At 73.4% G+C, this 55,436-nt stretch carries 55 protein-coding genes (2 of these 55 cut by a window edge); 31 read left to right on the plus strand and 24 right to left on the minus strand.

Going from position 1 to position 55,436, the window contains the following annotated elements; translation table 11 throughout:
• The 11 genes from DSM112329_RS20605 to DSM112329_RS20655 form a co-directional block, all read left to right on the plus strand.
• On the plus strand, window positions 1-608 hold the 3' portion of the coding sequence (locus DSM112329_RS20605; RefSeq protein ID WP_354698437.1) for a hypothetical protein. It extends 319 nt beyond the left edge of the window; the window shows 608 of its 927 coding nt (coding positions 320-927); its start codon lies off the left edge, out of view; it ends in the stop codon at window positions 606-608.
• 81 nt (window positions 609-689) lie between these two features.
• A complete protein-coding gene (locus tag DSM112329_RS20610; RefSeq protein ID WP_354698438.1) occupies window positions 690-1,442 on the plus strand; it encodes an AzlC family ABC transporter permease in 753 nt (250 codons plus the stop codon).
• Complete coding sequence (locus DSM112329_RS20615) at window positions 1,439-1,738, plus strand: AzlD domain-containing protein (protein WP_354698439.1); 300 nt, start codon at window positions 1,439-1,441, stop codon at window positions 1,736-1,738. The genes DSM112329_RS20610 and DSM112329_RS20615 overlap by 4 nt, the downstream gene beginning before the upstream one ends.
• Before the next feature lie 71 nt (window positions 1,739-1,809).
• A complete protein-coding gene (locus tag DSM112329_RS20620) occupies window positions 1,810-3,771 on the plus strand; it encodes an acyl-CoA dehydrogenase (RefSeq protein WP_354698440.1) in 1,962 nt (653 codons plus the stop codon).
• 49 nt (window positions 3,772-3,820) lie between these two features.
• Window positions 3,821-4,456, plus strand: coding sequence for a rhomboid family intramembrane serine protease (locus DSM112329_RS20625; RefSeq protein WP_354698441.1), 636 nt, complete (start codon window positions 3,821-3,823; stop codon window positions 4,454-4,456).
• 186 nt (window positions 4,457-4,642) lie between these two features.
• Window positions 4,643-4,846 (plus strand): cold-shock protein, encoded by a 204-nt coding sequence (locus DSM112329_RS20630; protein WP_354698442.1) that lies wholly within the window; start codon window positions 4,643-4,645, stop codon window positions 4,844-4,846.
• Between the two features lie 666 nt (window positions 4,847-5,512).
• Window positions 5,513-5,962 carry an FdtA/QdtA family cupin domain-containing protein gene (locus DSM112329_RS20635; RefSeq protein ID WP_354702509.1) on the plus strand — a complete coding sequence of 150 codons (450 nt, stop codon included), beginning with the start codon at window positions 5,513-5,515 and terminating at the stop codon, window positions 5,960-5,962.
• A gap of 85 nt (window positions 5,963-6,047) precedes the next feature.
• Window positions 6,048-7,151: a DegT/DnrJ/EryC1/StrS family aminotransferase gene (locus DSM112329_RS20640; protein WP_354702510.1), complete on the plus strand. Its 1,104-nt coding sequence runs from the start codon at window positions 6,048-6,050 to the stop codon at window positions 7,149-7,151.
• Window positions 7,148-8,203, plus strand: coding sequence for a GNAT family N-acetyltransferase (locus DSM112329_RS20645; protein WP_354698443.1), 1,056 nt, complete (start codon window positions 7,148-7,150; stop codon window positions 8,201-8,203). The genes DSM112329_RS20640 and DSM112329_RS20645 overlap by 4 nt, the downstream gene beginning before the upstream one ends.
• Window positions 8,200-8,931 carry a class I SAM-dependent methyltransferase gene (locus tag DSM112329_RS20650; protein ID WP_354698444.1) on the plus strand — a complete coding sequence of 244 codons (732 nt, stop codon included), beginning with the start codon at window positions 8,200-8,202 and terminating at the stop codon, window positions 8,929-8,931. Before DSM112329_RS20645 ends, DSM112329_RS20650 begins: the two co-directional genes overlap by 4 nt.
• Before the next feature lie 15 nt (window positions 8,932-8,946).
• Complete coding sequence (locus tag DSM112329_RS20655; RefSeq protein WP_354698445.1) at window positions 8,947-9,888, plus strand: glycosyltransferase; 942 nt, start codon at window positions 8,947-8,949, stop codon at window positions 9,886-9,888.
• Here DSM112329_RS20655 and DSM112329_RS20660 read toward each other — a convergent pair.
• The gene (locus DSM112329_RS20660) at window positions 9,815-11,206 is read right to left on the minus strand and encodes a hypothetical protein (RefSeq protein ID WP_354698446.1); all 1,392 of its coding nucleotides are present in this window, start codon (window positions 11,204-11,206) and stop codon (window positions 9,815-9,817) included. The genes DSM112329_RS20655 and DSM112329_RS20660 overlap by 74 nt on opposite strands.
• Window positions 11,203-11,952: a class I SAM-dependent methyltransferase gene (locus DSM112329_RS20665; RefSeq protein ID WP_354698447.1), complete on the minus strand. Its 750-nt coding sequence runs from the start codon at window positions 11,950-11,952 to the stop codon at window positions 11,203-11,205. The genes DSM112329_RS20660 and DSM112329_RS20665 overlap by 4 nt, the downstream gene beginning before the upstream one ends.
• Before the next feature lie 26 nt (window positions 11,953-11,978).
• Between DSM112329_RS20665 and DSM112329_RS20670 the strand changes: the two genes are divergently transcribed.
• Window positions 11,979-12,221 (plus strand): DUF6411 family protein, encoded by a 243-nt coding sequence (locus tag DSM112329_RS20670; RefSeq protein WP_354698448.1) that lies wholly within the window; start codon window positions 11,979-11,981, stop codon window positions 12,219-12,221.
• A gap of 15 nt (window positions 12,222-12,236) precedes the next feature.
• Here the strand turns inward: DSM112329_RS20670 and DSM112329_RS20675 are convergent, their stop codons facing one another.
• Window positions 12,237-13,271 carry a zinc-dependent alcohol dehydrogenase family protein gene (locus DSM112329_RS20675; RefSeq protein ID WP_354698449.1) on the minus strand — a complete coding sequence of 345 codons (1,035 nt, stop codon included), beginning with the start codon at window positions 13,269-13,271 and terminating at the stop codon, window positions 12,237-12,239.
• Window positions 13,272-13,325: 54 nt separating this feature from the next.
• Between DSM112329_RS20675 and DSM112329_RS20680 the strand changes: the two genes are divergently transcribed.
• A complete protein-coding gene (locus DSM112329_RS20680; protein WP_354698450.1) occupies window positions 13,326-13,622 on the plus strand; it encodes a hypothetical protein in 297 nt (98 codons plus the stop codon).
• Window positions 13,623-13,634: 12 nt separating this feature from the next.
• On the opposite strand, the gene DSM112329_RS20685 is transcribed toward DSM112329_RS20680, so the two are convergent.
• The 3 genes from DSM112329_RS20685 to DSM112329_RS20695 all read right to left on the minus strand — a co-directional run bounded on the left by DSM112329_RS20685 (window position 13,635) and on the right by DSM112329_RS20695 (window position 17,064).
• Entirely contained in the window at window positions 13,635-14,822 is a 1,188-nt protein-coding gene (locus DSM112329_RS20685; RefSeq protein ID WP_354698451.1) for a low temperature requirement protein A, read from the minus strand.
• Between the two features lie 51 nt (window positions 14,823-14,873).
• Window positions 14,874-16,559 (minus strand): hypothetical protein, encoded by a 1,686-nt coding sequence (locus DSM112329_RS20690; RefSeq protein ID WP_354698452.1) that lies wholly within the window; start codon window positions 16,557-16,559, stop codon window positions 14,874-14,876.
• Window positions 16,560-16,653: 94 nt separating this feature from the next.
• Window positions 16,654-17,064 (minus strand): hypothetical protein, encoded by a 411-nt coding sequence (locus tag DSM112329_RS20695; RefSeq protein WP_354698453.1) that lies wholly within the window; start codon window positions 17,062-17,064, stop codon window positions 16,654-16,656.
• A gap of 152 nt (window positions 17,065-17,216) precedes the next feature.
• On the opposite strand from DSM112329_RS20695, the gene DSM112329_RS20700 reads away from it, so the two are divergent.
• The 6 genes from DSM112329_RS20700 to DSM112329_RS20725 all read left to right on the plus strand — a co-directional run bounded on the left by DSM112329_RS20700 (window position 17,217) and on the right by DSM112329_RS20725 (window position 23,178).
• Window positions 17,217-18,254: a peptidoglycan-binding protein gene (locus DSM112329_RS20700; RefSeq protein ID WP_354698454.1), complete on the plus strand. Its 1,038-nt coding sequence runs from the start codon at window positions 17,217-17,219 to the stop codon at window positions 18,252-18,254.
• A 120-nt stretch (window positions 18,255-18,374) separates the two neighbouring features.
• Entirely contained in the window at window positions 18,375-19,499 is a 1,125-nt protein-coding gene (locus DSM112329_RS20705; RefSeq protein ID WP_354698455.1) for an SDR family oxidoreductase, read from the plus strand.
• Between the two features lie 115 nt (window positions 19,500-19,614).
• Window positions 19,615-19,800: a hypothetical protein gene (locus tag DSM112329_RS20710; RefSeq protein WP_354698456.1), complete on the plus strand. Its 186-nt coding sequence runs from the start codon at window positions 19,615-19,617 to the stop codon at window positions 19,798-19,800.
• A gap of 94 nt (window positions 19,801-19,894) precedes the next feature.
• The gene (locus DSM112329_RS20715) at window positions 19,895-20,317 is read left to right on the plus strand and encodes a hypothetical protein (protein ID WP_354698457.1); all 423 of its coding nucleotides are present in this window, start codon (window positions 19,895-19,897) and stop codon (window positions 20,315-20,317) included.
• Between the two features lie 81 nt (window positions 20,318-20,398).
• Complete coding sequence (locus DSM112329_RS20720; RefSeq protein WP_354702511.1) at window positions 20,399-22,786, plus strand: AAA family ATPase; 2,388 nt, start codon at window positions 20,399-20,401, stop codon at window positions 22,784-22,786.
• Entirely contained in the window at window positions 22,783-23,178 is a 396-nt protein-coding gene (locus DSM112329_RS20725) for a hypothetical protein (protein WP_354698458.1), read from the plus strand. Before DSM112329_RS20720 ends, DSM112329_RS20725 begins: the two co-directional genes overlap by 4 nt.
• Before the next feature lie 92 nt (window positions 23,179-23,270).
• On the opposite strand, the gene DSM112329_RS20730 is transcribed toward DSM112329_RS20725, so the two are convergent.
• The gene (locus tag DSM112329_RS20730; RefSeq protein WP_354698459.1) at window positions 23,271-24,332 is read right to left on the minus strand and encodes an enoyl-CoA hydratase/isomerase family protein; all 1,062 of its coding nucleotides are present in this window, start codon (window positions 24,330-24,332) and stop codon (window positions 23,271-23,273) included.
• Window positions 24,333-24,363: 31 nt separating this feature from the next.
• Between DSM112329_RS20730 and DSM112329_RS20735 the strand changes: the two genes are divergently transcribed.
• Window positions 24,364-25,473, plus strand: coding sequence for a zinc-binding dehydrogenase (locus DSM112329_RS20735; RefSeq protein WP_354698460.1), 1,110 nt, complete (start codon window positions 24,364-24,366; stop codon window positions 25,471-25,473).
• Between the two features lie 41 nt (window positions 25,474-25,514).
• Entirely contained in the window at window positions 25,515-26,525 is a 1,011-nt protein-coding gene (locus DSM112329_RS20740; protein WP_354702512.1) for a nitronate monooxygenase family protein, read from the plus strand.
• 61 nt (window positions 26,526-26,586) lie between these two features.
• Here the strand turns inward: DSM112329_RS20740 and DSM112329_RS20745 are convergent, their stop codons facing one another.
• Window positions 26,587-26,793, minus strand: a complete 207-nt coding sequence (locus DSM112329_RS20745) for a dodecin (RefSeq protein ID WP_354698461.1) — start codon at window positions 26,791-26,793, stop codon at window positions 26,587-26,589.
• Window positions 26,794-26,938: 145 nt separating this feature from the next.
• On the opposite strand from DSM112329_RS20745, the gene DSM112329_RS20750 reads away from it, so the two are divergent.
• Window positions 26,939-28,606, plus strand: coding sequence for an AMP-binding protein (locus tag DSM112329_RS20750; RefSeq protein ID WP_354698462.1), 1,668 nt, complete (start codon window positions 26,939-26,941; stop codon window positions 28,604-28,606).
• Between the two features lie 77 nt (window positions 28,607-28,683).
• Here the strand turns inward: DSM112329_RS20750 and DSM112329_RS20755 are convergent, their stop codons facing one another.
• The 3 genes from DSM112329_RS20755 to DSM112329_RS20765 form a co-directional block, all read right to left on the minus strand.
• Window positions 28,684-28,869, minus strand: a complete 186-nt coding sequence (locus DSM112329_RS20755; protein ID WP_354698463.1) for a hypothetical protein — start codon at window positions 28,867-28,869, stop codon at window positions 28,684-28,686.
• Window positions 28,870-28,945: 76 nt separating this feature from the next.
• On the minus strand, window positions 28,946-30,370 hold the full coding sequence (locus tag DSM112329_RS20760) for a hypothetical protein (RefSeq protein ID WP_354698464.1): 1,425 nt from the start codon (window positions 30,368-30,370) through the stop codon (window positions 28,946-28,948).
• 54 nt (window positions 30,371-30,424) lie between these two features.
• Entirely contained in the window at window positions 30,425-31,723 is a 1,299-nt protein-coding gene (locus DSM112329_RS20765) for an ATP-binding protein (protein WP_354698465.1), read from the minus strand.
• A 241-nt stretch (window positions 31,724-31,964) separates the two neighbouring features.
• Between DSM112329_RS20765 and DSM112329_RS20770 the strand changes: the two genes are divergently transcribed.
• On the plus strand, window positions 31,965-32,657 hold the full coding sequence (locus DSM112329_RS20770) for a hypothetical protein (protein WP_354698466.1): 693 nt from the start codon (window positions 31,965-31,967) through the stop codon (window positions 32,655-32,657).
• Window positions 32,658-32,742: 85 nt separating this feature from the next.
• On the opposite strand, the gene DSM112329_RS20775 is transcribed toward DSM112329_RS20770, so the two are convergent.
• Window positions 32,743-33,741 (minus strand): 2-dehydropantoate 2-reductase, encoded by a 999-nt coding sequence (locus DSM112329_RS20775; RefSeq protein ID WP_354698467.1) that lies wholly within the window; start codon window positions 33,739-33,741, stop codon window positions 32,743-32,745.
• A gap of 138 nt (window positions 33,742-33,879) precedes the next feature.
• On the opposite strand from DSM112329_RS20775, the gene DSM112329_RS20780 reads away from it, so the two are divergent.
• The 3 genes from DSM112329_RS20780 (at window position 33,880) to DSM112329_RS20790 (ending at window position 37,503) form a co-directional block, all read left to right on the plus strand.
• Entirely contained in the window at window positions 33,880-34,800 is a 921-nt protein-coding gene (locus tag DSM112329_RS20780; RefSeq protein ID WP_354698468.1) for an LLM class flavin-dependent oxidoreductase, read from the plus strand.
• A 95-nt stretch (window positions 34,801-34,895) separates the two neighbouring features.
• The gene (locus DSM112329_RS20785) at window positions 34,896-36,611 is read left to right on the plus strand and encodes an AMP-binding protein (RefSeq protein WP_354698469.1); all 1,716 of its coding nucleotides are present in this window, start codon (window positions 34,896-34,898) and stop codon (window positions 36,609-36,611) included.
• Between the two features lie 55 nt (window positions 36,612-36,666).
• The gene (locus DSM112329_RS20790) at window positions 36,667-37,503 is read left to right on the plus strand and encodes an alpha/beta hydrolase (protein ID WP_354698470.1); all 837 of its coding nucleotides are present in this window, start codon (window positions 36,667-36,669) and stop codon (window positions 37,501-37,503) included.
• Between the two features lie 71 nt (window positions 37,504-37,574).
• Here DSM112329_RS20790 and DSM112329_RS20795 read toward each other — a convergent pair whose 3' ends face one another.
• The 4 genes from DSM112329_RS20795 to DSM112329_RS20810 form a co-directional block, all read right to left on the minus strand.
• Window positions 37,575-38,645 carry a DUF475 domain-containing protein gene (locus DSM112329_RS20795; protein ID WP_354698471.1) on the minus strand — a complete coding sequence of 357 codons (1,071 nt, stop codon included), beginning with the start codon at window positions 38,643-38,645 and terminating at the stop codon, window positions 37,575-37,577.
• A gap of 78 nt (window positions 38,646-38,723) precedes the next feature.
• Window positions 38,724-39,215 (minus strand): CinA family protein, encoded by a 492-nt coding sequence (locus tag DSM112329_RS20800; protein WP_354698472.1) that lies wholly within the window; start codon window positions 39,213-39,215, stop codon window positions 38,724-38,726.
• 89 nt (window positions 39,216-39,304) lie between these two features.
• Window positions 39,305-39,778: a MarR family transcriptional regulator gene (locus tag DSM112329_RS20805; RefSeq protein ID WP_354698473.1), complete on the minus strand. Its 474-nt coding sequence runs from the start codon at window positions 39,776-39,778 to the stop codon at window positions 39,305-39,307.
• Window positions 39,775-41,280, minus strand: a complete 1,506-nt coding sequence (locus DSM112329_RS20810) for a DHA2 family efflux MFS transporter permease subunit (protein WP_354698474.1) — start codon at window positions 41,278-41,280, stop codon at window positions 39,775-39,777. The genes DSM112329_RS20805 and DSM112329_RS20810 overlap by 4 nt, the downstream gene beginning before the upstream one ends.
• Before the next feature lie 208 nt (window positions 41,281-41,488).
• Here DSM112329_RS20810 and DSM112329_RS20815 point away from each other — a divergent pair, with 208 nt between their 5' ends.
• Genes DSM112329_RS20815 through DSM112329_RS20825 form a run of 3 tightly spaced genes read left to right on the plus strand, consistent with a single transcriptional unit; the run spans window position 41,489 to window position 45,318 of the window.
• The gene (locus DSM112329_RS20815) at window positions 41,489-43,450 is read left to right on the plus strand and encodes an acetoacetate--CoA ligase (RefSeq protein WP_354698475.1); all 1,962 of its coding nucleotides are present in this window, start codon (window positions 41,489-41,491) and stop codon (window positions 43,448-43,450) included.
• Window positions 43,451-43,505: 55 nt separating this feature from the next.
• Window positions 43,506-44,339, plus strand: a complete 834-nt coding sequence (locus DSM112329_RS20820; RefSeq protein ID WP_354698476.1) for an NmrA/HSCARG family protein — start codon at window positions 43,506-43,508, stop codon at window positions 44,337-44,339.
• A gap of 46 nt (window positions 44,340-44,385) precedes the next feature.
• The gene (locus DSM112329_RS20825) at window positions 44,386-45,318 is read left to right on the plus strand and encodes a YihY/virulence factor BrkB family protein (RefSeq protein ID WP_354698477.1); all 933 of its coding nucleotides are present in this window, start codon (window positions 44,386-44,388) and stop codon (window positions 45,316-45,318) included.
• A gap of 259 nt (window positions 45,319-45,577) precedes the next feature.
• On the opposite strand, the gene DSM112329_RS20830 is transcribed toward DSM112329_RS20825, so the two are convergent.
• Entirely contained in the window at window positions 45,578-46,357 is a 780-nt protein-coding gene (locus DSM112329_RS20830; RefSeq protein WP_354698478.1) for a SigB/SigF/SigG family RNA polymerase sigma factor, read from the minus strand.
• A complete protein-coding gene (locus DSM112329_RS20835) occupies window positions 46,354-46,740 on the minus strand; it encodes an STAS domain-containing protein (protein ID WP_354698479.1) in 387 nt (128 codons plus the stop codon). The genes DSM112329_RS20830 and DSM112329_RS20835 overlap by 4 nt, the downstream gene beginning before the upstream one ends.
• Before the next feature lie 128 nt (window positions 46,741-46,868).
• On the opposite strand from DSM112329_RS20835, the gene DSM112329_RS20840 reads away from it, so the two are divergent.
• Window positions 46,869-48,227: a SpoIIE family protein phosphatase gene (locus DSM112329_RS20840; protein ID WP_354698480.1), complete on the plus strand. Its 1,359-nt coding sequence runs from the start codon at window positions 46,869-46,871 to the stop codon at window positions 48,225-48,227.
• A 33-nt stretch (window positions 48,228-48,260) separates the two neighbouring features.
• Here the strand turns inward: DSM112329_RS20840 and DSM112329_RS20845 are convergent, their stop codons facing one another.
• The 5 genes from DSM112329_RS20845 to DSM112329_RS20865 form a co-directional block, all read right to left on the minus strand.
• A complete protein-coding gene (locus DSM112329_RS20845; protein ID WP_354698481.1) occupies window positions 48,261-49,226 on the minus strand; it encodes a sensor domain-containing diguanylate cyclase in 966 nt (321 codons plus the stop codon).
• A gap of 152 nt (window positions 49,227-49,378) precedes the next feature.
• The gene (locus tag DSM112329_RS20850) at window positions 49,379-50,446 is read right to left on the minus strand and encodes an NADP-dependent oxidoreductase (RefSeq protein ID WP_354698482.1); all 1,068 of its coding nucleotides are present in this window, start codon (window positions 50,444-50,446) and stop codon (window positions 49,379-49,381) included.
• Between the two features lie 121 nt (window positions 50,447-50,567).
• Window positions 50,568-52,757 carry a catalase/peroxidase HPI gene (gene katG / locus DSM112329_RS20855; protein WP_354698483.1) on the minus strand — a complete coding sequence of 730 codons (2,190 nt, stop codon included), beginning with the start codon at window positions 52,755-52,757 and terminating at the stop codon, window positions 50,568-50,570.
• 66 nt (window positions 52,758-52,823) lie between these two features.
• Entirely contained in the window at window positions 52,824-53,255 is a 432-nt protein-coding gene (locus DSM112329_RS20860; RefSeq protein WP_354698484.1) for a Fur family transcriptional regulator, read from the minus strand.
• 54 nt (window positions 53,256-53,309) lie between these two features.
• Window positions 53,310-53,726, minus strand: coding sequence for a PaaI family thioesterase (locus DSM112329_RS20865; RefSeq protein ID WP_354698485.1), 417 nt, complete (start codon window positions 53,724-53,726; stop codon window positions 53,310-53,312).
• A 100-nt stretch (window positions 53,727-53,826) separates the two neighbouring features.
• Here DSM112329_RS20865 and DSM112329_RS20870 point away from each other — a divergent pair, with 100 nt between their 5' ends.
• Entirely contained in the window at window positions 53,827-54,438 is a 612-nt protein-coding gene (locus DSM112329_RS20870; protein WP_354698486.1) for a TetR family transcriptional regulator, read from the plus strand.
• Between the two features lie 33 nt (window positions 54,439-54,471).
• On the opposite strand, the gene DSM112329_RS20875 is transcribed toward DSM112329_RS20870, so the two are convergent.
• Window positions 54,472-55,436 carry the 3' portion of a lipid-transfer protein gene (locus tag DSM112329_RS20875; protein WP_354698487.1) on the minus strand. Its footprint extends 235 nt past the window's final position, so 965 of the gene's 1,200 nt are visible here — the last part of the coding sequence; its start codon lies off the right edge, out of view — the gene reads right to left on this strand; it ends in the stop codon at window positions 54,472-54,474.

Raw genomic sequence — 55,436 nt, forward strand, 5'->3', positions numbered from 1 at the left:
TCGTCATGGCCGCGGTCTTCGGGATCACCGCCCTCGTGGACGAGGCCTCCGATCGCGTGCAGGACACCCGGCGGGCCATCACCACCGGGTTCGGCAGCTTCACGGTGCCGTCCCTCCCGGCCCTGCCGCCCGCGGCGCCGTCCGCGCGGGAGTCGCCGGCGGCGCCGCAGACCCCGCCCGTCGGCTTCGGGAAGGGCTCGCTGCTGCTGAAGTCGAACTTCGCGGACGCGCTGCGGATCCTGCGGGCCGAGGGCGCCCGCGCCCGGACGCTCCGCGTGGCCGCGGACCGGATCGACGGGATCCTCGTGACGCCGGACGGCCGGCAGAAGATCGTGCAGGTCACCTGGCAGGGCCGGCGCACGGTGCTTGGCACGGTCCCGGCCGGGCCGCCGGGCCCCGGGCTGATCCGCCTGGACTCGCTGGTGCGGTCGGCGCCGTTCCGGCTCGCGCGGAGCGCCGCCGAACGCGCCGGCCGGCCGGTCTCGAGCGTCGACTACGTGGTGGCGCTCGGAATCCTCCCCGGGCAGGTCTGGTCGCTGTTCCTGAAGGACGGCGGGGGCCACTACACCGGGGATCGCGACGGCCGGATCACGCGGAAGGTCAGCTGACCTCGGGCCATCAGCTGCGCTGATGGGCGACGGCCGGAGTTGTCATACGGGACGCGCGCGGCGTCTGCCAGTCTGAGGACCGTGCGCGACCCTGCCACCCCCACTACCGCCGCGGCCGCGCACGCCGCCCGGGCCGCCTCCTGGCGCGCCGGGATGAAGGCGGGCGTCCCCTACGCGATCGCGGGCAGCGCGCTGTCGATCTCCTTCGGGGTGCTGGCGCGCGAGGCCGGCTTCTCCGCGGTCGCGGCGATCGTCATGTCGGCGATCGTCTTCGCCGGCTCGGCGCAGTTCACCGTCGTCTCGATCATCGCGGCGGGCGGGGGCTTCGGCGCGGCGGTGAGCGCTGCGGCGCTGATGAACTCACGATTCCTGCCGATGGGCATCGCGCTCGGGCCGTCGCTGGCGGGCGGGCGCTGGTCGCGCGCGGCCCAGGGGCAGACGGTGGTCGACGCGTCGTGGGCGATGGCCAACCAGGGCGAGGGCCGCTTCGACCGCTGGTTCCTGTTCGGCGCCACGTCCGTCCAGTACGTCAGCTGGGTCGGCGGGACCGTGATCGGTGCCCTGGGCGGTTCGGTGATCGGCGATCCGGATCGGCTCGGCCTGGACGCGGTCTACCCCGCGTTCTTCCTCGCCCTGCTGGTGTCCGAGCTCCGCGACCGGCGCTCGCGCGGAGTCGCGCTCGCCGGGAGCGTCATCGCCCTGGCCCTGGTCCCGATCGCCCCGGCCGGCGTCCCGGTGCTCGCCGCGAGCGCAGCGGCGATCATCGGCCTGCGGCCGGGCCCCGAGCCGGCGGCCGTCCTTCCGGTGACCGACGGCGCGGAGGACGGGCGATGATCTGGGAGATCATCGCTGCGTGTGCGCTGGTCACGGCGCTGATCAAGGGCATCGGACCGTTCGCGCTGGGCGGCCGGGACCTGTCGCCCCGCGTGATCGGGGTGGTCACGCTGCTGGCCCCCGCGCTGCTGGCGGCGCTGGTCGTCACCCAGGCGCTCGCGGACGGCGAGCAGGTGGGCATCGGGGAGGACACGGCCGGCGTCGCCGCGGCGGGTGTGGCCCTCTGGCGGGGCGCGTCGATCATGGTGACCGTCGCGGTGGCGGCCGGCGTGACGGCCGGCCTGCGCGCGATCTGACCCCGCACCGCGGGGCGCGGCGCCCGCGCCAGGACTGTTCAAGGATCCCGCGGCGGGGGATGATCGACCGCATGAGCACTGTTGCAGTGGGGTCCCTGCCCGACGTCGAGGCGCTGCGGCGCTGGCTGGACGGCGAGCACCGCGAGATCCGCGAGCAGGTCCGCAGCCGCCTGGAGTCGATGGACCTCGCCCAGGCCGACGGGATCACGCGCGCGGAGTACCGCGAGCTCGTCCTGCGCTGGACAACCGAGCTCGGGCAGTCCGGCCAGACGGCGCTGGGGTTCCCGCGCCGCTACGGCGGCGAGGGCAACATCGGCGGCTCGATCGCGTCGTTCGAGACGCTGGCCCACGGCGACCTGTCCCTGCTCGTCAAGTCCGGCGTGCAGTTCGGGCTGTTCGGCGGCGCGATCCTGCAGCTGGGGACCGAGCGCCATCACGACGAGTACCTGCGCGGCGTCCTCGACCTGAGCATTCCCGGCTGCTTCGCGATGTCCGAGTCGGCCCACGGGTCGGACGTGCAGAACGTCCACACCACCGCGACCTACGACGCCGCCACCCAGGAGTTCGTCGTCCACACCCCCCACGACGGGGCGCACAAGGAGTGGATCGGCAACGCGGCGAGCCACGGGCGCGTGGCCGTCGTCTTCGCCCAGCTCATCACGCCCGACGCCGAGGAGTCGCACGGCGTCCACGCCTTGGTCGTCCCCATCCGCGGCGCGGACGGCACCCCGGCCGCCGGCGTGCGCATCGACGACTGCGGCGACAAGATGGGCCTTCAGGGCGTCGACAACGGCCGCCTGTGGTTCGACGAGGTCCGTGTCCCGCGCGAGGCGCTCCTGGACCGCTTCGCCTCCGTGTCGGCCGACGGCACCTACAGCAGCCCGATCGAGAACCCCGATCGCCGCTTCTTCACGATGCTCGGCACGCTCGTCCAGGGCCGTGTGAGCATCGGCGGCGCATCCGTCAGCGTCAGCAAGAACGCGCTGACGATCGCGGTCCGGCACGCGCTCCGCCGCCGGCAGTTCACCAGCCCGGACGGCGAGGAGATCCTGCTCCTGGACTACCGCACGCACCAGCGCCGGCTGCTGCCGCTGCTCGCCCGCACGTACGCGCTGCACGCCGCGCAGGAGCAGCTGGTCGCCGAGCTCGACGCCGCGTTCGGCAACGACGACGTCGGGGACCTCGCGCGGCGCGAGCTCGAGGCCCACGCCGCCGGGCTGAAGGCGCTGGCGAGCTGGCACTGCACCGCGGCCGTCCAGGCGTCCCGCGAGGCCTGCGGCGGGCTCGGGTACCTGACCGAGAACCGCTTCGCGTCGCTCAAGGGCGACAGCGAGATCTTCACGACCTTCGAAGGCGACAACACCGTCCTGCTGCAGCTGGTCGGCAAGTCGCTGATCACCGGGTACAAGCACCAGTTCGGGGACCTGGACCCGCTCGGCCTCGTCGGCTTCGTGGCGGGCACCGCGCTCAAGGACGTGCTGGAGAAGACCGCGCTGCGGCAGGTCGCGCAGACGCTCGTCGACGCCGTCGTCCCCGCCCGCGGCGAGGACGACAGCGAGCTGCTGGACCGCGACGAGCAGCTGGACGTCCTGCGCTACCGCGCCGAGCGCGTGCTGGCGTCCGTCGCCCGGCGCCTGAAGCGCGGCATCGACGAGGGCCACGCCCCGTTCGAGGTGTTCCGCGCGTGCCAGGACCACGTCCTCGCCGCGGCGCGCGCCTACATCGAGTCGCGGATCGCCGTGGCCTTCGCGGCCCGCGTCGCCGCGTGTCCCGACCCGGCGCTGAAGCCGTTCCTCGAGCGGCTCTGTGATCTGCACCTGCTGTGCACCATCGAAGCCGACCGCGCCTGGTTCCTCGAGCACGGCCGCCTGTCCCCGTCCCGATCGAAGACCATCACGCGGACCGTGAACCGGCTGCTGAACGAGGTCCGGGCCGACGCCGGTGCGCTGGTCGACGCGTTCGCGATCCCGGACAGCGTCCTGCGTGCGCCGATCGGCGTCATGGATCAAGACGACCGCGTCCCCGGCCTCTAGCCCGGCGCGCTTCACCCGCGCCTAACCCGCGTCTGCCACCCTTCAGGGCGTGTCGACCTCACTGCACCCAACGCCCGCCGACAAGCCGGCGGACCCGCGCAAGCAGGGGATCCTGCTCGTGTTCGCGCTGCTTGCGGTCATGTGGGTCGTCGAGATCATCGACAGCCTGGACGACGGCCGGCTCGAGCGCTTCGGCATCGAGCCCCGGCAGCTGGACGGGCTCGAGGGCGTCGTCGCGGCACCGTTCCTGCACGCGGACTTCAGCCATCTGTTCGGCAACAGCATCCCGTTCGCCGTGCTCGGCGTGACGATCGCGCTCGGTGGCGCGGCCCGCGTGGCCATCGTCGCCGGCATCGTCGGGCTCGTCGGCGGCCTGGGCACGTGGCTCGTCGCCCCGGCCAACACGCTGCACATCGGCGCCAGCGGCCTGGTCTTCGGGTTCGCCGCCTACCTCATCTTCCGCGGCCTGTTCAGCCGCAGCTGGCTGCACCTGGCCATCGGGGTCGTGGTCGGGTTCATCTACGGGACGACCCTCGCCGGCGGCCTGGTCCCGCAGGACGGCATCAGCTGGCAGGGGCACTTCTTCGGCGGGGTCGGCGGCGTCGTCGCGGCACGCTTCCTGGACCAGCGCGAGCCCCGCGCCCCACGCGCAGACCGACGGCTCGCGACCCGGTCAGCGCTGTAACGAGAAACCGCTGCGGTGTAAGCATTCAGTGGCCATCCCCACAGAGGGCGGCCCCGCTGCTACGCTTGCCCTTCGGGCTGGGTCAACCGACCCGGCAAATAGCAGTGTCAGCGCACGCAGTCGTCGCCTCAAAGCACCTCCGCGAACGCAGCACGAACACAAAGACCCGCGGAGGATCAACACATCATGGCTACTGGAACCGTCAAGTGGTTCAGCGACGACAAGGGCTTCGGCTTCATCACTCCCGATGAGTCCGGCAAGGACCTGTTCGTCCATCACTCGGCGATCATCGCCGACGGCTACCGCTCCCTCGCCGAGGGTGCACGCGTCTCGTACGACGCGGAGCCCGGCGAGAAGGGCCCCAAGGCTGTCAACGTTCAGTCTGTCTAAAGCGCTGACGGGCTAGCCCGTCAACTTTGCAGGACCGACCGCCCCCGGCACCTCGTGTGCCGGGGGCGGTTGTCGTTTCCGGCCCCGGGCGGACCGCGCGCGGGACGCCGTACCGGAATCTCCTGTTCGGCGCCGCGTCCCCGCGGGGTGTGGGCAGCACCATGTCGCTGCTTTCGGTGCGAAGTGGGGATGTGGTGCCGGGGGTGGCGGGCGGTCTGGTCATGGCCTGCCCCGCAGGGTCGAACATCCGTCGTGCCCTGCCAGTGGGGGCAGGACCGACGCTCGGCGGCTGGCCGGTGGCGCCGGCCACACCCGCTGTCAGGTTCTGCCCATGATGAGGTGCACAACCTGACAGCGGACGGCTACCAGGCTCGCGCCCCGGGACCCGGCCGTTGCGGCAGGCAAGCGCCGACCCCGTCCCGGCCCGCCGTTCCCACAGCCGCCACGACCGCGACGGTCCTCGGCGTCAGCGCCACCTACCCACCCACGCGAGCATCACCGCCCTGTCCGCGCGAAGAGCGGTGATGCCTGCAACGAATTACGCCTTTCAAGCCTCGGGCCCATCTGCCGACCACCCAGGGCGTGGCACCGCTGATCCCCGTCGAGCCGTACCTCGCAGGCGTCGACCGGCGCGCGCCGCACCCGCAGGGCCGCCGTCTGGAGGACGTGCGCGTCAACACGCGCTCCGGCCGGACCGGCTGCCGCATCGTCGACCTGCCGCGGATCGCCGACCCGCGCGGGAACCTCACGTTCGTCGAGGGGTCCGACCACATCCCGTTCGACATCGCCCGCGTCTACTACCTGTACGACGTCCCCGGCGGCACGTCGCGCGGCGGGCACGCGCACCACCACCTGCAGGCGCTCATCATCGCGGCGGCCGGGTCGTTCGACGTCGGCGTCGACGACGGCGTGCACCAAGAGCGCTTCTTCCTGAACCGCTCCTACCACGGGCTCTACGTCCCGCGGATGACCTGGCGCGAGCTCGACAACTTCTCCTCCGGCGGGGTATGCCTGGTCCTGGCGTCGGCTCCGTACGAGGAGGACGACTACATCCGCGACCATGCCACGTTCGTCGCCGCGGCCGGCGCCGAACGCGCGCAGGCCGACGCGGCCTGAAGGGCAGGACCTCGTGCCTCCGGTCCTCGCGGTCGGCCAGACCGACGTCGCTCACCCGCCGGCCCTCGCCCTGCCGCCGGCGGCGATCGCCGCCCCGGCCGCCGGCGTCCCGTTCCTCGACCTGCGCGCGATCACCGCCGAGCACGCCGCCGAGCTGCAGGCGGCGCTGGCCCGGGTCCTCGCGAGCGGGCACTTCATCCTGGGTCCCGAGCTCGAGCGCTTCGAACGGGCCTGGGCCGCACGGGTCGACGCCCGCCACTGCGTCGGCGTCGGCTCCGGCCTGGACGCGCTGGTCCTGGCGCTGTGGGCGGCCGGCATCGGCCCCGGCGATGAGGTCGTCGTCCCCGCGCACACGTTCGTCGCGACCTGGCTGGCGGTCACCCGCTGCGGCGCGACACCGGTCGGCGCCGACGCTGACCCGACGACCGGCCTGGTCGACCCGGACGCCGTCGCCGCCGCGATCACCCCGCGGACCCGGGCGCTGCTCCCGGTCCACCTCTACGGGCAGACCGCCGACCTCACGCGGCTGCAGGCCCTGGCCGACCGCCACGGGCTGGTGCTGATCGACGACGCGGCGCAGGCCCACGGCGCCGAGCACCGCGGCCGGCCGGTCGGCGGGCTGGCGGACGCGACGGCGTGGTCGTTCTACCCCGGGAAGAACCTCGGCGCGCTGGGCGACGGCGGCGCCGTGACGACCGACGACGACGCGCTCGCCGGCCGGCTGCGCATGCTGCGCAACTACGGGTCGCGTGAGAAGTACGTCCACGAGCTCGCCGGCACGAACTCGCGGCTGGACGAGCTGCAGGCCGCCGCGCTGACGGTCAAGCTCGGCCACCTGGAGACGGCGAACGCGAGGCGTGCGACCGTCGCCGCCCGGTACCGCGCGCGCCTCGGCGACCTCCCGCTGGCGCAGACCACGTGGGGCACCCACGTGCACCACCTGTTCGTCGTCCGCCACCCCGCGCGGGACGCCCTGCAGGCCCACCTGGCCGGTCGCGGCATCCAGACGCTCGTGCACTACCCGATCCCGCCGCACCGGCAGGCGGCCTACGCGGGCGCCGGCGGCGGGCCGCGGTTCCCCGTCGCGGACGCGCTGGCCCGCGAGGTCCTGTCGCTGCCGATCGGACCGCACCTGACGGCAGCCGACGCCGACCGGGTGTGCGACGCCGTCGAGGCCTTCCTCGGATGAGCGCCGGACCACACGCCCCGACGGCCGGCCCTCGGGAGGCCTGCGGAACCACCCGCGGCGGCGCCCCGGGCCTGGACGCGGCGGTCGACGCGCACCTCCCCGGCGCCACCCTGTTCAACCTTCCGGCGTTCCACGCGCTGAACCTGCAGCCCGGCCAACGTGCGCTGAGCCTTGCGGTCGCCGGCCCCGACGACGGCCGGACCATCGGCGCGCTCGGCGGTGTCCTGACGGGTGGCACGTTCGTCAGCGGCCACAGCGCGCCGTACGGCGGCTTCGACCTGGCCCGCGACCGGGAGACCCCGGAGAACGTCGCCCGCCTCGTCGACGGCGCGCTCGCACAGCTGGAGCGCCTCGGGGCGCGGGCTGTCCGCGTCCGCCTGCCGCCCGCGGCGCTCGGCGAGAGCGAGGGCCTGATCGCGTTCACGCTGCTGAACCGCGGCTTCGCCGTCGAGCGGTGCGAGCTGAACCAGCACATCGATGTGACCGGCATCGCCGGCCCGGACGACTACCTCGCCGGGCTGCGCTCCCCCGCGCGCCGTGCGCTGCGGCGGCTCCTGGGCCCCGAGCTGCGCTTCGCGACCGCGGAGACGGACGCCGACTGGGCCCGCGGCCACGCGGTGCTCGCGGCCAACCGGGCGGCGAAGGGCCGCCGCCTCGCGCTGCCGGTGGACTACGTCCTGCGTGCCCGCGACGCACTGCCCGCGCACGCGGTCCGGCTCCACGAGCTGGTGGACGATGCGGCGGGCCGGACGGTTGCCGCCGCCCTCGTGTATCGCGTCCGTCCCGGCTGCGACCTCGTCGTCGCCTGGGGCGATGCCCCGGACCACGGCCGCGAGCGGTCGCCCATGAACCTGCTGGCCTACCGCATCGTCGAGGCCGCGCTCGCCGCGGGCCTGCGCACCGTCGACCTGGGGATCTCGAACGACCCGGAGCCGGTCCTGCACCACGGCGGCGGCCTCGCCGCGAATCCCGGCCTGCACCAGTTCAAGCAGAGCGTGCTGGCCACCACGACCCCCCGCCTGACCCTCGTCAAGGAGCTCCCCCGACCATGACCGCCCTGACCGCACAGGCCCTCGACGACTACGCCGACACCTACTACCTGAACGCCGCAGTCGCCGACGTCCCGATCGAGGAGCTCGGCCAGCGACGGTCCGCGGACCGGACGGTGGCCGCCCTGCACGGCGCGGCGCGCGTCCTCGAGATGGGGTTCGGCACCGGGCTCATGACCGCCGAGCTGCTCGCGCGCGACGTGCCGATCGAGGTCCTCGAGGGCGCACCGAAGCTCTGCGCCGTCGCACGCGCCGCCCACCCCGGACTGACTGTGCACGAGGCGCTGTTCGAGGAGTTCGTCCCCGAGCGGCCGTATGACGCCGTCCTGGCGCTCCACATCGCCGAGCACGTCGACGACCCGGTGGCGCTGTTCCGCCTGGTCCACAACTGGCTCGCGCCCGGGGGCGCGATCGTCGTGATGGTTCCGAACGCGCGGTCGCTCCACCGTCGCCTCGCGGTCCGCATGGGCCTGCAGCCGGCGCTCGACACGCTGAGCGCCCGCGACCACCTCGTCGGCCACCAGCGCGTCTACGACCTGGCGACGCTGTGGTCCGACCTCGCGCAGGCCAGCTTCCACGTCGAGGAGGAGTTCGGCTACCAGCTGAAGACCGTCCCCAACGGGATGATGGGCGACTGGCCGATGGACCTCCACGCCGCGCTCGTCGACGTCAGCCCGGAGCTCGCGCCCGACCTGCTGGCCAACATCGGCGTGCGCGCCGTCCGGGCCTAGGGCCGGACGACCGCCATGCCCCTCGTCTCGGTCCTGATCCCGACGTACAACGGCGAGCGCTTCCTCGCCGCCGCGCTGGACAGCGCCCTCGCGCAGACCCACCGCGAGCTCGAGGTCCTGGTCGGCGACGACTGCTCCACGGACGGAACCCGCGCGCTCGCGGACGCCTACGCCGCGCGTGACCCGCGGGTGCGCGTCCTGCCTCCGCTCGGCGCGAACGTGGGCGCGCCGCAGAACCAGGTCCGCCTGCACGAGGCCGCGCTCGGCCCGTTCGTGAAGCCGCTGCTGCAGGACGACCTGCTCGCGGCCGACTGCGTCGCCACGTTGCTGGCGCCGCTGCTGGCCGACGAGCGCACGGTCCTCGCGACCTCCAAGCGGCGGCTGATCGACGCCGCCGGCGACGCGCTGCCCGACCAGCCGTGGACCGCTGCGCTCACGCAGGCCGACGCCGTCCTGGACGGCACGAGCCTGGGCGACGCGATGCTGGGCGGCACGGCGAACCTCGTCGGCGAGGTGACGACCGCCCTCTACCGCGCGGGCGTCGTCGCACCGGCCGACCTCTGGCACCTCGGCGGCCGCGAGTACCGCGCCAACGGGGACATCGCGCTGTGGCTGAAGCTGCTGACCGGCCGGCAGGCGTTCTACTGCCCGCGCGAGCTGAGCGCGTTCCGCCAGCACGCGGCCCAGTCCTCGCAGAGCGAGCGCGTCATCGTCGCGGGCTGCATCGAGTGGGCCACGCTGGGCCTGGCCGCGCGCGAGCTGGGCTACCTCGCGGCCCCCGGCCAGGAGCTGGCCGCCCTGGTCCGTGCCGCGCAGGTCGCCGGCGGCGGACTGCAGGCCGCCACCGGCCACCCCGATCTGCTCGACGAGCTGACGACGTCGCTCAGGCCGCTGCTGCAGCGGGCCGGTGCGCTGCAAGCTGCGCCGCCCGCAGCCCCTGCACCAGCTGCTCGTTGAGGGAGTCGGCACCGAAGGCCTCCACCCCGCCGATCGCCTGCGCGTCGAGCCCGAGCGCGTCGTAGGCGGCGCGGGCCTCGCCGAAGCGTGCCCGGTTGGCGAACGTCGGCGCCGTGAACGTCGGGCCCGCGAACGCGGTGATCGGCCGGACGGAGGCCCCCGCGCGGATCAGCCCGAGCCGCGTGAGCGCGGCCGCGGCCGTGCTGGCGGCAAACGCCTTCGGGACGTCGTGCGCGAGCTCGGCGCAGACCGTGATGCGCCCGTCGCGGCGCTCGCCGCGGGAGAGCCGGAAGACCCGCACGTCGCTATCGACGACGTGGACGAACGACGGCAGCGTCAGGACGTCGTCCTCGGCGACCTCCACCCAGGCGAGCGTCGAGGTCTCCCGCTCCGGCGCGTACGGGACGCCGCAGGCGGCGAAGAGCTCGCCCGGAGCCAGCGCCAGGATCGGCTCGGCGGCGTGCACCGGCAGGCTGCGCCGGGGCGTGATGAGCACCGCTCCGCTGCGGCCGCGCTCGATCCGCTCGATGCCGTCCGTCCGGCGGACCGCGACCCGGGGCGAGGCCTGCAGCCGGGCCGTCAGCCGGGCGATGAGCTCCCCGGTGCCGCCGGGCTCGATGCCGTGGAAGGGGCGCTCGGGCCGGAACGCCGGCGGCGCGCCGGTCGCTGCCTCGTGCAGGGTCTGGGGATGGAAGAGCGGCAGCCACAGCTTGCGGCGCAGCGCGGCCGGGACGTCGTCCGTCCCGCCCGGTCGCAGCTTCGCGGCGAGCGGGGCGATGACGAGGTCGTGGAACAGCGCGCCGTGCTGCTCGCGCGACGCGGCACCGAGGTCGAGGTCCCCGAGGCCGTGCCGGCGGGCCCCGTCGAGCAGCCCGGCGCCGCCGTGGGCGGTCTGCCGCGCGATCGTCTCGGCCTGGGCCGCGGTCAGGTAGCCGAGCAGCCCGGTCAGGTCGCAGGTGGTGAGCAGCTCCTCGCCGAGCCGGCCCCGGAGCCACAGCCGGGGACGGCCCAGCTCCACGAGGCCCGGGCCGGCGAGCTCCCGGATGAACGCCGCGATCTGCTGCGCGTACGGCCGGTGCCCGGCACCCGCGGCGTCGTAGTCCTCCAGCGGCGGCGGCGACCCGGTGCCCTCGTAATGGAGCTCGAGCGCGCGCAGGCCGCGGTCGAGCCGCCGGCCGTCGGGGGTCAGCGGGGCAAAGCCGCCGCCGACGCCCTGACGGGGCAGCAGCAGGACGACCTCGCGACCCGCGGCCGCAGCACCGTCAGCGGCGACGAGCGCGGCGATCGTGCCGCCGACGACGACGAGGGGCCGGGTCATCGGGCGTCCTCCGCGGCGAAGATGAACAGGTTCAGCGCGCCGTGGCCCGGCAGCTCCCGGGTGAGCGCATCCAGGCCGTCGATGACAGCGTCCGGCAGCTCGGCGAGCTGCCCGTTGGTGAGCGGCTTGACGACCACCCCGCTGCGGTGGAGGCAGATCAGCCCCGCCGCCCGCGCCAGCGTCTCGATGTCCTCGGCGCTCAGCAGCGGCGACGACGCGTAGCGGGCGCCCCGCTCCGACACGGCGCCGAGGTCGTCCAGCAGGCCCATCTCGCGGGCGACCAGCCGGTGCAGCGACCGCGGGTTGTTGGCGGTCAGGTGCAGCAGGCCGCCGGGCGCCAGGTGCTCACGGCAGTGGACCAGGAAGGCCCCGGGGTCGTCGAGCTCGCCCACGATGTTCGTCGCGACGACGTGCTCGAAGCGACCCGGCGGCGTCCACTCGAGGATCGACCCCTCGTGGACCGTCGTCTGCGGCAGGGCCCGCGCCTGCGCCCGGGCGACGTACTCCGGGGACCGCTCGAGCGCGTGGATCCTGACGTCCCGCTCGGCGAAGAGCGCGGTCATCAGGCCGGTCGCGCAGCCGAACTCGAGGACGCGGTCGCCGGGGCGGAACCAGCGCCGGATCCGCCGCCCGGTCGCGCGCGTGTAGTGACGGTCGACGTCCGTGTCGGGGTCGTAGATCGCGGCGTAGTCCATGGTGCCCACCGTCGTCGGCGGCGGGCCGGCGGCCTTGAGCGTGGTTGGCACGCTGACCGGCGGGGCATGCAGAGCGAATGGTCATAGCCGCTGTCATCGTCATCTGCGTCGTACTCGCCGTCCTGGCGTTCCTGCTCCCGCGGCTGTCCAAGCACCCGCAGCGCGGCGTGTCGAAGACGCTCGGCGCCGCCGGCAACGCGGCCGGGAGCGCCCCGGGGCCGCTCGGGCGCCTGCTGCGCAAGCCGTTCGACAACTCGAACAGGGCCGCGAACAAGAGCGCCGGGAAGGGCCGCAAGGCGCGCGGCAAGTCCCCGCTCTGAGCGGGACCCGCTCGGTCAGGGCTTGACGAGCACCTTGATCGCCTCGCGGTCGTCCATCGCCTTGTAGCCGCCGGGCACGCCGTCCAGGTCGACCGTGGCGTCGAAGACGAGGCCGGGGTTCAGGCGACCCTCGAGGATGTCGGGCAGCAGCTCCTCGATGTACGCACGCGCCGGGGCGACGCCGCCGCTGACGGTGATGTTCGCGCGGAACGCCTCGCGGTTGCCGGGGATGCCCGGGGTCTGCGGGACGCCGACGCGGCCGACCGCGCCGCCGGGCCGCGCGATCTTGACCGCTGTGAAGAAGCTGTCCTCCATTCCGACGCACTCCAGGACGCTGTGCGCGCCGAACCCGCCGGTGAGCTCGCGCACCCGGGCCACGGCCTCCCTGCCGCGCTCGGCGACCACGTCGGTGGCGCCGAACTCACGCGCGAGGTCGGTCCGGCTCTCGTGACGGCCCAGGATGATGATCTGCTCGGCGCCCAGGCGCTTGGCCGCCATGACGCCGCACAGGCCCACGGCTCCGTCGCCGACGACGGCGACGATGCGGCCCGGCGCGACCGCCGCACCGAGAGCCGCGTGGTGGCCCGTCGCGAAGACGTCGGACAGCGTCAGCAGCGACGGCATCAGCGCGTCGTCCTCGCCGACCGGCAGGACGACCAGCGTCCCGTCCGCGTGCGGGATCCGCACCGCCTCGCCCTGGCCGCCGTCGACGTCGCCCGAGCCCCAGAAGCCGCCGTTGACGCACGAGGTCTGCAGGCCCTCGTCGCAGAACTGGCAGCTGCCGTCCGAGTAGGCGAACGGGGCGACCACGACGTCGCCGGCCTTGACCGTGGTCACGTCGGCGCCGACCGCCTCGACCACGCCGATGAACTCGTGCCCCATCCGCGCACCCGCATCGGACGCCGCCATGGACTTGTAGGGCCACAGGTCGCTGCCGCAGATGCAGGCCCGCGTCACCCGCACCAGGGCGTCCGTCGGGTGCTTGATCGTCGCATCCGGGACCTCGTCGATCCGGACGTCGCCGGCCCCGTACATCACTGTTGCGCGCATGGGCCGAACCTACCAACGGGCACCCGCCGCGCGGCGATCGCCACACTACGTGACATGAAAAAGCTCGCCTACATCACGGTCGACGACTCCGACTACGAGGACCGCTTCTGGAAGATCCTGGTGGAGACCGGGCTGGACCCGGAGGAGTTCGAAGCCCTGGAGTATTTCTCCTACCTGCCGTTCTTCGTCCTCGCGGGCGCTTCGGTGGAGACGCACCTGCACATCCACGGCGACCACTTCCACTTCCAGGGCGTGACCCTGAGCGTCCCCGACGAGCTCGAGGAGGCCTTCTACGACGTCCTCCCCCAGATCCTCCAGCAGCTGATCGCCGGCGAGGCCGAGGAGGGCTGAGCCGGGCCGCGCTCAGGGGTGGCGCAGCTCGTGGCGCATCTTCTCGCGCAGGTCGGCGAACCGGATCGTCTCGTAGATGATCAGCGCCACGAGCAGCGTGGCGACGATGCCGACGAGCGCGACGGCGTGGATGTGCTCGGCGACCGGCAGGAAGCCGAGCAGCGCGAGCGCGGTCAGCACGCGGTGGGTGCTGAAGCGGCCGACGTTCCGCAGCCGGAACGCGACGTGCGCCAGCAGGTACATCGCGACGCCGCCGAGGAGCGCCGCCGCCGGGACGATGTCGAGCGGGTCCTCGACGTGCCCGAGCGTCTTCTTCAGCCCGAGGGCGAGCAGCACGATGCCGGCGATCATCGGGAAGTGCAGGTAGGAGAACGAGTCGCGGGCGATCGCGTTGCGCTCGCGGCCCGGGGCGGCGTTGTGCAGCCGCCGCTCGGCCACGAGGGCGACGACGTCGAAGTACAGCCACCACAGCGCGCCGACCACCACCATCCCGAGCGTCGCCGCCAGCACGACGCCCGCGTCGACGTCCAGGCCCTCGGCGCCGATGCCGATCGCGACGATCGACTCGCCCAGCGCGATGATGATCATCAGGCCGTGGCGCTCGGCGAAGTGGCCGGGGATCACCTTCCAGCCGTCGATGCCGAAGAAGCTCGGGCCCCCGGCGTCGAGCAGCAGGGCGGCGGCCCACAGCGCGCCCTGGACCTCGCCGTCGCAGAACGCCGCACCGAGGATCAGCCCGCACCCGATCGCCGTGCTCACCCCGAGGCCGACGACGGACTTCCGCAGCTCGGGCTCGTCGCGGCTGGCGATCACGAACAGCACGATGTGCATCGCCCGGACGAAGAGGTAGCCGATCGCGAAGATCAGGGCGTCGTCGTCGAACGCCTCCTCGATGCACAGCGCGATCACGAGCAGTGCCGCCATGGCGGTGAAGATCGCGATGCGGACCGCCCCCTCCTCCGGGTCGATCACGCTGGTGAGCCAGGCGTAGCCGACCCACGCCCACCAGATCACGCCCAGGATCAGCATGCCCTTCGCGAGCCCCTCCCAGGTGGGCTCGTGCGCCATCAGCGCGGTGCACTGCGTCAGCGCGAGGACGAGGACGAGGTCGAAGAACAGCTCGAGCGACTTCACGCTCGACTCGTCCTCGGAGCGGAGCGTCGCGGTGATCGACGCGGAACGGCGGGATGGCGTGCTCATGCGCGGGGCATTGTCCCGCACGGACGGCCGGCCCGTCGACGAGCCGCGTCCTCAGCGCTTGGCGATGACCGGGATGGTGCGGCTGTGGACGACGACCTTGTTCCGCGGATCGCGCCAGGCCAGCCGCAGCCGCCCGCTCGTCGTCACCTTCACGCGCGTGGACAGGATGCCGCGCCCGGGGTTCGTCTTCACGCGCCTGAGCGTCTTGTAGCTGCCGTTCGCGCGCCGCTGCTGGATCGAGACCTGCTGGCGACCGAGCTTGGACGCCGGCCGCACGAGCCCCCAGACCAGCAGCGTCCCGCCGCGCTTCACGGTCGCCGACGGCATGTGCAGGGACAGCTGGTAGGCCTGGAACGACGGCTTGCGCTTCCCGTTCAGGTACTGCAGCCCGGTCTGGAAGGTGGCGCCGTAGCCGACCGTCACGCCGTTGCGTCCCGGCCGCGGCGCGTCGTCGCGCAGCAGGAACTGCGTGATGACCCGGACGCTCGGGTTGTTCTGCGCGATGTACTGCGACTGGTTCAGGTACGCGGCCTGCTGGCTGAGGCTCACGCCGAGCGGGTTCGGCGGGTTCGTGTTCCAGCCGAACTCGGTCAGGTACAGCGGCAGGCCGTTCGGCCGGCCGTAGACCTTGAAGGTGTTGCGCAGCGCGAGCGTGAGCTTCGGCAGGTTGGCGATCGTGACGTAGTCCGGGTCCGTCGGCCGCTTGTACGGCGAGGCGCTCAGCTCGTACGGGTGATGGGCGTAGCCGGTCGCCGCGAACAGCCCCGGATGGGCGTCCGCGAAAGCGGCGGTGCCGGCGTCGTCCTGCGGACAGTCGCGGGCGGCGGCCTCGGCGCCCCGGAGCGGCTGCATCGCGTCGTCGAGGCAGTAGACCTGACGCAGGAAACGCAGCGGCTTGATCGCGCGCGTCGTCCCCTGCACGTTCAGTCCCTTCGGCGCGGTCTCGCCCACGAGGAAGGTGTCCTGGCCGTGCCCGGACGCGGCCAGGCCGCGGTAGGCGGCGTCGACCAGGCCGCGGTAGATCCGCGGTGCGGCTTCGACGAAGCCGGGCTGGCCGTCCGGCCGCGCCTCCCACTGGGGCGTCAGCCAGCCGGGCTGGTTCGGCTCGTTCCAGATCGTGTAGTAGTCGACGCGCGGGAGCGGCCCGTCCTCCAGGACGGGGGGCTGGGGCTCCGGTGCGGGGCAGTTGCTCGCCAGCTCGCAGAGCGGCGGCGGGGCCGGGTTCGGGAAGCTGCCGCCGGGGGCGCCGTAGGTCCCGGAGTACCGGGTCCCGACCGCCTGCACGAAGTCGGCGAACTCGCTGGTGTCCGGCTTCCAGGTGTTGGTGATGTCCTCGCGCGGCGAGTCGTCCCCGGTCGCCCACAGCGGTGCCGGCGAGGTGATGTTGAAGTTGATGGCGATGCCGCGCGCCTTGGCGAGGCGGACGACCTGGTCGTACCGGTCCCACGACCCGTTCGGGTAGGCGGCCGGGTTCGTCGCGTTGAACGCCGGACGCTCCTGCGAGGTGGACTTCGGGGCGACGGTCGCCCAGAAGATCGACACGCGGATGCGATCGATGCCCAGCTCGGCGATCGCGTCGAGGGTCTTCGCCGTCCCGCTCGGGGTGTTGAAGATCAGCGAGTTGTCGTCCTGGAGCATCGACTCCTGGGTGACGGCCGCGGGCGCCGCCGCGGGCAGCGCCGCGGCGAACGTCAGGGTGAGGGCGGCGAGGAGCCGCGGGCGGACCAGGGAGCGCATCAGCGGGCCACGGTACCGACACACCGGCACGCGGTGCGCCGCCGGGCCTGACGGCCAGGGCGCACCGCGGCGCTGCAGTGACGTGCGCGGGCGCTCAGTAGCCCGGCGTGCAGAGCTGCTGGGCGCTCTCCTTGTCGACGGCCAGCTTGGCCGTGGACTTCTCCAGCTTGGTCCTCATGCTCTTGAGCTTCTTGTCGGCGGCCGTGACCTTCTTCTTGGACGCGGTCCTGGCCTTCTTGGCCTTGCTCTTCTGCTTCGCGGTCTTCGCCTTCTTCACCGCGGTCGCGGCCTTCTTGTCCGCGGTCTTCGCCTTCTTCAGGGCGGTGGTCGCGTTCTTCACCGACTTGGTGTCGCGCGTGACGTTGGTCTGGTCCTTCACGACCGTGGCCGTCGCGGTGTCGCAGGCAGCCTGGTCGACGGCCTGCGCGTGGGCCTGGGTCGTGAAGCCGGCACCGGCGACCGCCAGTGCGGCGATGACGAGGCCGCTGCGGAACTGTCGTCTCATTCTGCCTCCCGTGGCAGTTGGGGAACGGCGATCGTACCGGGGCGGACCAGGGGCCGTGGGCCGCCGGGCCGGCATCGTCCGTGCGCTCGCGCACAATGCTCCTGCGGCCCGGCAGGACAACCCTGCGCCCCGCCGCGTGTCAGGAACGCCAGGTGCCCACGCAGCGATCACCACGTCCGCCCGCCCCGCGCCCCCGCGCGCCCCTGACCGCCGCCGGTCTGCTCCTCACCGCGCTCCTCGCGCTCGGCGCCCTCGCGGGGCCTGCTGCCGCGGCGTCCCGCCTCGGTGATCGCACGCTGCAGCGCGGCGCCACCGGGCCCGATGTCCGCGAGCTGCAGCGCACGCTGCGCCGCCTGGACCTGGCGGTCGGCGTCGACGGGCGCTTCGGCCCCGCGACGCTCAGGGCCGTCCGGCGGTACGAGCGCCGGACCGGCCTTCCGGCCGACGGCCGCGTCTCGCCCGGGCAGGCCCGCGGGATGCGGGCCCGCGCCGGGACCCTGCCCCTCGGGGGGCGTGCCCTCCGCCGCGGCGCGAGCGGGAAGGACGTGCGCCGCCTGCAGCAGCTGCTGGTCGCGCTCGGGCTCCAGACGCCGGTCGACGGCCGCTACGGCGCCGGCACCGAGGCCGCGGTGAAGGTCGTCCAACGGCGCACCGGGCAGCGCGCCGACGGCCGCCTCACCCGCGCCCAGGCGCAGGGCTTCCTCGCCGTGGCCACCGCGGCGATGCAGGCGCTCGGCAGCACGCTCCCGCCCGCGGACGCGCCCGCAGGCGCGGCATCCGGCCGGTTCCCGATCGACGGGCCCCACCGGTACGGCGCCGCCGGCACCGCGTTCGGCGAGCGTGGCGGACGCCATCAGGGCGTGGATGTCTTCGCGGACTGCGGCACGCGGCTCGTCGCGCCCGTCGACGCGAAGGTCCGCCGCGTCGCGAGCGAGGCGGATGCGGGGCACTACGTCGTCCTGCGCGCCGTCGGCAGCGGCGAGGACCTGGTCCTCATGCACCTGCGCCGGCGGGCCACGGTCGACGTCGGCGACCGCGTGCCCGCCGGGACCGCGATCGGCCAGGTCGGCGAGACCGGCAACGCCGACGGCTGCCACCTGCACTTCGAGATCTGGACGGCGCCGGGCTGGTACACCGGCGGCAGCCCGCGGGACCCGCAGCCCGATCTCGACGCCTGGACCGCACGCTGAGGGCCTGGCCGCCCGGCCCGGATGGCCAGGCCGAACCGGCCCGCGCGTCCACCCCACAAGCGGGGGGACATCACCGGCGTGTGCTCCCGATCTGCGCACCGGGCTGGTGTCCTGAAGGCCATGACGATCCTCCTGACCGGCGCCACCGGCTTCCTCGGCATGGAGTTCGTGGCCCGCGCGGTGCAGGCCGACACGGCCGACGTGGTCTGCGTGATCCGGGCCGACGACGACGCCCACGCCGCCCGCCGCCTGCACGACACGCTGACCACGCTCTACGGCGACGACGTCCCCGCCGCTGCCGATGACCGCCTCATCGCGGTCGCCGGGAACCTCGAGCAGCCGGGCCTCGGCCTGGGCCCCGCCGCTGCGAGCCTGGTGGCCGATCGCGTCACCCGGATCGTGCACGGGGCCGCCTCGATCCGCTTCGACCTGCCGCTCGACGAGGCCCGCGCGGTGAACGTCGACGGGACGGCGCACGTGCTCGGCGTCGCGCGGGCGCTGCACGCCGCCGGTCGCCTGCGCCGCTACGTCCACGTGTCGACCGCCTACGTGGCCGGCCGCCACGCCGGCGACGTGCACGAGTCCGGCTCCCCCGTCACCGGCGCGCCGCGCAACACGTACGAGCAGACCAAGCGCGAGGCGGAGGTCCTCGTCCGGGAGGCGGCGGCCGCCGGCCTACCCGCGGTCATCGCCCGCCCGAGCATCGTGGTCGGGGACTCGCAGACCGGCTGGACGCCCGCCTTCAACGTGCTGTACTGGCCGCTGCGCGCGCTCTCCCGCGGGATGCTCGGCGCGACGGTCCCGGCCGACCCGGATGGGCTCGTGGACGTCGTCCCGGTCGACTTCGTCGCCGACGCCATCGCGTACCTCACCGTGACCGACGAGCCCGTCTCGGGGACCTACCACCTCACCGCAGGCCCGGCGGCCACGCAGATCGGCGAGCTGATGGACATGGGCTGCGCCGCGTTCGGCTGCGACCGGCCGGCAGTCGCGCCGCCGATCGCGGCCGGGGACGTCGACGGCTCGGGCCACGAGGCCGGGGTCTTCATCCCGTACTTCGACGTGCTCAGCCACTTCGACGCCACGCGGGCGCGGGCGCTGCTGGAGCCGGCGGGCATCACGTGCCCGCCGCTGGCCGACTACTTCGACCGGATCGTCGGCTACGCGGTGGCGGCGCGGTGGGGCAAGACCGGCTGCACGCGGGCCGCCGCGGGGGTCCAGCCGGACGCCGTGTCTGCCATTTAGGAATCGACCTTCGAAACGCTCGTTCCGTCCTGTGACCGCGCTCACACACAACGGCGCGGGGACGCGCCATCATGACTGTCGAGGAGAGGCCCTGATCTTCTGAGAAAGGCTTCTGATGCACACGATCGACACCGCCGCACCCGCCACGCCCGTCCTTGCGATCTCGCGCGGCACGGACCGCAGCATCACGCTGCACGCCCTCGGCCTGCAGGGCCCCGAGTCGGTCGGCACGTTCGCGTCCGCCCGTGACGCCTGGGCCGCCGTCGACGCGCTCGACCTGCCCGACGAGCTCGCCGCCTGACGCAGGACAAGACGCGGGCGGCCGTTCGGTCGCCCGCCGCGCCGATCGTCCACCGGGGGTTCGACGGCTGCGCCCACGGGGCATCAGCACCGTGATGATCACCTCGTCCCGCGTCGCCGCCTTCCCCGCCGTCCCCCAGTCCGTCGCCGCTGCCCGCCAGCGCATCAGCGCCGACGTCGAGGACCCGGACACCGCACGCGTCGTCGCCCTCCTGGTCAGCGAGCTCGTCACGACCACGCTGTCGGACGAGGACCTGCGGCCGACCGACACGATCACCATCCACACCGAGCCCGTCGACCACGGCCTGCGCGTGACCGTGTGCAGCTCCGCCGCCGCCGCGACGCAGGACGAGCCGGACGCAGACGGCCGGCTCACCGCCGGCCCGACCGAGATCCACCGCCACGGCACGCCGAGCGGGCTCGGGCTGAAGATCGTCGCGCGCATGGCCCGCCGTTGGGGCATCGCCTCCGAGCACCCCGGCGCCCGTGCGTGGTTCGAGGTCGACGACCCCTCCTGATCCGCGGCGCGCCCTCAGCGCGTCCTGCCCGGCAGCCGGGCCCAGCCTCGATCCGGGCTTAGAGTCCGGGACGTGACCGCCATGGACCCGACGCTGCACGCCCTGCTGCTCGAGCGCCTCGCCGCCTCGGACCTGCCGGCGGCGGCGCAGGACGCGGTCGTCGAGGCCGCGGGGCCGCCGGCGACCGCGCCACCGGAGGGCCCGGAGGATGCGGCGGGCCCGAGCCCCGCGACCCTCCGAGGACCGGCGCGAGAGGTCTACCTGAGGTCCATCTCGGTCGAGGGCTTCCGCGGCATCGGCCCGCCGGCGACGCTCGCGCTCGACGCCCAGCCGGGGCTGACGATCGTCGTGGGACGCAACGGCAGCGGGAAGTCGTCGTTCGCCGAGGGCCTGGAGCTGCTGACCACCGGCGTCACGAAGCGCTGGGAGGATCGGACGAAGGGCTGGACCAGCACCTGGCAGTGCCTGCACCACGACGGGCCCACGCGGCTGCGGGCCGAGTTCGTGGTCGCCGGCGACGCGGACATGGTCGTCCTCGAGCAGACGTGGGAGCCCGGCGTCGCCTACACCGACGCGTCCGGCCGCGGCCCGGTCGCCGGCGCGCTCGCCGCCCGCGGCTGGGACGCGGCGCTGGGGAGCTTCCGCCCGTTCCTGTCCTACGCGGAGCTCGCGTCGATGTTCGACAAGCTGACGAGCCTGCCGGCGGCGCTCTCCCCCATCCTCGGCCTGGAGGACGTGGACGGCGTCCAGGAGCGCCTCGCGCAGGAGCGGCTCGCGATCGCCGCCGAGGTCAAGGCGCTCAAGGCCCAGGCCGACACGCTCGTCGCGCGCCTCGACCCCGGCGACCCCCGCCAGGCCGAGCTCGGTGACCTGCTGGCCGTCCGCCGGCCCGATGCAGACGCGGTGCGGGCGCACCTCGACGCCGCCCGCGCGGCCGACGTCCCGGCCGCCTCCGGCCCCGAGACGGCGGAGCTGCGCCGGGTCGCGGCGCAGTCCGTCCCGGACGACGAGGCGATCACCGCGGCCCACGCGGCCGTCGCCCGCACCGCCCGGGCGGCACGGAAGGCCGCGACGACCTCCGCGGCGCGCGACCTCGCGACCGCGGACCTGCTGGCCCGTGCGCTGGCGATCCGCGACCCGTCGCGCCTGACGGACGACTGCCCGGTCTGCGGCACGGTCGGCGTGCTCGACCCGGCGTGGGCCGACCAGGCCGCCGGCGCGGTCCAGGCCCTGCGCGCCCAGGCCGCCGAGCTCCAGTCCGCGACCCGCGCCGCCGAGGCCGCCGCGCGGGAGTGGCAGGCGCTGGCCGCTCGCCTCCTCCCGGCGGCCGCCGGGGACGCTGCGCCCGCGGGTCCCGGCGCCGCGGCAGGGGACGACGCGACCGCCCGCCCCGCCGCCGTGCTGGCCGCCGCCGCCGCGATCCGCGCAGCCGCCGACGAGGCGCGCGCGCGGCTCGACGCGCAGGACGGCGCCTGGCGCGCGGTCGCCGACGCCGCCGGCGCGTGGCTCGAGCTCGCCGCACGCGTCCAGCCCCTCGCGCCGCGCCACACGGCGCTCCAGGCGGCCGAGAAGTGGCTCAAGGCGGAGGCCGACACGCTGCGCAACGCCCGCTTCGCGCCGATCGCGCAGCAGGCGGTCGCGAACTGGGAGGTCCTGCGGCACGACTCGAACGTCGAGCTGCACGACATCACGCTGCGCAGCGTCGGGCGGCGGCGCGAGGCGACGTTCGACGTGCGGGCCGACGGGGAGACGGCGAACGCGCTCGGGGTGATGTCCCAGGGTGAGCTGCTCGCCCTGAGCGTGTCGGTGTTCCTCCCGCGGGCCGGCCTCGACGAGTCGCCGTTTCGCTTCGCGGTCATCGACGACCCGGTGCAGTCGATGGACCCGGCGAAGGTCGACGGGCTCGCCCGCGTGCTGAGCCGCAACGCGCGCGCCCGGCAGGTGGTCGTCTTCACGCACGACGACCGGCTGCCGGAGGCGATCCGCCGCCTGCGGCTGCCGGCCACCGTCCTGCAGGTGAACCGCCGCAGCCGCTCGCAGGTGAGCGTCGCGACGTCGCAGACCCCGCTGCTGCGGCACCTGAAGGACGCGAGGCACATGGCGCTCACCGAGCGGATCCCCGACGAGGTCCGCCAGCGCGTGGTCCCCACGCTGTGCCGCGGCGCGATCGAGGCGGCGTGCGCCGAGCTGGTCCGCCGCCGCGTCGTGACGGACGGACTGCACGCGAGCGCGGCGGACGATGCCCTCGCAGATGCGCGGACCCTGCGCGACCACCTCGCGCTGGCGCTGCTCGGGGACGCCACGACCCACGAGGGCCTGACGGACGTCCTGCGCACCCGCGCCGGGGCCGACGGGCCGATGCTCGTGAGCGCCCTGAACCAGGCCGTCCACGAAGCGCATCCCGGCTCCACCCTGCAGCTGCAGGAACGCACGAGCCGGCTCGTGCACGCGCTGATGGAGACGCCGTGAACGTCGCGGCGCTGCTCGCGTCCGCGCGGTCGATGATCGACGACCCCGAGCCGGCCACCACGTCCGTGTGGCCGCGCGGCGCCGCCGTGCTCACGCGGCAGGGGATCGAGACGACGCTCTCGGCCTACTGGACCCACCACGTGCCGGCGATGCGGCACGCGACCCGGTCCGAGCAGTGGCTGGCGCTGCCGTCCTACCTCGGCCGCAGCCCGGTCGTCCCGGCCGCGGAGTACTCGTGGGCCGCGCTGTCAGAGGCCTGCCACCACCGCGGCTACGAGGTCGGCCTGACGGCGGACGAGCTGCGCGCGCACGTCCAGACGGCAGAGGACTTCCGCCTGCTGGTGGGCGAGGCGGTCGTCGCGAAGGTCAGGGGCGCGGCGCCGGCGTCCTGAGCTGGGGCCGATAAGCGCGGTCGATGTGCCGCCAGGTACCGATGTGGCGCCCGGTGGCGCATCGGGCGCCCGCGGCCGGGCGGCGAAAGGTGCTACCCGAACAGCGGCGGGACCCCGTCCGGCAGCGGGCCCAGGTGCCGCGCGATCTCGGCCTGCGGGACGGTCGCCAGCGCCGGCGGCGACCAGGTGGGGCTGCGGTCCTTGTCGACGACCGCCGCGCGGATGCCCTCGACGAAGTCCGGCGTGTCCAGGAACGCGAGCGACGTCGCCCACTCGTGCTCAAGGCACTCCTCGAGCGAGTCCAGCGCCGCCGCGCGCCGCAGCGCCGCCAGCGTGACGGCGACCGACGTCGGCGACTGGCGCTCGACCAGGTCCGCGGCGGCGTGCGCACCGGTCTCGGGCCGCTCGCGCAGCCGCGCCACGATCTGGGCCGCGTCGTCGCCGGCGTAGCACTCGTCGATCCAGTCCCGGCCCTCCTCGAGCGTCGACCCGGGGATCTCCCCGCTGCGCATGCTCGCCGCGGTCAGGACGGTCGGGACGTCGGCCCCGGTGACCAGCGCAGCCGCGACCTCGTCGACCTCCTCGGCGGCGAGGAAGCTCCGCGCGAATCCGCACGCCAGGACATCGCCCGCGCCCACGCTCGCACCGGTCAGGGCGAGGTGCGTCCCCAGCTCGCCCGGCGCCCGCGAGAGCAGGAACGTCCCGCCGACGTCCGGCGTGAAGCCGATGCCGACCTCCGGCATCGCGAAGCGCACGCGCTCGGTGACGACGGCGTGGCTGGCGTGGGCGGCGAGCCCGACGCCGCCGCCCATGACGACGCCGTCCAGCACCGCCACGATCGGCTTGCCGTAGCTCGCGATGCGCGCGTTCAGCCGGTACTCCTCGCGCCAGAAGTCCATCACCGGCGTGCGGTCGGTCGCCAGCGCGGAGTCGCGCATCAGGATGACGTCGCCGCCGGCGCACAGGCCGCGCTCGCCCGCGCCGTCGAGCAGGACGCAGGCGACCGCGTCGTCCCCCTCCCACGCCGTGAGCGCCTCGTCGATCAGCCGGATCATCTCCAGCGTCAGCGCGTTGATGGCCCGCGGGCGGTTGAGCGTGATGCGGCCCAGGCGGCCGTCGGTGCTCACGAGGACGGGGCGTTCGGCGTCGGTCACGCGCCCATCGTAGATCCCCGATGATGGACGGATGAGAGCCGCTGTCGTGCGCACACCGTCAGGCCCGTTCACGGTCGAGGAGGTCCGGGACCCCTCGCCGCGCGCCGGCGAGATCATGGTGCAGGTCGCCGCCTGCGGAGTCTGCCACACCGACCTGCACATCCACGACGGGTCGGTCGCGTTCCCGCTGCCCTGCGTCCTCGGCCACGAGGTGTCCGGCACCGTCGTCGAGACCGGGGCCGGCGTCACCGGCCTGCAGACCGGTGATCGCGTCGTCGGCGCGTTCATCATGCCCTGCGGCAGCTGCGCGATGTGCGCGGCCGGCCGCGAGGAGTTGTGCGAGCCGTTCTTCGCCCACAACCGTCTCAAGGGCACGCTCTACGACGGCGAGACGCGACTGCACGACGCCGCCGGGGAGCCGCTCGCGATGTACTCGATGGGCGGGCTGGGCGAGCTCGCCGTCATGCCCGCGCTCGCCGCCGCCCGCCTGCCGGACGAGCTGCCGCTGATCGAGCCCGCGATCCTGGGCTGCGCGCTGCTGACCGCCTACGGCGCGGTGCGGCACGTCGCCGACCTGCAGCCCGGGCAGACCGTCGCCGTCGTCGGCGCGGGCGGCGTGGGCACGAGCATCGTCCAGGTGGCGCGCGCCCTCGGCGCGGGCCGGATCATCGCCGTCGACACGGCCGCCGACAAGCTGGCCGCCGCGACCGCGCTCGGGGCGACCCACGTCGTCAACGCCGCGGCCGGCGATGCCGCCGACGCCGTCCGCGAGCTGACCCGGGGCGCCGGGGCCGACGTCGTCTTCGAGGCGGTCGGGCTGCCGGCGACGTTCCGGCAGGCCACCGAGATCGTGGCCGACGGCGGACGCTGCGTCATGGTCGGCATCGCCCCCACCGGCCGCACCGCCGAGGTCGAGATCACGCGCCTGGTCCGTCGCAAGCTGCAGATCCTGGGGTCGTTCGGCGGGCGGCCGCGGGCCGACCTGCCGGCGCTCATGCGGATGGCGGCAGATGGGCAGCTGGACCTGCGCGGTGCGATCAGCGAGCGCTTCACCCTCGATCAGGCGGACACGGCGTACACCCGGCTGCGGGAGGGCACGATCGTCGGCCGCGCGATCATCGAGATGGACGCCGCGGCCTGACATCGCCGGGCAGGGCGGAGTACCCTAGGTCGCCCGCGAGTATCCCCCACCGCCTCCAGGAGAACCACCGCATGAAGACACGCTTCACCGAGACCTTCGGGATCGAGCACCCCATCGTCCAGGGCGGCATGCAGTGGGTCGGCCGCGCCGAGCTCGTCGCGGCCGTCGCCAACGCCGGCGCCCTCGGGTGCATTACCGCGCTCACGCAGCCCACCCCGGAGGACCTCACGAAGGAGATCGCGCGCTGCCGCGAGCTCACCGACAAGCCGTTCGGCGTGAACCTCACGATCCTGCCGTCGATCACGCCGCCGCCGTACGCCGAGTACGCGCAGGCGATCGTCGAGGCCGGCGTGAAGATCGTCGAAACCGCCGGCAACAACCCCGTCGAGTTCCTGAAGATCTTCAAGCCCGCCGGCATCAAGACCATCCACAAGGCCACCACCGTCCGGCACGCCCTCAAGGCCCAGTCGATCGGCGTGGACGCCGTCTCCATCGACGGCCTGGACTGCGCCGGGCACCCCGGCGAGGACGACGTCCCCGGCCTCGTGCTCATCCCCGCCGCGGCCGACCAGCTGGACTGCGTCCTGATCGCCTCCGGCGGCATCGCCGACGCCCGCGGCCTGGTCGCCGCCCTCGCCCTCGGCGCCGACGCGGTCAACATGGGCACGCGCTTCATGTGCACCGTCGAGTCCCCGATCCACGACAACATCAAGCAGCACCTCGTCCAGGCCGACGAGCGCCAGACCGACCTGATCTTCCGCTCCTACCGCAATACCGCGCGCGTGGCGAAGAACAGCGTCAGCCAGCAGGTCATCGAGATCGAGAAGGAAGGCCGCCCGTTCGAGGACGTCCGCGACCTCGTCTCCGGCGCCCGCGGCAAGACCGTCTACGAGACGGGCGACCCCGACGCCGGCATCTGGTCCGCCGGCCTCTGCCAGGGCCTGATCCACGACGTCCCGACCTGCGCCGAGCTGGTCGACCGCATGATGACCGAGGCCGAGGCGATCATCGCCGACCGCCTCAACGCGTTCGTCGGCAGCGCGACGGTCTAGACACGGACGTGGCAGCGCCAGCTGTCGAAAACCGACACCTGGCGCTGCCACCCCGTCCCGGTCAGTCCAGCTTGAAGCCGAGCTTCACCGTCACCTGGAAGTGGGCGACGGCGCCGTCCGCGATGTGCCCGCGGACGTCGCCCACCTCGAACCACTCGAGGTTGCGCACGGTCTGCGACGCCTTGGCGACCGCCTTGCGCACGGCGTCGTCGACACTCTCGGTCGACGACCCGGTGACCTCGATGCTCTTGTAGACGTGGTCGGACATGCTGCTCCTTCGGTTGCCTGCGGGACGCCTTCGGCCTACCCGGACTCGGCCGGCGTCACTCGGCGGACGGTCCGGCGCGCGCCGGGCGGGTAGGTTCCGCACCTGCGCCCGATGTCCCCTGAAGGCCCGAGCAGAGGAGAGCAACGTGTCTGACCCCCGTTCCGCCGGAGCTGCCGGCATCGCCCGCGGCCTGATCGGTGCCGCAGCCGACCGCGTCGCCGGTGCACGCGTCCTCGCCGGCGCCGGCGTGGTGCGGCCCATGCGGCCCGACAAGCTGCCACGCCTGGGCGTCGCCTACCTGACCCGCGGGGCCACGATCGGCACCGGCATCATCGCGGGCCGGATCCGGCATCCGGACGCGACGATGCTCCACGACGAGCTCGGGTCGCTCACGTTCGCCGACCTCGACCGCCGGACGAACGCGATCGCCACCGGGCTGTCGCGGCTCGGCGTCGACGCAGGCGACGGTGTCGCGATCATGGCCCGCAACCACCGCGGCTTCGTGGAGGCGGTCGGCGCGACGTCGAAGCTCGGGGCGGACGCGCTGTTCCTGAACACGTCGTTCAGCGGCCCGCAGCTGGCGGCCGTCCTCGAGCGCGAGCAGCCCGCGGCGGTGATCTACGACGCCGAGTTCGCCGGGCTGCTGGCGGACGCGGGGCCCGTGCGGCAGCGCGTGCTCGCGTGGACGGACGACGACGGCGCGCCGGACGACGCACCGACGCTCGAGCGCCTCGCCGCCGGCCCGTCGGCGGCGCCGTCCTCGCCGTCACGCCAGGGTCGCATGACGATCCTGACGTCGGGCACCACCGGCACGCCCAAGGGCGCCCAGCGCGGCAAGCTCGGGCCCGACCTCGCCACCGGGCTCCTGTCCCGCATCCCGCTGCGCGAGGGCATGACCACCGTGCTCCCGGCGCCGCTGTTCCACGCCTGGGGCCTCGCCGGCTTCGGCCTCTCGTCGATGCTGCTCGGCTCGCCGATCGTGCTGCGCCGCAGGTTCGACCCGGAAGCGGTCCTGGGCGACATCGAGCGGCACCGCGCCGAGGCGATGTTCGTCGTCCCCGTCATGCTCGCCCGGATCCTCGACCTGCCGGGCGAGGTCCGCGACCGCTACGACATCTCGTCGCTGAAGGTCGTTGCCGCCTCCGGGTCCGCGCTTCCCGGCGACCTCGCCGCGCGCTGGATGGACTACGCCGGGGACAACCTCTACAACATGTACGGCTCGACCGAGGTGACCTTCGCCACGATCGCCACCCCGGCCGACATGCGCGCGGCGCCGGGGACGGCGGGCAAGGCCCCTCGTGGCGTGGTCGTCCGGCTCTACGACGACGCGGGCGGCGTGGTCGAGCGGGGCGGGACCGGCCGCATCTTCGTCGGCAACAAGTCGCTCTTCGAGGGCTACACGGGCGGCGGGTCGAAGGACCAGATCGACGGCCTGATGGCCACGGGCGACATCGGCCGCTTCGACGAAGCGGGCCGCCTGTTCGTCGTGGGCCGCGACGACGAGATGATCGTCAGCGGCGGCGAGAACGTCTTCCCCAAGGAGGTCGAGGACTGCCTGCTGGCCCACGCGGCGGTCGGCGACGCGGCCGCGATCGGTGTCGACGACGAGCAGTTCGGCCAGCGGCTGAAGGCGTTCCTCGTCCGGACGGAGGGCGTCGCGGACACACCGGGGGACGACGAGCTGAAGGCGCACGTCAAGGACAACCTCGCGGGCTACAAGGTCCCCCGCGAGTTCGTCTGGCTCGACGAGCTGCCGCGCAACGCGACCGGCAAGATCGTCAAGCGCGAGCTCGCGGAGGCGGACGCCGACTGACCCGGGTCAGCGTCGGCTCGCGGTCCAGAGAACCCATGAGGTTCTCTGGGCCACACGCCGCGCCGGGGACGGCGTCGTCAGACGGCGGGCGGCGGGTCCTGCCGCGCGAGCGCCGCGTCGATCGCGGCGGCGAACGACATCCAGCCGAGGAACGGATAGCGCTCGCCCGACTCGGCCTCCACCTCACCGACGAGCGGATCGCGGCCGCTGACCTGGAGCTTCAGGGAGAGCGGCGTGTCGTCGTTGCCCGCAGGGTTCAACATCCTGGGGCGACGGTACGCGCGCCCCGCGGCCGTCGCATCGGTGTCGCGTCCCTGATCTTTACGACGGCGCCCGCGGTCAGCCGCGCCGCGCCGGCTTCCTGAACGTGTTGCGGCGCCGGGGGTCCGTCTCGCCACGGTCGACGCGGCCGTTGTGGTTGCGGTCCTCGCGCCCGTCGATGCGGCCGTCGCGGTCGGTGTCCCTGCGTGCCGGGTCGGTGCGCGTGCGGGGGTCGCGGTCGGGGCGCCAGCGGGTGCGGTTCGTGCCGCGGGCGGGGGTGACGACGCCCAGCTCGACGCCGTCGGCGATACCGTCGCCGTCGCTGTCGCGGTTCTTCGGGCTGGTGGCGCGCTCGGCGCCGTCGGGGAGCCCGTCCTCGTCGCTGTCGGCGTCGGTCGGCGACGTGCGGATGGCCCGCTCGCGCACGTCCGACAAGCCGTCACCGTCAGTGTCCCGGGGCGGCCTCGGCGGCTTCGGCTCCATCACCGGCGGCACGGGATCCACCACCGGCGGCGCGGGCGGCGGCGGAACCGCCACCGGGGGCGGGACCGGCAGCGCCTGCCAGTCGGGCGACTCCTCGACGGCAGGGCTCCCGTAGAGCAGCCGCTGGCGGGCGCCGTCCGAGTCCATCAGCCAGATGTCGCCCTTGGGCTCCTCGCGCCCGCTGGTGAAGACGATCTGGGTGCCGTCCGGCGACCACGCAGGCCCTTCGTCGTGGAACGCGTTGTCGGTCAGCCGGCGCTGACCGGAGCCGTCAGCGGCCATCGTCCAGATCTCGTCCGCCGCGGCCGCGGCGGGGTCCACGTCGGGATCACCCGGGACGCTCACGCGCTCGAACGCGATCCGCGTCCCATCCGGCGACCACGCGGGAGCCGACTCCCAGCGGCCCGTGCCGGCGGTCAGGTTCACCGGGCTCGAGCCGTCGGCGTTCATCACCCAGATGTCCGGGTCGCCGGCGCGGTCGGACCGGAACGCCACGCGCCTGCCGTCGGGCGAGTACGCCGGGTAGCGGTCGTCGGCAGCGTCCGCGGTGAGCTGGACCGGGTCCCCGCCGTCCGTCGCCCGGACCGACCAGACGTCGTAGTTCCCCGCGTCGCGGTTGGACCGCACCAGCAGCCGCGTCCCGTCGGGCGACCAGCCCGGCTGGGTGCTGAACCGCAGGGCGCCGGTGGTGTCGGTGACGCGGCGGGCGCCGGTGCCGTCGAACCCGCTCGTCCACGACTCCTCGTCGCGCGGCGAGGTGACCGCCGTCTTGTAGGCGACGCGCGTCCCGTCCGGGGACACCGACGGCTGCTGCTCGCGCAGGGTCGTGTTCGTGATGTTGCGCGGCGGGGAGCCGTCGAGCGGCAGGGCATAGATATCGCTGTCGCCGTCCTGCGTGCCGGAGAAGACGATCGCCCCGTTGGCGCCCGGGAAAGCGGCGTGGGCCGGGGCGGCCGCACACGCGGCACCGGTGGCGGCGAGCCCGAGGGCACAGCAGCGGATCGCGAGGCTGCGGATCATCCGCGCAGTATCGCGCGCGCACACAGCAGCGCGGGGACGCCGGCCGGCGGGCGGTCAGCCGGTCGCGGCCACCGGGATCGTGGCCCGCACCCGCAGCCCGGCCCCCGGTGCGGTCGTGAGCTGCCACGACCCCGCCGCCGCCGTGACGCGCTCCTGCGCGAGCGTGAGGCCGATGTGGCCCTCCGCACGTGCGGACGCGAGCCGGTCGGGGTCCGCGCCGACCCCGTCGTCGGCGACGTCCACCAGCAGGGCCTCGGCCTGCCTTAAGACCAGCACGGTGACGGTGCCGGCGCGTGCATGCTTGGCGGCGTTCGTCAGCAGTTCGCGCACGAGCGCGCAGACCGCATCGTCCGCGGCCCCGGCGGCGCGTGGGTCCACGTCGAGCCGGACGTCGAAGCCCCCGCGCTCGCCCAGCGTCCTGGCGAGGAGGTCGAGGCGTGCCTCGAGCCGGTCGGTCGGCCGGTCTTCGACGTACATCGTCCCGAGCGCCTCCCGGAGGAACCCGAGTCCCTGCTCCAGCAGACCCCGCGCCGAGGCGAGCGCGCGCTCCTCCGGGTCCCGCGGGACGACCTCGTGCAGGTCCTGGCTCGCGGCGAGCAGCAGCTGCAGGCTCTCGTCGTGGAGCGCCTCCGCCAGGCGCTGGCGTTCGCGGTCGGCGGCGATCAGCGCCTCCTGGTGCAGGCGCATCGACGTCTGGTGCGCCGCGCGCTCCTGCCGGCGCAGCCGTTCGATCCGATCGAACATGCCCGCCAGCAGGTGGTCGGCCTGGACGGTGAGGTGGTGCACCGTCGACAGCGGCGGGGCTGCGGCCGCATGGCGCAGCATCTCCGCCGCGCCGGGCGGGATCCGGTCGTCGAGGACGTCGGTCACGTAGCGGACGGCCGCGCGTGTCACGTCCGCGTCGGTCGTCAGCACCGCCTCGAACGTGCGCATCGACTCCGGCACGTCCGACGCCGCGTCCTGGAGATCCAGGCCCGCCAGCGTCACGCTGAGGGTGGGGCCGAGCGCGATCACGAACCACTCGTCGATCATCGGGTCCTGCGGCAGCAGGGCAGCGCCCCCCGCAGCGACCATCGTCGCCACCGGGAGGAAGACAGGGACGACGGTGACGCCCGGGACGGCCGCGAGCGCGTCGTAGCGTTCGTGCTCCACCATCCAGTGGCGCTGCAGCTGGAAGCACGACACGAGGACCGTGCCGGCACCGGCGGTGTCCACGAGATCCTCGATCAGGTGGCTGGCGATGCTCATCGCACTCTTGGACACCACGGTCCGCGGCACGTGCGGCCGCAGCGCGCAGAGGGTCGCGTGGAGCGTGCCCCCCAGGTCGCGATCCGGCGTCACCGAGCCACCCACGGTGCACCGACCGCGTGTGGCGACCGAACTGGTTCGCGGTACGTCTGCATGGTGCGTCCGCCAGGTTGCTGAAGTCCCGCAGATCCCCGGGTCGACGGGAACCTGCTGTCCTCGAGCGAGGAGACGCAGGTCCCGGAGACGATCCAGATCCTGCGCCCATCAAGCGTATCCGCTCCGCACGTCCGTGGGCACGCCGGGATCGCCTGCCCGCGGCGGGCGCGACCGCTGAGGCGGCGGGACGATGTCCATCGCCGCCGTGGTCGGCTCGCCGCACGGTCGCTCGAACGCTCCCGAGCAGCCCGGCGCACAACTTCACGGCCCGAAAACGCTGCGCTTGCTGCAGCTTCGTGTCGTGGTTCCGCCCAGCCCGTTGAATGGGCGCATGGACCTGACGCGTGTCGCCACCGAGATGCTGGCGGCGATCCCCGCGACGACGCTGTTCGGCATCGATGTCATCGCCGCCGGCGACGGCACCGCCGAGCTGACGGTCGCCCCGTCCCCTGCGGCGCTCGACGCCCTGGGCTGCCTCCACACCAGTGGCCTGGTCGCCCTGGTCGACAGCACCAGCATGGCGGCGATCATCAGCGCGGCGCCCGACGAGGACCACCCGTACGGCCTGGTGCCGGCGGTGCTCGACCTGCAGATGACGCTCGTCCGCCCGGCGCGTGGCCGCCTGACCGCGCGCTGCGTGCTGGGCGAGGCGGCGACCCGGGCCGCGGTCGCCTTCTACGACCGCGAGCGGAGGACGACGACGATCGCGACCCGCACGCAGATCACCGACGGCGAAGGTCTGGTGGTCGGCGACGGCCGCGCGACGTGGGCCCTGCACCGCACCGAGTCGCCGCTCGACACGTCGGACCACGTGGGGCGCTCGTCCGGGTCGGGCGCGCGACGGGTCCGGGCGCCGGGCCGCCTGCGCGGCGCCGCCCGCTGAGCCCGCCGCTCGCCCCGGCCCGCCTCACCTCGCGGGACCGCGGCCGACGCGCGTCCGCCCACAGCCTGGCCCCCGCCTGCTGCGTTCAGCGCAGCCCGAGCGTGCGCGCCTGCAGGTCCGCGAGCGCGTAGACCGCGCGCAGCATGGGCGCCGCCACTCCGACGGCATCGGCGACCTCGATCACCGCTGCGCCCAGCGCGTCGAGCTCCAGCCGCTTCCCGGCCTCCAGGTCCTGCAGCGTGGAGCTCTTGTGGTCCCCCAGCCGCGCGGTGATCCGCAGGCGCTCGTCGACGGAGATCTGCGGGCGGGCACCGGCGGCGCCGGCGATCTCGACGACCTCGCGCATCAGCGTCGCGACGATCGGTCCCGTCCCGGCGTCGTTGACCATCGTGCCGAGGCCCGCACGCGTGAGCACGCTCACCAGGTTGATGGACGCGTTGCCCATCAGCTTCGTCCAGATCTCGGCACGGATGTCCGCGGTCCTGCGGACGGGGAAGCCCGCGTGCTCGAGCGCCCGGGCCACCTGCTCCAGGCGCGGCGACGAGGTTCCGTCCGGCTCCCCCAGGATCAGCCCGGCCTCGGGCCGCGTGGCGACGACACCCGGCGCGAGGATGCTCGCCCCAAGGTAGACGACGCACCCGAGGATGCGCTCCGGCGGCAGGAGCGCAGAGACCGCACCGCCCGGGTCGATCGACTCCAGGCGCGTGGATGCGCCGTCGTCAGCCCGGCCGTGGAACTGCCAGTACGGCACGCCGTTCTGCGCGGCGACCACGGTCGTGTCCGGTCCCAGCAGCCCCTGCAGCGCCGGACCCGCCGCGACGACGTCGTGGACCTTCACCGCGAGGATCACCACGTCGACCGGCCCGACCTGGCCGGTGTCCTGCACCGCGCGCACCGGGACCGTGCGCTCGCCGTCGGCCGACACCAGGCGCGCGCCGTCGCGGACCAGCGCGTCCAGGTGCGCGCCACGGGCGACGAGCGTCACGTCGGCACCGGACTCGGCCAGCGCCGCGCCGATCCACGTCCCGATCGCCCCGGCGCCGAGGACGGCGAAGCGCAGGCGGGTGGGTGTGTCGGCGGCCATCGGCCGAGTCTATGTGCGCCCGGCTATAACGATCGTTATCATCGCTGGATGGCCACACGCGGCGTCACTGTCCTCCGGGGTTCCGTCCAGACCCTCGCCGATACCGCCGAGCGCGCGGAGAGGGCCGGTTTCCACAGTGTGTGGACGCCCGAGTTCTACACGCGCTCCAGCGTCGTCACGCTCGCCGCGATGGTCGCGAAGACGAGCACGATCCGCGTCGGCACCTCGATCGCCTACGCCAGCGGTCGCTCGCCGCTGATGCTCGCCACCGAGGCGCGCAGCCTCGACGAGCTGTCCGGCGGCCGCCTCGTCCTGGGGCTCGGGCTCGGGACCAAGCGCATGATGGAGGACTGGCACGGCCTGCCGGGCGACTCCCCCGCCGTCCGGATGGAGGAGCTCGTCCCGCTCCTGCGGCGGCTGTGGCGCCTGCACGAGGGCCCGGTCGCGCACGAGGGCCGCTTCTACCGCTGCAACGTGGTGCCGACCGCCGAGGTCGACGAGCCGCTCCGCACCGACATCCCGGTGTTCACCGCCGGCGTCAGCCCGCGCATGGTCCAGACCGCGGGCCGCGTGGCCGACGGGCTGCTGGGCCACGTGCTCTTCTCCCCACGGTACGTCGAGGAGGTCGTCGTCCCCGCCATCGACGAGGGCCGCCGCAAGACCGGGCGGGAGGACGCGCCGGTCGAGAAGGTCGGCATCGTCATCACGTCGGTGTCCGACGACGCCGACCAGGCCCGCCGCGAGGTCGCCGGCCAGATCGGCTTCTACTGCGCCCCGAAGTCCTACGGCGCGCTGCTCGAGATGTCGGGCTTCGGCGAGGCGGGGGACAAGGTCCGCACCGCGTTCGCGGCCCGCGACTTCGCCGCGATGACCGCCGCCGTCACCGACCCGATGATCGACGCGATCGGCGTCGCGGGCACACCGTCGGAGGTCCGCACGCAGCTCGCCGCACTCGAGGACGTCTACGACCACGTCGTCCTCTACCCGCCGAGTTTCCAGCTCTCCCCCGAGCGCTGCGACGAGCTCGCAGCCACCCTCGCGGACGAGTTCGGCGCTTAGCCCAGGTCCGTCCGGCCCCATGGGCGGGTGCGGGTCGGGCAATGTGTCCAGACAGCCTGCGCGTGCCGGCGTGGCGCCTGTTAGCGTCGGACGGGATGAGCGGACCTGCGGACCTGGCAACCCGACGCGCTGCCCTCGAGGCACGGCACCCGGAGTGGACGCCGCGCACGCTCTGGGGGCTGCTCGAGCGCTATGCGGACGAGTTCCCCGACCGGCCGCTCGTGATCACCGACGAGCGGACCATCACCTACCGCGAGTGCCTGGAGTGGGCGCGACGGCTCGGCGACGGGCTCACGGCGCTGGGCGTCACGGCGGGCGACCGCGTCGGCCTGCTCATGGCGAACCACCTCGAGTTCGTCCCGCTGAAGTTCGCGATCGCGCGGGCCGGCGGCGTCGCGATCCCCTTCAACTTCCTCTACAAGGCCGACGAGCTCGCCTACGTCCTCGGGCAGTCCGGGTGCAGCACGCTGATCACGATGACCGGCTTCGCGGACCTCGACTACCTGGCGATGCTGGACGAGATCGCGCCGGGCTGGGAGCAGGGCGGTCCCGCGGCCCTACCCGGCCTCGCGACGGTCGTGCAGCTGTCCACCGACGGACGGACCCGCGACGGCGTGCGGACCGTCGACGAGCTCGACGCGCTGGGCGCCGAGCACCCGACCGCCGCCCCGGCGGCGGTGGCCCCCGAGGACCTCGGCGACATCCTTTACACCTCCGGCACCACCGGCTCGCCGAAGGGCGTGATGATCCGGCACGACGCGGTCGCGCGGACCGGCTACGCGTCGGCGCTGACCCGCGGCTTCGAGGACGGGCGCCGCATCCTCTTCTCGCTGCCCTGCTACCACATGTTCGGCTACGTGGAGGGCCTGCTGGCCGCGCTGTTCGTCGGCGGCGCGATCATCCCGCGGACCGCGTTCAGCCCGGCCGACTACTTCGACGCGATCGAGCGCCATCGCGCGACCGACATGCTCTGCGTCCCGACGATGACGGTCGCCCTGCTCGAGCACCCCGACCGCCACACACGCGACGTCTCGTCCCTGTTCGCGCTGCTCTCCGGCGCGGCGCCCGGGCCGACGTGGCTGTGGGAGAAGGCCCGCGCCGACGTCGGCATCACCGAGATCACGACCGGCTACGGCATGACCGAGTGCGGCGGGGCGACGACGCTGACCCGTCCGGACGACATGCTCGAGCGCCACTCGACGACCGTCGGCCGCCCGAAGGACGCCGGGGTCGCGAGCACGGAGGCGATCGGCGGCCCCCTCTGCCTCTACGCCACCGTCGACCCGGTCGGCGGACAGCGGCTGGACGCGGGGGCCGAGGGCGAGCTGATCTCGCACGGGCCGACGCAGATGCTCGGCTTCTGGGACAAGCCGGCCGAGACCGAGCTCGCGCTGCGCGGCGGCTGGGTCCACTCGGGCGACCTCGGCCGCATCGACCTGGACGGCTACCTGGTCCTGACGGGCCGCAGCAAGGAGCTCTACAAGAGCGGCGGCGAGCTCGTCATGCCGAAGGAGGTCGAGGCCGTCATCGGCGAGGTGCCCGGCGTGAGCCAGGTCTACGCGGTCGGCGTCCCGGACGACCGCTGGGGCGAGGTCGGCTGCGCGTTCATCGTGACCGAGCCGGGCGCCGAGGTCGACCCGGCCGCGGTGCTGCAGCACTGCAAGTCGCGCCTGGCACGCTTCAAGGTCCCCAAGCACGTGCTCGCCGTGGCCGCGGAGGACCTGCCGACGACCCCGACCGGCAAGGTCCAGAAGTTCCGGCTGACCCAGCGCGCGACCGAGCTGCTGGGCGCCGGTCAGGCCCCGCGCTGATCGGCGCGGTGCCAACGTCCCCTTACGCGGCGGGCCGTCGGGGTAGCCGGGTGGGATGCCAGAGATCACCGCCCACAAGGGCCTTCTGAAGACCACGAAGCTGCACGCCGAGGACACCGGCGGCAGCGGCCGGCCAGTCGTCCTCATCCACGGCTGGCCACTGTCCGGTGCCTCCTGGAGCGAGCAGGTCCCTGCGCTGACCGCGGCCGGCTACCGCGTGGTCACCTACGACCGGCGCGGCTTCGGTCAAAGCGACAAGCCGGCCACCGGCTACACCTACGACCACCTGGCCGAGGACCTCCACGCCGTGCTCGAGGAGCTCGAGCTGCGGGACGTCACGCTCGTCGGCTTCTCGATGGGCGGCGGCGAGGTCGCGCGCTACGTGGCCAGGTACGGCGAGGACCGGCTGCACAGCGTCGTCTTCGCGTCCGCCGTCCCGCCCTACATGCTGAAGACGGGGGACAACCCGAACGGGCCGCTGGAGAAGGGCACGGCGGCCAAGATGGCTGCCTCGCTGACGGCCAACCAGGACGAGTTCTACGACGGCTTCACCACCGACTTCTTCTCGGCGGACGGCGAGCTGAAGGTCACCGAGGCCCAGCGGCAGGACGCGCTCGCGCTGACCAAGCAGGCGAGCAAGGTCGCCGCGCTGCAGTGCATGACCTCGTTCGGCGCGACCGACTTCCGAGAGGACCTGCCGAAGGTCACCGTCCCGACGCTCGTCGTCCACGGTGACAGCGACGCCACGGTCCCGCTCGAGGGCTCAGGACAGCGGACCCACGCCGCAATCGCCGGCAGCGAGCTGCACGTGATCGCGGGCGGTCCGCACGGCGTGAACGTGAGCCACGCCGAGGAGTTCAACGCGGCGCTGCTCGCGTTCCTGCAGCGGTAGGCCGGCAGCACGGACGGGCCCGGTCCACCGGTCGCCCGCCGCCTCCCCGCCGGTCCGTTGTCCGTCGTTCGTCAGGCGGTGACTTCCTCGGCCCCGCCGTGCTCCTTGTTCCACTTGATCGACGACAGCAGGCCGGCACCGATGAACGCGACGCCGAGCAGGCCGGTGATGACCTCGGGGATGTGGAAGTGCGCCGACATGAGCAGGATCGCCGCGAGCGCGCCGATGGCGTAGTGCGCGCCGTGCTCCAGGAAGCGGTAGTCCGACAGCGTCCCCTTGCGCACGAGGTAGACGGTCAGCGACCGGACGTAGAGCGCGCCGACACCGAGGCCGATGGCGATGAGCACGACTTCCTTGGTGATCGCGAACGCGCCGATCACGCCGTCGAAGCTGAACGACGCGTCGAGGACCTCGAGGTACATGAAGGACGCGAACGCGGCCTTGCCCGTGAGGCCGACGACGGCGCCTCCCACGCCGCTGGAGCCCTCCTCGGTCGCACCTTGGGTGCTGGCTTCCAGCAGGTCCGCGATGCCGCTGATCACCACGTAGGTGGCCAGGCCGATCGCGCCGGCGAGGAGGATGTCGAGCTTGTCCTGGCTCTCGTCGACGAACGCCTGCGTCAGGAGCAGCAGGACGAGGCCGATACCGATGGCGAGGCCGTTGACGCCGCCGAGGCGGGCGAGGCCGCGCTCGACCGGCCCGAACCAGTGGATCTCCTTCTCGTCGTCCATGAAGTAGCTCAGGAAGACCATGAGCAGGAAGGCGCCACCGAAGGCCTCGATCGAGAGGCTGGCGTCCTCGAGCTTCTCGCCGTACTCGTCGGGGTCGTTGAAGGCGAGGTCGATGACCTCGCCGGCGCCGAGGCCCGCCGTGATGGCGACGATCGCGATCGGGAAGACGAGCCGCATGCCGAAGACCGCGATCAGCACGCCGACCGTCAGGAAGAGTTTCTGCCAGAACTCCGAGAGGTTGCGGACGACGGTGGCGTTGACGATCGCGTTGTCGAAGCTGATCGAGATCTCGAGGACGATCAGCAGGAGGACGATCGCCACCGTCCCGGCTGTCGGGTCATAGACGAACGCGGCAACGACTGCGAGGACCGTGATGACCAGGTCGACGCGGAAGAATCTAAGGAGTTCCACATAAATGATTATGCGGAACGAACCTAAAGTCTGTCGCTCGGGTCCGTGCGCGCGCGGCAGCGGACCCCGGCGGACGGGTCAGCCGAGCTGCGCCGCGAGCAGCCGCAGGGCTCGCAGCGCGAACGCCTGCATGTTCGCGACGCGGTCCTCCGACCCGGTGAGCACGTGCTCGGTGGCCCCGGCGCCGTCGGGACCGGCGACCGCGAGCCACGCGTGGCCGGCCGGGTCGCCGTAGGGATTGCCGCCGGGTCCGGCGGCGCCGGTCTCCCCGATCGCCCACTCCGTGCCGAACTTCGCCGCCGCGGACGCCGCGAGGTACTGCGCGAACGGCTCGCTGGCGCTGCGGACACCGGGATTCAGCGGCACGACCCCGCCGATCGAGGCCCGCGCCCCCTCGAGCGTGTACACGACGACACCGCCCCGGTAGTACGCGGACGCGCCCCCGACCGAGAGCAGCGACGCCGAGATGAGCCCGCCGGCGGACGACTCGGTGACCGCGATGCTGTGGCCCCGCGCGATCAGCGACGAGGCAACCGTGGCGGCCGCGGTGGTCAGGTCGTCGGTGAGCATCCCGCCACGCTACCCGGCGACGCCGAGTCGCCCCCGGCGGCGCAGCCCGGACCGGGTCGGTCTGGACCGGCCGTCGCCGTCGTCGCCCGTCAGCTCTCGGCCTCGAGGAGCTCGTCGAAGAAGACGGCGATGCGGTCCATCGCCGCCGCTGCGGCGCGCAGCTCGTCCGGGCCGAACCCGGCGAGGGCGGCCTGCCAGCGCGGCTCGATCTGCGCGCGGCGCTCGGCCACGACGGCGGTGCCGCGGTCGGTCAGGGCCGTGAGGACGACGCGACGGTCGTGCGCCGCCCGCCGGCGCCGGACCAGCCCCGCGGCCTCGAGCCCGTCGAGCATCTGGGTCACGGTCGCCGGCGTCAGGTCCGCGTGACGGGCGAGGTCGCGCGAGGCGAGCTCGTCCTCACGGGCGAGGCTGAAGAGCAGCCCGTACTGCGCGAAGCTCAGCTGGTCCTGCCGGTGGGTCTCGCGCCCACGGAGCCGCCGGGACGCGGCCAGCAGCGTCCGCAGCGACTCGCCGACCGCGTCGACGTCGGACGCGGTGCCCGGGGGCGCGTGGTCCGTGGTCATCGCGTCACGGGCTCGGCGAACGGCACGGCCTCGGGCGACGATGGCGGCGGGGGCGTCACCGGCGGCGGCGGGCCGTCCGCCCGGGCAGCCCGCTCGGCCCGGAGCAGCACGACGCACGGCACGATCGCTGCGGCGGCGAGGCCGGCGGACACCCAGAACGCCGTGCCGTAGGCGGAGGCCTGGTCGGCGGGGGTCTCGGCGCCGCTCAGGGCCCGCTGCAGGACCACGGCGAGTACGGCGGTGCCGATCGAGCCGCCCACGCGCTGCAGCACGTTCAGCTGCGGCGTCGCGTGCGGCAGGTCGGCCCGGTCGAGCGAGGCGAACGCCGCCGCCATCGCCGGCATGAACGCGAACGCCATCCCGATGCCGCGCAGGAACATGGCGACCGACAGGCCGAGGACGGACGTGTCCGGCCCGATGAGGCCGAACGGGATGGTGGTCACGGCGGTCAGCGTCACGCCGAACAGCGCGAGCGGTCCGCCGCCGTAGCGGTCGGTGAGCTTGCCGGACAGGGGCATGAACAGCGCCATGCCGAGGCCCTGCGGCGCGGTGAGCAGACCGGTCGCGGTCGCGCTCTCGCCCCGGACGTCCTGCCAGTACAACGGCAGCAGGATCATGCCGCCCATCAGCGCGGCGCCGAGCGAGAACATCGCGAACGACGCCGAGGAGAAGGTCGGCCGGCGGTACAGCCGCACGTCCAGGAGCGGGAAGCGGGTCCGCAGCGCGTGCAGGACGAACAGCACGACAAGGGTCGTGCCGACGATGGTGGGCACGAGGACCCGCGGCCCGGTGAAGCCGCCGGTCTCGCCGACCTCCGCCAGCCCGTAGGTCACGAGCGGCACCCCGAGCGTCAGCAGCACGAGGCCGCGCACGTCGAGCGGGTCCACCGCGCCTCGCGGGCCTGCCGGCAGCACCCGCAGCGCCGCGACGACCGCGAGGATCCCGAACGGCACGTTGACGAAGAAGATCCAGCGCCAGCTCAGGTGGTCGACGATGAGGCCGCCGACGGTGGGGCCGAAGATCGGTGCCAGCATCATCGGCACCCCGACGATGCTCATGACGCGCCCCATCTGCTTGGGGCCGGCGGCCTCGGCCATCATCAGCTGGCCGATCGGGAGCAGCATGCCGCCCGCAGCGCCCTGCAGGACCCGGAACGCGATCAGGGAGCCGGTCGACCAGGCCAGGCCGCAGAGGGCCGAGCTCGCCGTGAACAGGATCAGCGTCGTCACGTAGACGCGCTTGGCCCCGAGACGCCGGGCGGTCCACCCCGTCAGCGGGATCACCGCGGCCAGCGCGAGCATGTAGCCGGTCACGACCCACTGGATGTCGGCGAGCGTCGAGTCGAGCTCACGGCCCAGGGTCTGCAGCGCGACGTTGACGATCGTGGTGTCGAGGATCGACATGATCGACCCGAGGACCACGACGAAGCTGATGCGCCAGATCTCGGGGCTCAGCGCGTCGCCGTCGTCGGCAGCGGCGACTTTCTGACGGTTCCTGATCATCAGGTGCCGAAGCATAACGCGCGGTCGAGGGCGTTGGACCCCGGCCTCACACCCCCCCAGGCGCTGAACGTCGATTTCCCCGCGTCAGGACGCGGGAAGACGGACGTTCGGCCTTAGGGGGGCGGGGCGGGCCGCGGCTGCAGCACCCGACCGCCACCCTGGCCGGGGCCGCAGGCGTCCGCTGGGCCACGCCCGTAGGCTGCGCCACATGAGCACGACCGCTGCCGGCGACAGCCTGTGGACCCCGTCGGCGGACGCGGTCGCCGCCTCCGCGACGACCGCCCTGATGCGGGACGTCGGCGTCGCGGACTACGACGCGCTGTGGCGCTGGTCGACCGAGGACGTCGGCCGCTTCTGGGGGTTCCTGTGGAAGCGGTTCGACATCCAGGCGGACGGCGACCCCACGGTCGCCCTGGCCGACGCGAGCATGCCGGGCGCGCAGTGGTTCCCGGACGTGCGGCTGTCGATGCCCGAGCACGTCTTTCGCAACCGGACCGGCAGCGACGTCGCGATCCGCTTCAAGGGCGAGGACACACCGCTCGGCGCCTGGACCTGGGACGAGCTGCGCGAGCACACCACCCGGATCCGCGCCGGGCTGGAGGCGATGGGCGTCACGCAGGGCGATCGCGTCGCCGGCTACCTGCCGAACGGCCCGCACACGATCGCCGCGTTCCTGGCCACCGCGTCGCTCGGCGCCGTCTGGTCGTGCTGCTCACCGGACTTCGGCACCCGCACCGTGATCGACCGCTTCGCCCAGATCGAGCCCACCGTCCTGCTCACCTGCGACGGCTACCGCTACAACGGCAAGGCCTTCGACCGTACGCAGATCGCGGACGAGATCGCCGCAGCCCTGCCGACCCTGAAGGCGACCGCCCGCCTCCCCTACCTGGGCAACGACGGCGACTGGGACGAGCGCTTCCCGCCCACCGACGCGCCGCTCACGTTCGAGCGCGTCGCGTTCGACCACCCACTGTGGATCCTCTACAGCTCCGGCACCACCGGCCTGCCTAAGGCGATCGTCCACGGCCACGGCGGCATCCTCCTCGAGCACCTCAAGGTCTGGCGGATCGGCCAGGCCGTCAACGCCGATGACCGCGTCCTGTGGACCACCACCACCGGCTGGGTCATGTGGAACCTCGTCGTCGGCGTCCTGCTCTCGGACGCATCGATCGTCATCTACGAGGGCAGCGTCGCCCACCCCGACCTCGGCGCCCTCTGGCAGCTGATCGACGAGGCCGGCATCACCGTGTTCGGCACCGGCGCCGCCTACCTCCACGGCTGCCTGAAAGCCGGCCTCGCCCCCGAAGAGGACCACGACCTCACCAGGCTCAGAGCCGTCGGGTCCACCGGCTCGCCGCTCTCCCCCGAAGGCTTCCGCTGGGTCTACGACCACGTCGGCCCGGACACCTGGCTGTTCTCGACCTCCGGCGGGACGGACATCGCGTCCGGGTTCGTCGGCGGCAGCGACGTCCTCCCCGTCCGCGCCGGCGAGCTGCAGGCCCGATGCCTCGGGGTCGCCGCCGAGGCCTGGGACGACGACGGGAACCCGCTGATCGACGAGGTCGGCGAGCTCGTCATCACCAAGCCGATGCCGTCGATGCCCGTGAAGTTCTGGAACGACGAGGGCGACGAGCGCTACCGCGACTCCTACTTCACCCACTACGACGTGCAGCCCGCCGTCTGGCGCCAGGGCGACTGGATCCGCATCACCGCCAGCGGCTCCTCGGTCATCTATGGCCGCAGCGACTCCACCATCAACCGCGGCGGCATCCGCATGGGCACCGCCGAGATCTACGCCGCCGTCCTCGCCCTCGACGAGATCACCGACGCCCTCGTCGTCGACGTCCCACCCCCGGACGGCAACGCCGACTCGAGGATGACGATGTTCGTGGTCCTCGCCGACGCCGACGCCGCTGTCGGCGACGACCTCACCAAGAAGGTCGTCGCCGCGGTCCGCCGCGACGCCTCCCCGCGCCACGTCCCCGACGAACTCGTCGCCGTGCCCGAGGTGCCCCGCACCCTGACCGGCAAGGTCCTCGAGGTTCCCGTCAAGAAGCTGCTCATGGGCCGCGACCCCGACTCGGTCGTCAGCCGCGACGCCCTCGCCAACGCCGCCGCCTTCGACTGGTTCGTCGCCTTCGCGCGTGACAAGGGTCTGTCGGCGTCGTGATCCACGACACCGACATGTAGTTGCGCGCGCAACCACTTGGAGGTAGCGTTGCGGTATGAGCTCAGCGCATCCAGCCGATCAGCCGGTCCTCGTCACCGGCGCAACGGGCACCCAGGGTGGTGCCGTCGCCCGCGCGATCGCGGCGTCCGGACGCCCGGTCGCGGCGCTGGTCCGCGACCCGGCGGCACCGCGGGCCGTCGCGCTGGCGGAGCTCGGGATCGAGCTGCGCAAGGGCGACCTCGGCGACCCGGACTCGCTGGTCACGGCGTTCGCCGGCGTGAGCGCGCTCTACGCGATCACCACGCCGTTCGAGGCCGGGGCCGACGCCGAGGTGGCGCAGGGGGTCGCGATCGTGGACGCCGCGGGACGCGCAGCGGTGCCGTGGCTGATCCTGGCGTCCGTCGCCGCCGCCGACCGCGCCCCCGTCCCCCACTTCAGGAGCAAGGCGCGCATCGAGGCGCACCTGCGGTCCGCCGACGTGCCGTGGACGGTCGTCGCACCCAGCTACTTCTACGAGAACGTCGCGGTCGCGCCCGGCGAGGAGCCGCGGCTGGCGCTGCCCCTGGACCCGGGCACGCCGCTGCACCAGATCGCGCTCGCCGACCTCGGCGCGACGGTCGCCGCGATCATCGGCCGCCGGGAGGAGCACCTGGGACGGCGCGTCGAGCTCGCGGGCGAGGCACCGACACCGGCCGCGATGGCGCAGGCGCTGGGCGCGGTCTACGAACAGGTTCCGCTCGCCGCGATCGAGCAGCGCAGCGCCGATCTCGGCGCGATGTACCGCTTCTTGGCCGGGGAGGGTTACGGCATCGACGTGGACGCGGTGCGCCGGACCTACCCCGAGGTCACGTGGACCACATTCCGCGAATGGGCCGGCGCGCGCAGGTGACGAGCAGCGACGTTCGGGCGCGGCGCCTCCGGGGTACCTGCGTCCGGTGCCCCGGCTCACGCGCCTCGCCCTCCGCGCGTACCTGACCACGCGCAGGGCCGTCCTCGAGTTCGCCGAGGACCGCGGGCACCGCGACGCAGCGCAGATCAGCTTCTTTGCCGCGCTCTCCGCCGTCCCGCTCGCGATCCTGCTCGTCGGGACGTTCGGGCTCGTCTTCGAGGAGGACGACGTACGCCGGCGCGTCATCAAGACCGGCTTCGACTCGGTCCCGGTCGCCCAGGCGTCCGATCGCGCGCGCCTGGAGTCCGCGGTCGCCGACGCGCTCGACCAGGCGGGCCACATCGGCGTGATCTCGATCCTGCTGCTGCTGGTCGCGGCCAGCGGGGTGATGGGCGCGCTGCGTCACTCGATCAACGTCGCCTGGGACATCGAGCGCCGGCCTCCGCTGCTGCGGCGCAAGGCGCTGGACCTCGCGCTCGTCACCGGCGGGACCGTTCTGCTGCTGGTGTCGCTGTCGCTGAGCGCCACGCGCAGCGCCGCGGCGCGCGTCGACGACGAGGCCGGCGGCGGTGCGCTCCTCGGCGTGGCGCTCGACGGTCTGGCCGAAGTGCTTCCGTTCGCGTTCGTCGCGGCGACGCTGCTGTTCCTCTACCGCGTGCTGCCGGTCGACCGGCCCCGGGTCGGCGAGATCTGGCCCGGCGCGCTGGTCGCCGCCGCCGGGTTGTTCGCCGTGAAGAGCGGGCTCGAGCTGTACCTCGAGCATCTCGCGGACTTCGGCGCCCTCTACGGATCGCTCGGCGCGGTCATGGCGCTGCTGCTGTTCGTCTACGCGACGGCGAACGTGATCGTGTTCGGCGCGGAGTTCGCGTCCGAGTGGGCGCGGCTGCCGGGTGACGATGAGGTCCGCGCGGCCGCACTGGCCGACCGTGCGTGGCTGCAGAGCCGGCTGGCACGCAGGCCGGGGAACCGCACCGGCTGACCGCTCCGCGGCGGGCGGTCGAACCCCGCCGGACGCCGGGTCGGCGCCGCGCGGCGGGGACGGTCCGACCAGACGCTACTTAGACGCGGCGGCGACCCGTGATGAACATGACGAGCGCGATGATGACGAGGACGAGGACGATGGTGTAGAGCACGGGCGATCTCCCTTGTAAGACGTTGACTTAGGGATCAGTCGTGCCCGGACATCGTGACGGCAAACACGAAGTGGACGGATGTCCGCCCAACCGCGCCGGGCTCCGTCAGCCGGTCGCAGCCGCTGTCCGCGGCGAGTCCAGCTCGGCGCGCAGGTCGTCGAGCGCCTGCCGCAGCAGCCGGGAGACGTGCATCTGCGACAGGCCGATGCGGTCACCGATCTCCTGCTGGGTGAGGTCCTCGCCGAAGCGCAGCGCGAGGATCTGACGTGAGCGGGGCTGCAGGCCACGCAGGGCGGCGCGGGCCGTCAGCCGTGCGTCGGCGCGAGCGAACCCCGGGTCGGCGGAGCCCACCCGCTCGATCCACGCCGAACCGTCCGCGTCGTCGCCGCCGCCGGGGCCGGGCGCGTCGAGCGAGTCGGCGGTGTAGTGCCGGCCCGCCTCCAGCGCCTCCAGGACGTCATACACCTCGAGCTCGACCGCCGTCGCGATCTCGCGGATGGACGGGTGGCGCTGGAGCGTCGTGGTCAGGCGCTCGGTGGCCGCGGTGATCGTCGCCGCGTTCTCCTGGATGCGGCGCGTGACCCGGATCGACCACGTGCGATCGCGGAAGTGGCGCCGGATCTCCCCGGCGATGTGCGGCACCGCGAACGTCGAGAACGCAAAGCCGCGGTCCGGGTCGAAGCGGTCGACCGCGTTGATCAGGCCGATGCTGCCGACCTGCACAAGCTCCTCGTGGCTGACGCCGCGGTCGCGGTAGCGCCGGGCGACGCTGTGGACGAGGTCCATCGCGCGCTCGATCATCTCGGTGCGGGCGGCGGCGTCGCCGCTGCTCGAGATCCGGCGCAGGAGCTCTGTCTCGCTGGTGGCTGGCGTGGTCGTGTTCATGATGCCTCGGGAAAGCGGAAGGGCAGAATGTCGAGTAGGCCGCACAGGGCGAACACGCGCTGTACGACGGGCGGGCCCGGCAGGATCAGCAGCGAGCGCCCGCCGGCGACGGCGATGCGCCGGTTCAGGCCGACGAGTGCGGCCATGGCGGTCGAGTCCGCGAACACGCAGGGCCCGAGGTCGACGACGACCTCGGGCGCACCGCTGGCCAGGGCCCGGTCGAACGCCGCCTTCATGGCGGGAGCACCGGCCAGGTCGCACTCGCCGTGCAGGGCGACCACGAACCTCGTGGCGTCCGGGGTGACGTCGATCCGCAGCGGGGCCGGCTGGGCCGCGTCGTCCGCGTCTGGAGCTTTCCCCGTCTCGCTGCTGGTCGTGCGCAACCACATCACCTCGGTCTGCGTCCGGGACTCGATCGCCCGGGTACAGAGAACCTAAGAGACACGCGGGGCCCGAGTCTCACTTTGGACGCCGATGGCGGCGCCGCGCCACACCTGGGAACATCGGCCGTGTGAGCGAGACCGAACCGCCCGCCCGCCAGGACACGCGACGCAACCGTCAGCAGATCCTGAGCGCTGCGGCGTCCCTTCTCCGCTCCGGCGAGCACCTGACCGCCGGCGGCGTCGCGGCCCGCGCGGGCCTGGCCCGCGCCACCGTGTACCGGTACTTCTCGTCGATGGACGACCTCGCGGCGGCGGCCGGCCCCCTGACCGCCGAGCTCGAGGCGGCCGAGCCCTGGCCGTTCGACATGCACACCGCGCTCGAGCACGTCCCGGCCCACCGGCTCCCTGCGGCGATCGTCACCGAGGCGCAGCGCTCCACGGGCGGGCGTCCGATCGGCCTCTACCTGGTCGACATCGACGGCTCCCGTCTCGCCCGTGCGGCGGGCGACGACGAGCTGCCGCAGACGCTCACGATCCCCCAGGCCGTCGGCCCGGAGCTCGCGGGGGCACAGATCGAGGGCGTCCACGACGCGATCACCGAGCAGCTTCCCGAGGCGGTCGTCGCGCCGCTCGTGGTCCGCGACCGCGCGATCGGCGTGCTGGTGTCGCTCGGCACGCCCGACAGCGGCGACTTCCAGCGGTTCGCACGCGACGCCGCCGTCGCGCTGGAGATCGGCGGCCGCTTCACCGACGAGGTGCAGCGCGCGCGTCGCCACCGGGAGACGACCAGCTCCGCCGAGACGCAGCAGCTGCTGCTGCCCGCCCGCGTCTCGGCGATGACCGACCTGCTGTTCGCCGGCCACGTGCAGCCGGGCTATGAGAACGGCGGCAACTGGTTCGACCACGCGGAGAACGAGGACGGAGCCTGGCTCGCGGCGATCGACACGGTCGGGTCCGACGAGCGTGGCGCAGCGGTCAGCGCGGTGGCCCTCGGGGCGCTGCGGGCGGCGCGCAACGCGGGGTCGACCCCGTCCGACGCGCTGCAGGCGATGCACGACGCGATCCGCCGCATCGGCCTCGCCGACGTCACCTGCTCGGCCTGGGTCGCGCGGTGGCACGCGCCCTCGTCGCTCGTCTTCTGGGCGGCCGGCGGCACCCTCATCCCGAACCTCCTGCGCACCGGGACGCGGCGCCGCGTCATGAGCGGCGCGGTCGGCCCCGAGCTCGGCGCGGACAGCTTCACGCAGCCGGTGACGAACCACCTCAGGCTCGTCCCGGGGGACCTCGTGCTGCTGCTCTCCGACGGGGTCTCGGGCACCCGCAACGCCGCGCTCGACCGCGCGCAGGTCGACGCCGCCCTGAGCGACGTGGCGCTCGTTCCCGCGGACGTCGTGTCCGCGATCCTCGGCGCGGTCGCTGCGCAGCCGACGGACCTGCAGGACGACGCGATGGCCGTCGCGTTCGCGCCGGTCCCGGTCGACGGGTGACGCCGCCCGACCCGGCCGCCGCGCCGGCTGACGTCAGGCGGCGCCGGCCACGCGCACCCCGTCGCCGCCGGGGCGCTTGACGTCGTACATCGCCGCGTCCGCGGCCGCCAGCGCCGACACCGACGTGGAGTCGCGCCCGAGCATCGCCACGCCGATCGACGCCGTGATCGGGCGCTCGGGCAGCCCGACGCGCGCGCGAGCGATCCGGGCGAGCAGGTCCTCCGCGATCTGCGTGGCCTGGTGCTGTGTGGTCTCGGGGAGGATGACCGCGAACTCGTCGCCGCCGTGCCGCGCGACGGCGTCGGTCTCGCGCAGCCGGCCGACCAACAGCGCCCCGACCGCGATCAGCGCGACGTCCCCCGCCTGATGGCCGAGCTCGTCGTTGACCGCCTTGAAGTGGTCGAGGTCGATGACCAGCAACGCCCCGGGCCGGCCGTAGCGCCGGATCCGCGCGACGCCCAGGTCGAGCTCCTCCAGCAGCCCCCGGCGGTTCAGCAGCCCGGTCAGCGCGTCGTGGTTGGCCACCTGCTCGAGCTCGGCCTGCCGCTCGGCACGCGCGCTGATGTCCTGCAACTGCGCCAGCACCTGCAGGGGCGCAGCGTCACCGTCGCCCGGCAGCAGGCATGCGTCGAGCTGCGTCCAGAGGACGGTACCGTCGCCTCGGACCAGGCGTGCCTCGAGCCGAACGGTCGGTGCGGCCCCGGTCGCCACCCGCCGCAGCTGTCCGAGGACCTGGCCGGCGTCGTCGGCGAAGGCGAGGTCGGCGGTCCGGCTGCCGACGAGCTCCGCCCGCGATCGCCCGAGCAGCTCGGCGGCGGCAGCGCTCGCGGCCGCGATGACGCCGTCGGGGGACAGCACGAGCGTGCCGAGCGGCGACAGATCGAACAGTGCGCCGAACCGCGACCGGTCGGCGTCCGCGGCGTCCGGCCGCGCCGGATCGCCGATCGCGGTGATCAGCGTGGGGCCCGCACTGGTGGTGGTCCGTCGGCTCGCGCGCATCGGCTCATCGCGAGTATGCCCGCGTTCGGCCGCATCGGACCCTCGATCGCCGCCGAGCGGACGAGCCTCGTAGTCGCAGGCGCCGGGCTTCGCCGGGCGCGAGCCACGCCTGCACCAGCCCGAGCGCGCGCTCGGGCTGGCGATGCACGCGTTCAGGCGTCGCCGCCCGGGACCGGGAGCTCGGGGTCGCCCAGCCGGAGCAGGAGCTTGCCGGTGTTCGTCCCGTCGAAGAGGCTGTTCATGCAGTCCAGCGCGTTCTCGAACCCGTCGACCACGGTCTCGTCGCTGTGCATCCTGCCGTCGCCCAGCAGGCCGGCGAGGTGCTCGATCGCCTCGGGGAAGCGATCGACGTGGTCGAGGACGAGGTAGCCGGTCATCGTCGCGCGCCGCATGATCAGCTGGCCGATCGCCAGCTGGCCCGCCCACGAGCTCTTGCCGTCGGACGCCTCGTACTGCGAGATCATCCCGCAGAGCACGACGCGCGCCCCGAGGTTCAGGTGCATCAGGACCTCGTCCATGATCGTCCCGCCGACGTTCTCGAAGTTCACGTCGACGCCGTCCGGGACGGCGTCCGCGAGCTGCTGCGCGAAGTCGCCTGACTTGTAGTCGACGCAGACGTCGAAGCCGAGCCCCTCGACCACGTGCCGGCACTTCGCGGCCCCGCCGGCGATCCCGACGGTCCGCGCGCCGCGCGCCTTTGCCAGCTGGCCGGCGATCGAGCCGACGGCACCGGCCGCCGCCGAGATCACGACGGTGTCCCCGGCCGCGACCTTCCCGATGTCCTCGATGCCGAGGTACGCGGTGATCCCCGTGTGGCCCAGGGCGCCGAGGAACATCGACAGCGGCGCCGGCAGCGGGGCGGGCAGCAGCGTGTACGGCCCCTCGTCCGTCGCGTCGTCCATGACCGCGTACTCCTGGAACCCGGTCCACCCCAGGACCAGCGACCCGACCGGGAAGTCCTCGCGCTCGGACGCGACGACCTGGCCCACGCCGAGCCCGCGCATCACCGCGTCGAGCGGGACGGGGTCCATGTACGAGCGCATCTCGCTCATCCAGATGCGGTTCGACGGGTCCAGCGACAGGTACAGCGTCCGGACCAGCGCCTGGCCGGGGCCGAGCGCGGGGATCGCCTCGGTCACCTGCTCCAGGTCGGCGTCGGTGACCCGTCCGGCCGGACGACGGCGCAGGCGGAAGGCATTGCTCGAGGCAGGGATCGACATGTCCCGACGCTCGCGGAATCCCGCGGCCGCCGCCTGTGGCCGCTCCACAACCGGGCGGCCCCGGGTGGTGGGACGTGCAGTGTCCGGGCCGGCCGCCACGCGGCCGGCCCGGACGTGCGGATCAGGCCACGTCGTACCGATCGAGGTCCATGACCTTCGCCCACGCGGCGACGAAGTCGTGGACGAACTTCTCGCGCGCGTCGTCGCTGGCGTAGACCTCGGCGACAGCCCGCAGCTCGGAGTTCGAGCCGAACACGAGATCCACGCGCGTGCCGGTCCAGGTGACCTCACCGGCGTCCGAGCGGGCCTCGAACAGCCCCTCGTCACCGGCTGCGGCCGACCAGGTCGTGCCGAGGTCGAGCAGGTTCACGAAGAAGTCGTTCGTGAGCGTGCCCGGCTTGTCGGTCAGCACGCCGTGCGCCGAGCCGCCGGTGTTCGCGCCGAGCACCCGCAGACCGCCGACCAGCACGGTCATCTCGGGAGCGCTGAGCGTCAACAGGTTCGCGCGGTCCAGCAGGAGGTACTCCGCCGGCAGGCGGTGCCCGGGCCGCAGGTAGTTGCGGAAGCCGTCAGCCGTGGGCTCGAGCGCGTCGAACGCCTCGGCGTCGGTCTGCTCCGCCGACGCGTCGGCGCGCCCCGGGGTGAACGGGACGACGACGTCGACGCCACCGGCCCGCGCCGCCTGCTCAACCGCGGCAGAGCCGCCGAGCACGATCAGGTCGGCGAGCGACACCGGCTTGGCGAACGACGCCTGGACGCCTTCGAGCGTCTGCAGCACCTTGGCCAGCTCAGCCGGGTCGTTGACCTCCCAGCCGGTCTGGGGATCCAGGCGGACGCGGGCGCCGTTGGCCCCGCCGCGCTTGTCGCTGCCGCGGAACGTCGACGCGGACGCCCACGCCGCCTTCACCAGCTCGGCGACGGTGAGGCCCGAGTCCAGCAGCTGCGACTTCAGCGCGACGATGTCCTCGGGAGCCAGCTCGTGCGTGGCCTCGGGGATGGGGTCCTGCCAGATGAGCTCCTCGTCCGGGACCTCGGGGCCGAGGTAGCGCTGGATCGGGCCCATGTCGCGGTGCGTGAGCTTGAACCAGGCGCGGGCGAACGCGTCCGCGAACTGGTCGGGGTTCTCGTGGAACCGGCGCGAGATCTTCTCGTAGGCCGGGTCGACGCGCAGCGACAGGTCGGTCGTGAGCATCGTCGGGCGGCGCATCGGCGAGTCGGGCGTAGGCCCGGGGACCGTCGCCTCGGCGCCCTTCGCCACCCACTGCTTCGCGCCGGCGGGGCTCTCCTCGAGCTCCCACTCATGGCCGAACAGGTGGTCAAAGTAGTCGTTCGACCACTGCACGGGCGTGGTGGTCCAGGTGACCTCCAGGCCACTGGTGATCGTGTCGGCGCCCTTGCCGGACGCGTAGCTGCTCGTCCAGCCGAGGCCCTGCTCGACCAGGTCGGCACCCTCGGGCTCCGGGCCGACGTACTTGTCGGGGTCGGCGGCACCGTGGGTCTTGCCGAAGGTGTGGCCGCCCGCGATCAGCGCGACGGTCTCCTCGTCGTTCATCGCCATGCGGGCGAACGTGTCGCGGATGTCGTGCGCGGCGGCGAGCGGATCGGCGCTGCCGTTCGGCCCCTCCGGGTTCACGTAGATGAGGCCCATCTGCACGGCGCCCAGGGGCTTCTCGAGCTCGCGATCGCCGCTGTACCTCCCCTCGTCGCCGAGCCACTCGGTCTCCGGGCCCCAGTAGACGTCCTCGTCGGGCTCCCAGACGTCCTCGCGGCCGCCGGCGAAGCCGAAGGTCTCGAAGCCCATCGACTCGAGCGCGACGTTGCCGGTGAGGACCATCAGGTCGGCCCAGGAGAGGGACTGGCCGTACTTCTTCTTGACCGGCCACAGGAGCCGGCGGGCCTTGTCGAGGTTCGCGTTGTCCGGCCAGCTGTTCAGCGGGGCGAAGCGCTGCATGCCGGCGCCGGCGCCGCCGCGGCCGTCGTGGATCCGATAGGTGCCGGCGCTGTGCCAGGCCATGCGGATCATGAAGCCGCCATAGTGGCCGAAGTCCGCGGGCCACCAGTCCTGCGAGGTGGTGAGGATGCCGTTGATGTCCTGCTTGACGGCCGCCAGATCCAGCGCGTTGAACGCGGCCGCGTAGTCGAAGTCCTCGCCGACCGGGTTCCCGACCGCCGGGTTCTTGGCCAGGATCCGCAGGTTGAGGCGGTCGGGCCACCAGCCGCGGTTGCCGCCGCCCTCGGTCGGGTGGGGCGCGCGCTCGTGCGCGACCGGGCAGCCGCCGCCACTCGTGGCGACGTCGGCCTCGTCGTTCATCTCTCCAACTACGGCATCAGGCTTATCGGACAAGGGAACCCTTTCAGGGGTCGGGAGGGGTTGGTCTCAGGAACTGCCGGTGGTCGAGCAGCCGGGGCACAGGCCCCAGTAGATGACCTCGGCCTCGTCGATCGCGAAGCCGTGGACGTGGTCAGCGGTGAGGCACGGTGCGGCGCCGACGGCGCACTCGACGTCGGCGATCGCGCCGCAGGACCGGCACACCACGTGGTGGTGGTTGTCGCCCACGCGGGACTCGTAGCGGGCCACCGAGCCGAGCGGCTGGATGCGCCGCACCAGGCCGGCGGTCGTCAGCGCCTGCAGCACGTCGTAGACGGCCTGCTGGGAGACGTCGCCGACCTCACTGCGAACGCCGGCGAGGATCGAGGTCGTGTCCGCGTGCGGGTGGTCGTGCACCGCCGCCAGCACCGCCACCCGCGGACGCGTGACGCGCAGGGAGGCCCCACGCAGCATGCGCTCGAGTTCGGCGGTCACCGGCATACGCCCGAGTCTGACACATGTTCTGGAATCGTTCCGGAAAAGGTTGTCGGGCCCCTAACGCACGATCGGACCCGTGCCGAGGACGGCGTGGCTCGTGACGGCCCGGGCGATGACCCGGTCGCCCTGGGTGATCTCGGCCTCGGCCGAGGCGACGCGCCGCCCGGCGCTGACGCAGCGCCCGCGGCAGACGAGCGTCACGCCGCCCACCGCGGCCCGCACGTACTGCACGCTGATCTGGACGTGGGGCGCGGCGACGCCGGCCGGCACGCGCGCATGCACCGCCCATCCGGTCGTGCTGTCGAGCAGCGCACCCAGGTAGCCGCCGTGCACGATGCCGCCGCCGTTGAGGTGCTCCGGGCCCGGGTCGGCCTCGATGTGGGCGCCGTCCTCGTCCGCCCGCACGACGCAGAACCCGAGCAGGACGGCGAAGGGGCCGGGGCCGATGCGGGCGACGTCGTCAGGGGTGCTCATCGGACCCGATCGTAGACGTGACCCAGGACGCCCCTGAAGAACAATCAGCGGTGATGTTTGTTCGCTTCTCAGGTGCTCCGCGACGGCGTACCCTTCAGCCATGGCCGCACCCCTCCCCGCCCTCGAGCCCCAGCAGCAGCGCAGCATCGAGACCCGGCGCCGGCTCCTGGACGCGGCCGTCGAGGAGCTGCTCGAGAACGGCTACGGCAAGGTCACCACGGTCAGCGTGGCCCGCCGTGCCCAGGTGACGCGCGGCGCCCAGCAACACCACTTCCCCAACAAGGACGTCCTGGTCGCCGAGGCCGTCCGCCACCTGGCGCGGCGCCAGAGCGACGAGCTCGCCGCCCAGCTCGCCGCCCTGCGCCAGGGCAAGGCGCGTGTCGCCAACGCGCTGGACCTGATCTACGCGCAGTACGGCGGCCCGCTCTTCGCCGCGATGTTCGAGCTGTCGCTCGCCGCCCGGCACGAGCCGGCGCTGCGGGACCTCGTCCGGGAGGAGGAGCAGGGCATGGCCGGGACCGTGCACGCTCTGGGACGGGTGATCTTCGGCCCGGCCGCGCTGCGGTCGGCGGACTTCGCCGCACGCTGGGCGGCCGCGCTGTCGACGATCCGGGGCATCGCGGTCCTGCGGATCCTCGGGCACTCCGAGCGCGCGCTGCAGCGCCAGTGGCGCTTCGCGCGCGGCCAGATCGTCGCCGCCTTGTCCCAGTAGCGCGGACGGGCCCGCGCTACCGGGCGACGTCCGTCACGCGGCTGCGGGCTTGTAGACGGTGACGACGGCCGCGCCACCGAGGCCGATGTTGTGCTGAACCGCGGTCTTCGCGCCCGCGACCTGGCGCTTGTCCGCCGTGCCCCGCAGCTGCCACGTCAGCTCGCTGCACTGGGCCAGGCCGGTCGCCCCCAGCGGATGCCCCTTGGAGATCAGGCCGCCCGACGGATTGACGACCGGGCCGCTGCCGCCGTAGGTGGTCGCCTCGGCGTCGACCAGTTTGTGCCCTTCGCCCTCGGCCGCGAAGCCGAGCGCCTCGTACGTGATGAGCTCGTTGGCGCTGAAGCAGTCGTGCAGCTCGCAGACGTCCGCGTCCTTGCCTTCGATCTGCGCCTCCTCGTACGCCTGGCGCGCGGCGGCGCGGGACATGTCCGCCCCGCAGATCGTCATGCAGTCGGCGGTCTCGTCGAACGTCGAGGAGAGGTCGGTCACCATCGCCTGGCCGGCGATCTCGACCGCGTGCTCCCACAGCCCGTGCTCGTCGACGAAGCGCTCGGACGCGACGATCACCGCGGCGCTGCCGTCGCTCGTCGGCGAGCACTGCAGCTTCGTCAGCGGGTCGTGGATCATCCGCGACTCCTTGATCTGGTCGAGCGTGTACTCGTCCTGGAACTGGGCGTACGGGTTGTTGACCGAGTGCTTGTGGTTCTTCCAGCCGATCCACGCGAAGTGCTCGGCCGTCGAGCCGTACTTCTGCATGTGGTCGCGGCCTGCGTTGCCGAACATCTGCGGCGCGAACGGCGTCTCCTCCGGCGCGCGCAGCTCGCTCATGCGGATCATGTGCTTGTCCATCGGGTTCACGCGGTCGGGGAACTTCATCCCGAGCGACCCGCGCTCCATCTTCTCGAAGCCCAGCGCCAGCGCGCAGTCGGCCATGCCGAACTTGACCGCCTCGCGGGCGAGGTAGAGAGCGCTTGATCCCGTGGAGCAGTTGTTGTTGA

The organism is Paraconexibacter sp. AEG42_29 (genome assembly GCF_040581415.1).
Classification (GTDB): domain Bacteria; phylum Actinomycetota; class Thermoleophilia; order Solirubrobacterales; family Solirubrobacteraceae; genus Paraconexibacter.

What these genes read in the sequence shown, in the direction of transcription:
- DSM112329_RS20615 (WP_354698439.1), top strand. Translation starts at nt 1,439, where the DNA reads ATGATCTGGGAGATCATCGCTGCGTGTGCGCTGGTCACGGCGCTGATC.
- DSM112329_RS20620 (WP_354698440.1), top strand. Translation starts at nt 1,810, where the DNA reads ATGAGCACTGTTGCAGTGGGGTCCCTGCCCGACGTCGAGGCGCTGCGG.
- DSM112329_RS20630 (WP_354698442.1), top strand. Translation starts at nt 4,643, where the DNA reads ATGGCTACTGGAACCGTCAAGTGGTTCAGCGACGACAAGGGCTTCGGC.
- DSM112329_RS20645 (WP_354698443.1), top strand. Translation starts at nt 7,148, where the DNA reads ATGAGCGCCGGACCACACGCCCCGACGGCCGGCCCTCGGGAGGCCTGC.
- DSM112329_RS20650 (WP_354698444.1), top strand. Translation starts at nt 8,200, where the DNA reads ATGACCGCCCTGACCGCACAGGCCCTCGACGACTACGCCGACACCTAC.
- DSM112329_RS20655 (WP_354698445.1), top strand. Translation starts at nt 8,947, where the DNA reads ATGCCCCTCGTCTCGGTCCTGATCCCGACGTACAACGGCGAGCGCTTC.
- DSM112329_RS20660 (WP_354698446.1), bottom strand. Translation starts at nt 11,206, where the DNA reads ATGACCCGGCCCCTCGTCGTCGTCGGCGGCACGATCGCCGCGCTCGTC.
- DSM112329_RS20670 (WP_354698448.1), top strand. Translation starts at nt 11,979, where the DNA reads ATGGTCATAGCCGCTGTCATCGTCATCTGCGTCGTACTCGCCGTCCTG.
- DSM112329_RS20675 (WP_354698449.1), bottom strand. Translation starts at nt 13,271, where the DNA reads ATGCGCGCAACAGTGATGTACGGGGCCGGCGACGTCCGGATCGACGAG.
- DSM112329_RS20680 (WP_354698450.1), top strand. Translation starts at nt 13,326, where the DNA reads ATGAAAAAGCTCGCCTACATCACGGTCGACGACTCCGACTACGAGGAC.
- DSM112329_RS20685 (WP_354698451.1), bottom strand. Translation starts at nt 14,822, where the DNA reads ATGAGCACGCCATCCCGCCGTTCCGCGTCGATCACCGCGACGCTCCGC.
- DSM112329_RS20690 (WP_354698452.1), bottom strand. Translation starts at nt 16,559, where the DNA reads ATGCGCTCCCTGGTCCGCCCGCGGCTCCTCGCCGCCCTCACCCTGACG.
- DSM112329_RS20695 (WP_354698453.1), bottom strand. Translation starts at nt 17,064, where the DNA reads ATGAGACGACAGTTCCGCAGCGGCCTCGTCATCGCCGCACTGGCGGTC.
- DSM112329_RS20705 (WP_354698455.1), top strand. Translation starts at nt 18,375, where the DNA reads ATGACGATCCTCCTGACCGGCGCCACCGGCTTCCTCGGCATGGAGTTC.
- DSM112329_RS20710 (WP_354698456.1), top strand. Translation starts at nt 19,615, where the DNA reads ATGCACACGATCGACACCGCCGCACCCGCCACGCCCGTCCTTGCGATC.
- DSM112329_RS20715 (WP_354698457.1), top strand. Translation starts at nt 19,895, where the DNA reads ATGATCACCTCGTCCCGCGTCGCCGCCTTCCCCGCCGTCCCCCAGTCC.
- DSM112329_RS20720 (WP_354702511.1), top strand. Translation starts at nt 20,399, where the DNA reads ATGGACCCGACGCTGCACGCCCTGCTGCTCGAGCGCCTCGCCGCCTCG.
- DSM112329_RS20735 (WP_354698460.1), top strand. Translation starts at nt 24,364, where the DNA reads ATGAGAGCCGCTGTCGTGCGCACACCGTCAGGCCCGTTCACGGTCGAG.
- DSM112329_RS20745 (WP_354698461.1), bottom strand. Translation starts at nt 26,793, where the DNA reads ATGTCCGACCACGTCTACAAGAGCATCGAGGTCACCGGGTCGTCGACC.
- DSM112329_RS20755 (WP_354698463.1), bottom strand. Translation starts at nt 28,869, where the DNA reads ATGTTGAACCCTGCGGGCAACGACGACACGCCGCTCTCCCTGAAGCTC.
- DSM112329_RS20760 (WP_354698464.1), bottom strand. Translation starts at nt 30,370, where the DNA reads ATGATCCGCAGCCTCGCGATCCGCTGCTGTGCCCTCGGGCTCGCCGCC.
- DSM112329_RS20770 (WP_354698466.1), top strand. Translation starts at nt 31,965, where the DNA reads ATGTCCATCGCCGCCGTGGTCGGCTCGCCGCACGGTCGCTCGAACGCT.
- DSM112329_RS20775 (WP_354698467.1), bottom strand. Translation starts at nt 33,741, where the DNA reads ATGGCCGCCGACACACCCACCCGCCTGCGCTTCGCCGTCCTCGGCGCC.
- DSM112329_RS20785 (WP_354698469.1), top strand. Translation starts at nt 34,896, where the DNA reads ATGAGCGGACCTGCGGACCTGGCAACCCGACGCGCTGCCCTCGAGGCA.
- DSM112329_RS20790 (WP_354698470.1), top strand. Translation starts at nt 36,667, where the DNA reads ATGCCAGAGATCACCGCCCACAAGGGCCTTCTGAAGACCACGAAGCTG.
- DSM112329_RS20800 (WP_354698472.1), bottom strand. Translation starts at nt 39,215, where the DNA reads ATGCTCACCGACGACCTGACCACCGCGGCCGCCACGGTTGCCTCGTCG.
- DSM112329_RS20805 (WP_354698473.1), bottom strand. Translation starts at nt 39,778, where the DNA reads ATGACCACGGACCACGCGCCCCCGGGCACCGCGTCCGACGTCGACGCG.
- DSM112329_RS20810 (WP_354698474.1), bottom strand. Translation starts at nt 41,280, where the DNA reads ATGATCAGGAACCGTCAGAAAGTCGCCGCTGCCGACGACGGCGACGCG.
- DSM112329_RS20815 (WP_354698475.1), top strand. Translation starts at nt 41,489, where the DNA reads ATGAGCACGACCGCTGCCGGCGACAGCCTGTGGACCCCGTCGGCGGAC.
- DSM112329_RS20820 (WP_354698476.1), top strand. Translation starts at nt 43,506, where the DNA reads ATGAGCTCAGCGCATCCAGCCGATCAGCCGGTCCTCGTCACCGGCGCA.
- DSM112329_RS20830 (WP_354698478.1), bottom strand. Translation starts at nt 46,357, where the DNA reads ATGAACACGACCACGCCAGCCACCAGCGAGACAGAGCTCCTGCGCCGG.
- DSM112329_RS20845 (WP_354698481.1), bottom strand. Translation starts at nt 49,226, where the DNA reads ATGCGCGCGAGCCGACGGACCACCACCAGTGCGGGCCCCACGCTGATC.
- DSM112329_RS20850 (WP_354698482.1), bottom strand. Translation starts at nt 50,446, where the DNA reads ATGTCGATCCCTGCCTCGAGCAATGCCTTCCGCCTGCGCCGTCGTCCG.
- katG (WP_354698483.1), bottom strand. Translation starts at nt 52,757, where the DNA reads ATGAACGACGAGGCCGACGTCGCCACGAGTGGCGGCGGCTGCCCGGTC.
- DSM112329_RS20860 (WP_354698484.1), bottom strand. Translation starts at nt 53,255, where the DNA reads ATGCCGGTGACCGCCGAACTCGAGCGCATGCTGCGTGGGGCCTCCCTG.
- DSM112329_RS20865 (WP_354698485.1), bottom strand. Translation starts at nt 53,726, where the DNA reads ATGAGCACCCCTGACGACGTCGCCCGCATCGGCCCCGGCCCCTTCGCC.
- DSM112329_RS20870 (WP_354698486.1), top strand. Translation starts at nt 53,827, where the DNA reads ATGGCCGCACCCCTCCCCGCCCTCGAGCCCCAGCAGCAGCGCAGCATC.